Genomic DNA, 41475 nt, shown 5'->3' on the forward strand with positions numbered 1-41475 from the left:
TTACTATTTTGGAGCTGGCACACAAGATTCGTCAGCTCTCCGGCTCCTCGTCTCCTATTATCTTAGTGCCATATGAGCAGGCTTACGGTTCCGGGTATGAAGATATGGCTGTACGTATTCCAGATATAACAAGATCCAGAAATCTGCTGCACTATAATCCTGCAGTATCATTAGATGACGGCCTCCAAAGATCCATTGATTGGTTCAGGCTGCAATTGCAAGAAGGTAGATTATAATATGAAGGTTATCGTAACTGGAGGAGCTGGATTTATCGGATCTCATTTAGTTGAGGCCCTTGTACAGCAAGGAGCTGAGGTTCAGGTTATTGATAATTTGTCGACTGGCAACGAAAGTTATTTGCCGGAGGGAGTCCCCCTGTATCTACTAGACATTCGAAGTGAGGAAGCTGGAGAAAGAATCGTATTTGAACAGCCGGACATCGTATTTCATCAAGCTGCCCAAGTAGATGTCCAATGTTCTGTCAAAGAGCCAGGCTATGACGCAGGTGTAAACATAGCAGGATCAGCAAACATCATGCAGGCTTGCGTACGCGCTTCTGTGCGAAAAATAATCTATGCCTCTTCCTGCGCTGTCTATGGAGATCTAGACTCACCGCTCATTGATGAGCAGGACCCCATCAAACCACTCTCCTTCTACGGATTATCCAAACTAACTCCAGAATCTTATCTTCGTATCTTTCATGAATTGTATGGTCTTGAATACACGGTATTAAGATATGCTAACGTATACGGTCCAAGACAGACACCAAAAGGTGAAGGCGGTGTTGTCTCCATCTTCATGGATCGTATTCGTAAGGGATTGCCGCTTGTCATCTTTGGTGACGGTGAGCAGACACGAGATTTTATCTATGTAAAAGATGTAGTAGAGGGAAATCTTGCGGCGATCACGAGGGGTAACGGGCAAATCATTCAGCTTGGAACAGCCATATCAACGTCAATCAATGATCTGATGCTTAAGCTGCGAAATATCCATGGGCAGAACCTCGTCTCTACTTATCAGCAGGAGAGAAGCGGGGATATCAAGCATAGCTGCTTGAATAACGTAAGAGCTCTGCAGGATTTAAAGTGGCAGCCAAAATATGATTTGAACCGCGGTTTACAAGACACTTATGATTACGAAATAAATAAAGACTGATCATACTAAAAGAACCTTCAACACCACCTATGAAGTGGATTGAAGGTTCTTTTCAGCTTTATTACTTTATAGTATTTTCTTTTTGATCATTAACAGGTGGTTGATTTTTTGTTGTGTTAATTGTTTTTACTGGAGGTTTAGTTTTTGGACCAGAAAGATAAGTTCCTGTTCCAGGACCAGTTCCAGGAGCTGTTCCAGCACCAGTGTAGAGCCCCGATCCTGCTGGTCTGTCAAGCCACATAAAGTACGGCTCCAATCTGTAAAGCCCTCTCTTTTGCTGATCATTAATATATTGGATCTTTTGCTCGACAGTTAATTTCTCCGGAATTAGATGGTGATATATTGGGGGGATTTTTTGCATTAGAGCTGCCAGAACTTCTTCCGGCTTTTTCACTCTATCATTCTCCGCCATTCCATTCACTCCTCGCGAATATTGATATTGTTACATGATCTAGTATATTCGCAATCCATAGAATGGTATGGACTTATGAGCTCCACACTGCCTTTTTCCACTTTTAATCCTGCTCTATTTCAGTTACCAATTGTTTTAAATACTTATATAGAGGACCCCGCATATCTTCATTTTTGAGGCACCATTCAATTGATGCGATCAAATAACCGAGGTTGTTTCCGACATCATATAGTTTGCCATGATGCTGGTATGCATAGATTGGTTGTTCGCTTGCGAATGACTGAAGAGCATCGGTCAACTGAATTTCTGTACCTACACCAGGCTCGGTATGACTAAGAATATCGAAAATGGCTGGTTCCAAAATATATCGTCCCATTATTGCCATATTAGATGGTATTGCTGTTTTCGGTTTCTCCACCAACGTATGAACCCGGAAAAGTCGGTCCTCCATTTGTTGTCCTAACACAATTCCATAATTTCCGATTTCCGAAGGATCTACTTGCTCGACAGCGATAACAGGTGCCCTCTGCTTTTCGTATATATTGATTAACTGCTCTGTACAGGATGGCGAATTATCTGTAATCATATCGCCAAGCAGCACGGCAAATGGTTCATTTCCTATAAAACTACGAGCTGCCAAAATAGCATCACCAAGTCCAATAGCTTTCTTTTGCCGCACAAAATGAATGTTTGCAAGAGAGCTTGACTGATGGATCAACTTTAACATGTCTAATTTCCCCGTGGACTGTAGATGGAGTTCCAACTCCGTGTTTTTATCGAAATGATCTTCGATAGAGCGCTTGTTTTTCCCCGTAATGACAATGATCTCTTCAATTCCTGCGGCAACCGCTTCTTCGACTATATATTGAATGGCTGGTTTATTCATAACGGGTAGCATTTCTTTCGGCACTGTCTTGGTAAAGGGAAGAAATCGGGTACCTAACCCTGCAGCAGGGATAATAGCTTTTCTCACCTTCATTTCCAAAATTAAATCATCCCCCTTGATGTCGATGCCGATTCAAAACATCGTCATAGATGGACGCATAACTGCTAGCCATCTTCTGAATTGTGTATCTTTCTGACACGTACTTTCGCAGCTCCTTCAGAGAGTAGGATGTTTCTCCCATAACCTTATTGGCCATTTCATGAACATCACCGCACAGGAAATCAGGGAATCCCGCTAACACTTCAGGAACAGCCCCTCTAGGGTAAGCTGCGACAGGAGTTCCACAAGCCATTGCCTCAACCATAACTAGACCGAACTGTTCCTCACACGCGGTAGGGAAAAGAAGCCATCTAGCATACTTCAGCAATCTTTGTTTGGTTTTCCCGTGGACCTCCCCTACATATTCAATATTTGGGTTGTTTTGGATTCTGGGCAGCAGCTCATCGAACAACTCGCCATCCCATGGAGGTCCGGCAATGATCGTTCTCATTCCTGTCAGCTCTGCCACCCTAATGGCGTCTTCTACCCCTTTTTCCCTATCGATTCTACCAAGGAACAACAAGTAGTCCCTCTTATTCTTAGTAAATTCATACTGCTCAATATCAATGCCATTATGCACATAGTAACCATGATCACGATGGATCGACTGGTTAAGCTTGGTTTGACTCACATATACGGGGTTTCGGGCTGGTTGATTTATGGACCAATCCGTATGGATCGTAGAAATCACAGGAATATCTAACTCATCTTCTCCGAATATCAAATCATGGGTATGATCATGAATGATATCTGTATCATCAGGCATCGTCTGAAGGACAAATTCTTTAATGTCCCAATGATCCCATCTATGTCCATATGGAATAACAATTCCGCCAGCCTTGCTTCCAGCAACGGCGTATACATATACCTCATGGCCCATTTCTTGAAGCCCCATCGATAAATTATAAACGACACGTTCTAATCCCCCACTGCCGGGAAGAGGGATAATATATGGTGAGATTTGAACAATAACCATATGAATTCACCCCCAGTGGAGTCTAATCGGTAATAATTCTTTCGTATGAAATATAAGATTCCAATCCATCAATCACATACATTTGACTCTCGTAATGATGAAGAAGCTCCATCTTTTTCTTCAGGATGTTGTCGGGCAGCTTATCATCGGTCGTATCGAACACACATAAATTGTTCAGACGCATGTTATGAAGAATACGGGATAAAGCCTTGTGCTGGCTGTGCCCGTATTCCCCATGTAGATTATGTGTCATAATACGCTCATAATGTCCCGACTTCAGCACTTTTTCCACATCGTTCTTCACTTGTTCTTCATCAAAGCTGCCTTCATACTCATCAGGATAATCCCATATTTCATAGCCTGCTTGAGCAAATTCCATTGCCTGTTTAAATTCTTTGGAACGTACAGCATCACTGCCATTGGTTAAACAAATTACTCTCCACCCTGGCTGTGAGATCAACGCTCCTCCCCCAAATATACTCTCGTCGTCAGGGTGAGCGACAATCATCAGCTTGTTATAAAGTTGTCTGAAAGACATTATTTCACCTCATATACCAGCCGTTGGTTGCGGATAACATCATTGTAGGCATCCAATAAAACATCCGTCGCATCAACGATATCAAATTGCTCCTTCACGAAATTCCGGCCAACCCATCCTCTTTCTTCCTGCTCTTGGTCAGACAGATTTAGTACTTGACGCAAGCTGTTTTTAATTTTATTCACCGACCAGGCTTCATCGGCATGATGGTCCCCGAACCAAGAATCCCAAGCCGTTTCATAGTTGCCTGGATGAATAGGTCCAATAAAGCCTTTACTGCCAATCGCTACAAAAGGGCATCTGCACGACAGAGCTTCAACCGCGATTCTTCCAGTACCTACAACGACATCACATGCGGTGTAATAACGTAACATATTCAATGAATTTCCGAGCAAATGGATAAAATCTTGTCCTACTTGCTTATGAACTTCTTTTGCCAGGTCTGAAATCAATTCGCTTTGTCTTCCTTCCCCTACAATGAGCAATTGAAGGTTTGGATATTGTTCTTTGCGCAGCTGTCTGCAGGCTTCGATCAAATCCTTGCAAATATCTGCCTTTTCCCAGGATAGTCTGCCTGCGTACATAATGATAGGTGCTGTATCTTCAATACCTAATTCTCTGCTCAAGTCAATTTGTGCATAGGGACGATCATCATATTGAATGGTATCAATTCCATTCGGAATCAAATGTGTAGCAACTCCGTTGACTGGTATTTGCTTTAAAACCGAGGGGCTGACACAAACGAGAGATTTGCTCCTTTTCATCACTTCGGCTTCATTATTAGAATAATGACCATGAACAGTAAAAATCAAAGGAATACGCAGCTGTTCAGAAGCGACAATTGCGAAATGGCTGGATGGGATTTGGTGGGCATGAATAATATTGATCTCTTCCAAATTTAAAATTTGCTTCATTTGCGCAACGATTCTTTTCTCATCAGCAAAATTTTGAATGAAATTATCAGTAACGAAATCCAATTCATAAATCGGACATCCCAATGCAGCAAATGCATCCATCATTTCGCCCTTTTTCCCAACGACAACTACATGGATTCTTCTTCGCAGCAATTCACGCACGCTGGAAAGAACATGTGTCTCTGTGCCGCCAACATTAAACTGATCCAGAACCATCAAAATACGGGGTTCCCAATCGTGGTTTTTTGTCCTGTACTCTCCTGCCGGATTGTTCTTTTCTTCATTATTTAACAGAACGATTTGTTTTGGAGCCTGAGCATTAACGACATATTTAACAATCGGCCGATTTGCTGGTGTCTTGGCTGAAGCTTTGGCGGTAGTCTTTACAGGAGACTTTTCAGGAACTTTTGCCGAAACCCTCTTCTTCATATCGATATTTTTCCTTCTCTTCAAGGACCTTCATCTCCTTTAAGTCAATAAAATTCTCTGGATCTCTGATTGGAATGAAGACGGTAGTAGTACAATACATCATGTAAATTATCTACTCCATAACCGTTCTGAATAAATTTAGCTACGTATTCATAATCTTCCGCCCCGTTCATATTTCGGGTTAACCCGCCTAACTTGTCAAATCTACTGGCTCGAAACATAGCTGTCGGGTGTGAGACACAATGATCACCTTGAGCGTATCTGGAAACGATGTCTTCTCCGTAACTAAGCCAGTTTGACAACGTCTGCTCGCTTGCATTCTCATCCTCAAAAGCCATATAGTTCGTACCTACTAAATCGATATCCGGGTGTGCATTCAGATACTCAACTTGTTTCTGCAATCGATCCCGATGAGAGAAGTCATCTGCATCATGAATAGCGATATATTCTCCCTGGGCCAAAAAAAAACCACTCGTTACGGCACCAGAAAATCCTGCGTTACGCGGCATTTGCAGCAGTGTCAGTCGAGTAAATCCGGTTCGCATTCTCCACCTGAGGACGACGTCAGCTGATCTGTCAGTGGAATTGTCATCAACAACGATAATTTCCATGTCTTTATAGCTTTGTTCGCTCAAATAGTCCAAACATTCTTCAATATAGTGCACAGCATTATAACAGGGTATAACAACGCTAACTAATTGATGAATCCTTGAGTAGGCCAAGGCAACCTCATCCTTTCATGAACTTACTCTGCTCCAAATTATGATGAAACTCCCTATATTGACAGGTACAATCGCGCAATTATGAAACTATCGATATTGGACTACGAAAACCCAATCCATTTAATAAATCCATCATAAAATATGACAAATAAAAAAGATGGAGGTTGAAACGAATTGACGGAATACACGGAATCTGAATATTCGGAATATACAGATTACTCGGAATATACGAACTACACTCATAGCAATAATTCAACCGATGATAGCGAAAATAATAAAGTAAAGCGCATTTGTTTTGCTATTCTTGTTCATAACCGTAAGGAAGTCGTAATTGATCTGCTGGATAACATTCGTTGCTATTGCCCAAATAGCTCAATTGTTTTATTTAATGGCGGCGATGATCCTGAGTTATGCCATGGACTGGGATATCCCGTCTGTCCAACCAGCAGAAAGCTTTCATATGGAGTCACCGCTGTCTACATGCTTGAAGTCATGAGATGGCTCGAAGATAGTAATAAAAAATACGACTATCTGGTCAATCTTGATTCTGATGCGCTGTTCGCAAAAGAAGGTTACGAATCCTACATTATTAGAGAAATGGAAAACAAGGATTATATGGGGGTAGGAACTAAAGTTCCGGACGACGATTTTTATTGTCTCATTCAGCTGCGGCAAGAAAAAAAGCAATGGGAGCCCCTGCTAGGACAAGAACCCTACTTTGAGTCATTTAACGTTGGACAGGTCTACAGCAGAAATCTAGTTCAGCGATTTCTCAACAGCGACCAATATAGTCTATTTCATAAAAACCTGATGGAAACTGAGGCCTTCGGGGTAGATGAGCTTGTCTTCGTCACGATGACAGACCGGCTTGGAATACAAGTACATCCTTATCAAGAAGATGTTGCATCTACGATAAGATACCGTCCCCATTTTCCACTGGACGAAATGGTGCATTATTTAAACCAGAAGCCTGGCTGCTATCTGTTCCATCCGGTTTATCGAAAAATGAAGGATGAAACTAGAGCGGCTGTACGTGAATTGATGAAACGCGAGATTCAGTATGATCCCGATATTCAAGAGTCTTTCATCAATAAAGATCTGGGACGGTTCCCGTACATGATCAGACGAAAAAAAAATAAAGGCACCGTCATGGAATGGATTGCCGCTTCTGAGGAAGAAGGACTGCTGTATTGGAAGGTGAAATCCGGTATTTTGTATGGTCCTTATTCGTTCGGTAGTGGTAAGGTAAGCGGATTAAGCGTCCTGGAAACCAGTTATGGAAATATCGAAGTGATCTGCCGAATCGGCACTAGCCTCGTTCATTTTTGGAGAGATGACGATACAGGGGAATGGTTCCAATCGGATACTTTTGCCGAAGAAGTCGTTGGAATGCCTTCATTTATACAAAGCAGTTATGGGAGCTTCGAAGTGTTAGCTCCGCTAAAAGGCGGAGGTCTAGGACATTGGTGGAGGAACAATGACAATCCAGAGCATCCTTGGATTGGTCCTCACGTATTCGGAAAGGATCATTTTACTGATGCAATCCTTATCGAGAACAATTCCAGTCAACTCACCGCTGTAGTGTTGCAAAATGACGTATATAAATATTTTGTCAGGGATGACCGCAACAGTTGGCAGTGGTTAGGCCCTTACGAATGACAGGTGATTAGGCATGTATCGACGAGCTGTGCAATATATAAAACCGATGGAGCAGGGCTGGACTCGTCCCCACATATTTAAATGTGATGATCATAAAACGTATGTAGTCAAGTTAAGCAACAATCCTGACGGCACTAGCGTTCTGGCAAACGAATGGATAGCCAGCCGTCTAGCAGAATTGTTGAATCTACCTATAGCTAAATGCAGCATCGTAATGATTACCCGCGATCTACTAGATATGTATCCTGAATTAAAGAAGCTAGATATCCCCCCTGGTCTCCACATTGGCACCCGATATGCTAAAGATGGAGTTAATGTAGGGGACAACGTTGATTTATCAGATTGCAATAATGTACATTACGCTGCCGGGATGATTGCATTCGATCATTGGATCAATAACTGGGATAGACATGTCACACAGGCGAATCTGCTCTACTTGGATGAGAAGAGAGAGATCATGTTGATAGACCATTCCGATGCATTTTTCGGACCGGACTGGAACATGGAAGAGTGGTGGGAGGATCCAGAGAAAATGGATGTATTCTGGGGACCCCTGTACGAAAAATTTGTTCCATTTATCGATAACTATGATCCGTTTGATCCTTACCTAACCGCTATAGAATCGCTAGACGAAGATGACATCAGAAACGCTATACATGGATTACCGGATCAATGGTCTATTCCAGAGGATGATTTAAATGAATTGGTCGACTTCCTGCTCTATCGCAAGGATCGCGTTCGCTTTGCCATCGAGGAATTGATACATCATTTCCCAGTCTGGCAAACTGCTAGGTATGAGTACTAGATTCTATTTTTTACGCTAGAGTCTATCAATAAACCCAAGCAATTTCGATATTTTTGCATTTAATAATAATGGATAGATAATCTTAATTGAATCTCTTAAGGAGAGTGTTAAAATGTCGAGTAGTGCTCATCACAAGAAGAAAGAAACGGTAACCTCCGGTCCTTTTTTTGTTCCTCTTCTTACTCCAGGTTATGCCCCTAACAATAGAATTGTCGTCACACTTAAAAATCCAACTCACAAAAAATTGTCAGTTTTCGTATCTCTCGGAATCTGTAAAGAATGTCCGCCAGCAGGATGGCAGCCACCACAATCACCTGCACCTACTCCTGTACCAGGGCCTCCTCCTCCTAACCAATGTATAGACACAATTAAAACTTTAGAAAAGGAAATAAGTCTTGGATTTCATCATGTCGATCCCATGAGCTGTCTCCGTATTGAAAAAACCTTTGATTATTACTATTTAGGAAATACTGTATTAAGAGTCGAAGCCAAAGGCGACTTTAACGTTGATCATGAATGTAATACTTTGCTCGGTGGTTTACTTGAAATCAGTAGTGTTGTCGGTTTCATCAATCTTCCTATGGCCAACACGATAACTCTCCCGGATTATGTTACCGCTAACCTTCAACAGTCAGCAGGTCTATACTACAATATTAACGGTCTGGATGTTGCAGATCCTTCAACTTTCATAGCGTTTGGTGACTACGTCGTTGTTAAGAAACACGCTAATTCAGATTCCAGCTCTAGTTCCTCCAGCTCCAGCGACCACTAGTAAGAGATTCATTCATCATTGCTGCTTCTGCAATACAGCCTCTTTCCTTCTGAAAGAGGCTGTACCTATCTATACCTCATTCTACCAACTTGATTCCGGAAGGTGGTTTGCGTGCTTGATCCCCTGCTGCTAGCAGCTTCCTCTCATTATGGCTTTAGCATAGAGAATTACGATCTTCTCCATGAGACTTCGCGAACCTTGGTCGTCTCACTTGAGACAACAAAAGGTAGCTACGTCTTAAAGAGCATTTACGTCACGGAGAAGAGGCTTCAATTTATTTTGGAGGTAGAACACTTTTTACGTGAAAAGGGAATATCCATTCCAATGGTCTATCCAACATTAAGTGGAGAGTCCTATCTGAATTGGGAAGGAGATCTTTTCGTTTTACAAGAAAAAATTCAAGGTACCTCGAACTCCCCATCTTCTTTGGATGCAATCACAAGTAAAGCTGCCCTACTCGGAACCATGCATAACGTATCACTCGGATTCCATTCTCACTTTGGTCCAGACTATGCCGAAGAGCATGATTGGGAGAAACACTATATTCGAAAGATTCGAGACATGCTAGAGTGGAAGGATCGGTTCTCCAAGTCAAAATCTGCTAAAAAGAAAATGATTCTGGAGGGGATCAATGATTACCTGAAGGCCGGAATTAGAGCATTAAAGCTAATTCAGCTTCACGCTCAGTTTCAGCAATGGAAGGACCTTCCGCCTCATGAACACTTTATAGCTCACGGCGACTTCCACAGCGAGAACATACTTTACACCGAAGAACAACTATATATCATTGACTGGGAATTTGTTCGGTACAACTATCCCTCTAAGGATATTGGCCGTTTATTAAACAGTATATTAAAGCATTCTGAATCTTGGGATAACGCCTCTTTTCAGAACCTCATCCAACATTATACTAGGTACAACCCACTTAACGATTGGCAGCTGCAAATGCTGTACCTTGATTTATCGTTCCCACACAACTTCTACCGATTTCTTCAGAACCGCATGTATAAGGAAATGTCCATTGAAGAAATTGAAGTATTTTTACGTAGAGAGCATGATAAAACCTCCTATTTAATAAAAGAATACCCTAATTAATAGCCTTGCCGTCCCATACAGGACGGTCCATTTTTTTTAGAAAACGCATTCACTTCCCCATATACCCTTCTAACAGTAAAAAAGACGAAACAGATATGTTATCCTGTCCCGCCCTATCATTCATACTTGTCACTACACTTCAAGCTTTAGGTTTCAACTCTTTCAAAACAACGCGACCTGTAGCCGCCACCTTCCATACCGGCTCATAAAGATTTCCCCACTGACGCAGTATTTCCTCATAAAAAGACTTCCTGAGAGGATTATAATATTGTATTTTATCGTATGATTTTTGACGATTCACTCTAACGTTGTGCAGCAGCTCGGGAATTTGTACCCATGAATAGAGTGCGGCTAATCGAATAATCATTCGGGCATCCTCGTAGTATCTTCCATCCCACGGATCACTAGTAATCCATCCATTTACCCCTCTCACACATTCTGTGCGATAGCATCGAGGATTCACCATATAACCGAGCTTCAACAGAAAATCGTACTTATGCTTAAAAGGAGGTTGATGCACCTCATCGACAAGAGATAATTCGCCTTGTGAATTCAATTCCCACAGACGATGATTACCAAAAGCAAAGGCTGCTGTTGGTTCTTTCTGCATAGCTTTGACCAGAGTCTCAGCCGTGTTCTCTTCCATCCAGTCATCCGCATCCAGTTGAATAAAATACGATGTTTTGATATGAGGTAGAGCAGCATTCAGGACATGAGATATACCAGAATTTTTCTCCATAGAAATGATTTGAACCTTAGGGTTATTATCGAAAAAGTGGAGCTTTTCTAACGAACGGTCGGTCGAGGCATCGTCTACAACTAGAATAACTTCAGGACTTAAGCTTTGCTTAATCGCGCTATTGATCGCTTCCACGATAGTTTGTTCATGGTTATAGTTGGGAATCACAATAGTATACGCAAGACTATCATCGTGATGAATATTGGTATGAGGAACTAGCTTCTCCAAGAAGTATCCTTTACTCAGTTTTTTCCATTGAACTCTGTATTCGTCGCCCCATTCTCTCAATATTTGATTATATAAATGATAACGATATTCCCTGCGAAGAGGTCTTGATATTTCGAAGCTTCTAATATTGTCAGGGTCTCTTCTTCGATGATATAAAATTTTGTCCACCCACACCCACCGATGCTTGCCCGCCAACCTTAATGTGATCTGAACATCCTCAGCCAGCATATCGCCCTTTTCCTGGGCCATCCAACCTCCAATCTCACGAATGACATCCGTCCGATAAAAGCGTGGAACAATCGCATTACTCATTTTAGTGATCAAGTCATACTTATCCAAATATTGTTCCAAAATAATTTTTTCTTTCTTTTCGACTTGCCCCTGATCATCCAAATAATAAGCAAAATGATTGCCATAGATCAAAGCGACATCAGGATATTGACTCGATGTTTCAATCATTGTACTGAGTGCGTCTTCATTCAACCAGTCATCTGCATCCAACTGAATAAAATACGGAGTCTTGATCAGCGTTAGAGCATAGTTTAAGACATGGGTTTGCCCGATGTTTTTATTCAGGGGGATCACGCGAATACGCGGGTCCTTGAAATTCTGCGCTCGCTTTAAAGAATCATCGCTTGAGAAGTCGTCAAGGATCAAAAGCTCCCAATCAGGATACGTTTGGTCCAGGACACTTTGGATGGCCTCTTCAATATAACGCTCTTTATTGTATAAGGTAATGACAACAGTAACGTCCGGCACTGGCTTTACTCCTTCCTCCGATCCACAGGCTCAAGCCGAAGCGATTGCCAACGATGTGGAGGGCCTGTCATGTGGGCAACATAATCCCCTCCCCATCTTTCAAGCGCAAGATCGGTATAATATTTTCTAAGCTTGTTATAGATGGAGGCATTTCGGTCGTGACTCAAATTGTTCGTATGATAACGGAAGTGATATAAATCCCGATCCACATAAGCAAATGAGTAATGATCCAAAAGACGAAGCAGAATGCGTCTATCCTCCATCAGTTTGCCTCCAGTTAAATCATCAATTTCCCAGCCTCCGACCGCTTTAACGCAGTTGGTTCTGTAAAAGCGTGGCTGCACCATTCGGTCATAAGCAGCAAAATCATAACGATTCAGGAAAAGCCGTTGCTTTGCTATTCTATTGAACTGCAGACTGCCATTTATAACATGCCAATGACAAGTATTTGCATAGACCAATGCCGTATCCCCGGATTCTGCACTCATTTGATCATAGAGGACTTGAAGGGTATCCGGCTCAATCCAATCATCGCCATCGACTTGAACAAAATACTCTGTATCGATATGTTCAAGCGCCAAATTTAAAACATGGCAAATCCCCTTGTTCATGGGTTGTGACAGGATTCGGGTTCGAAGCGGATCGATGACTTTGTGAACTACTGACAATGTATGATCGCTTGATGCGTCATCAATAACAAGTAAGCACCAATCGTCAAAAGTCTGCTTCTGGATCGATTGAATCGTTTCCTGAACAAAATCCGCTTTATTGTAGGTAGGCACAACTACCGTGATTTTCGGCATCCCTGTTATCCTCCCAGCGTACCTGGTCCTGTACCTGGTCCTGTACCTGGTCCTGTACCTGGTCCTGTACCTGGACCTGTACCTGGTCCCGTATTGGGTCCTGTTCCCGGACCTCTTCCCGGAGCTGTACCAAGACCGAACTGACCGAGTTGCTCATACGTGAGACCACTGTACATACTGGGATGATCAACTTCATCAAAAGAATCAAGATTTTTTGAGTTCGGAGGTGCCGCATTAAGTTGAGGTACCTCAACAGCTAACGAGGACTCGGCATCAGCGGTGCCTTCAATCTTTTCATGATAAAAACTATCTCGAGGGAGGAGTCCTGTAACCTTTTTCCATCCTACCCCATAAGCCATAAACTCGGGCTCGTATTTCCCACCCCAGCGTTCCAATGCATTACGAACCGTCCACTCCGTCATCTCTGCATAGATATCGATTTGATTCGTTTGATTGTTATTATGGCGCCGATGATTGTACAGCATATAGTCTACCCAGTGGAAATCATACTTTTCTATAAGTCTTAACAAGACCCGCTTATCTTCCAAGTAACGTCCTTCATAAGGGTCGTCTGTCGGCCATCCTCCTATAGATCTCAGAGCAGAGGTACGATAAAATCGAGGCCACACAGATGTATTAGACAACAGAAAGTCAAATTTATTACGAAAAAACCGTCCCTTATATACTTCCGTCATAAATCTTTGACCTTCAGAATCCTCATGAACGATATGGATATTACCTGAAATAATCCCCACATTCTCCGGCTGGAGGACAGCTTCACGGACTAAGATATCTAAGGTATGTGGATAAAACCAATCATCGCTATCCAATTGAACAACATAAGGAGTACTCACTCGCTCAAGCCCTTTGTTCAAAGCCTTCGATTGACCTTCATTATGTGGCAAACGTATACATTCAACCCTCTTATCATGTAAAATCGTACTGTTTGACGATAGAACCTCTTCATCAGAACCATCATCGATCAGAATCAGTCGCCAATCCTCGTACAATTGAATAAAGACGCTCTTTAAAGCCTCCTCCAGATATCTCCCCGGATTGTACACAGGCATGAGCACAGTGACTTGTTCCTTCATCTTCACCACCTCCTTCTAACTAAGCTGATAACAATCCCGGCATTTACGCATAAATCGGAACCACTGCTCCGCAATTTTTGGCGGAAAGGTTGCCTTGCTTTCCTCAATTGCTGCTAAAGACAACTTTTTTAGTTTATCAGAGTCAGAAATCAGTTCATCTAACGCTTGGGCATATCTTTCTAAAGAGGAGTCAGTCCATTGATAGGGATGTGTTGTATGCGGCGGATGCCCCCACATCATGTCTTTCAATAGCATTTGACTAGAAGCTATCTCTGGAATTACAGCAACGTCTGCAGCAATGACTGGAATTCCACAAGCCATCGCCTCCTTAATATGAGTTGCACCTGTCTCCCATTTGCTTCCACTTATAAGAACATGCCATCTGCGAATCAAGTCAGGCATGTCATAATGAGCAACTTTCTGATAAATCGTAACGTTTGGAAGGGGCTCCTTCATCCATTCATCTTGGAATCTGGGCTCTGAAGCATGTACCATCTCAAAATTCAAATGTGGAAATCGTTTTGCTAAATAAGGAATTACTTCAGGACCTTTAGTATATTTACTTGGATTATCATAGCCAATCCAGCCAATGATCCCCCTCTGACAGTCTGCCCCTGGATTAAATAACGTATCATCTACCATATTGGGAATGACCGTGATCAAATTCGGATCATAATGATTCCATTTTTTTAACACAATACTTTTGTGGTAGTTTGAATATACGATGAGTGGAACCATAGCTTTGAGCGGTTGGGATAAATCAATATTGGGACCGACACTCCATCCGGTTTTTCCCGTCTCCTGATTTAAATCCCATGAATTAAAGAAATAGTGATTCCACCACCCGGCTTCTCTCTTGTCTACCAGTTCAACGTACTCTGCACCATACATAGGAACCTGACCTTTATTCATAGCAAAAGCTATTCGTAAATCATCCGGGCATAGTAATGACAACCATTTAGCCCTCATATTGGCTTCCAGTATCGATCCCTTTGCACCTTCAATTTGAAAATAATGAGATACAAATTTAAACTGAAATACATCCTTACGATCAACGTTTGTGCTTTGCCCCATGTCCAGTCACCTCCATGATTTCAAAGGAGCCCTCATTGTCCAGCTTTCTCTGGATAGACCCGGATACTCTCGTAAAGAGAACTGAGCAATACCTGGTAATTTGTGATAGTTGGAAGAGGTATATACACCGTTTTGCCTAGCATGGCTCCAGCGACCATTATATGTGCCCGATCAGTCAGTCCGATACTCATGAAGCTCTCCTTCTCCTTTGCCTTGTATCCTATATGGTGAGAAGTCAATTTCCGAACTAGTGCAGCAAATGTCTCGTTCCAGCCCAAATGAGATATTCCCCGATGTTCCCCCCCACAGGTAAAGAAAGTAATGTCCTCCGCCTGTGTCAGTTCAGATAATATGCGACACCGACTAGTTTCAAGCCCTCTTCTAAAGTCAGAAAAGCCATTCGGTAATTTACCCATCTGTTTGTTCTCCTTTCTTCCTTGTACTTCCCCTGCCAGACATTTGGGTCTCATGAAGGCGGTAATAATAAAGAACTTCAGGAATATTATCAATTCGAAAGCCTTGCTTGACGCAACGTTTGATGAACAATTTATCATGTCCAACAATGGCTTTTTTCCATGGAAGATTCCGAATTAGACCACCCGTCTCATCAAAAACAATTCCGCGAAACAGAAGACTTCCGTAACAAGCACCACCGGAACCAATATCATACTTTCCTTTTATCTGTTCATGACCGTATTGAATCCACTTGGGTACATACTTTACCTTCGGATTGTTAGACCAAAACTCAGCAAAATTGGTACCTACCAGTCCAATATCCTCATGAGTACGCATAAAGTCGACTTGCTTTTGTATCCGTTCGGGATGTGATAAATCATCAGAATCGTGAATTGCAATAAATTCACCCTTTGCCAAAAATAAACCAATTGTATTGGCACCGGCGTAACCAACGTTATAAGGCAAAGAATGCAATTGAAATCTCTGAGTGGATACAAATCGCGTTTGAATTTCAGGACTTTGCAACCATAAATGTATTTTTTCTACAGTATTATCCGTAGATCCATCGTTTACGATAATGATCTCAAGATTAGGGTAAGTTTGAGCCGCTATATTGTTAAGTGTCTCTAAAATGTAAGAAGATGAGTTATAGCACGGAATCATAACACTTACTAAACCCAAAACTCTCTCAAAAGCCATCTGACCACTCCTTTCAGCAAAAAAATTACGAATCTAAGATAGTGTATTCTAGATTAAGAGATTGGTATGGTCAGAACTCCCTTGCCATTGACACATGATGACTTACGAGGAAAGCAGACACTAAATACCTGGTCTGCTTCCTCCCTTAGAGATGATCGAACACTAAAGATCACCCAAATATATGTTCGAACATTTGGTGGATTCGATTGCTGTACGTATGATCCCTGTAAGTTTTCTCCAAAGCCCGAAGTGCAATTTCCTGTCTTTCTTTCTCATGCGTCAAATAGAAGTTCACTTTCTCCATTAATTCATCTGAAGTAGAATATGTTTCAATTTCAACTCCTGGAGTATAGAAGGAGGCAAGGTCTTCGCGAACATCGACCAATTGAAGTGTACCGCATGCCGCTATTTCAAATGTGCGAGGATTCGGTGAAGAAGCCGTTATTCCAATCGTATTGTTGTTGACAGACTCATCGATAGGTGAACGATGCAAATTAATGACTATTTTTGAGCCACTATATGCTTCTGAAGTCTCGAGAGGCCCCATCCATTTGCCAAGCTCAATTTGATTAGTATAATTTACGTGCTCAGGCAGTCGATCCCACCAAATTCCGTTAATAACAAGACCATTCTCCATAAGTCCCCCAATAATCGGCTGGAAAAAGTTGACCCGATTCCAATAAGCTGACCCGATAAAGCTAATGTTTCGTCTTACAGGTGAAAGCGTCAAAGTAGGATGATAATGCTCGGTATATGCTGCAAACGGCAAATAGTAAACATTGCTGCATCCTAGCGAACGGTAATAATCAACGCAATTCCGTTCCATCGTAAATACATAATCATAGTGAGGTGCAATGTTCGATGTAAAATCAGTGTAATAAGGATCATCTGTAAACCAGATTGCTGTTCTGATCCCTATTCCGCGAATCGTATCGATCTGATCAGTAGGCAGCTCTACACCGTCGAGCACAAGGACCAAATCGGGCCTATGTGTTGCTGCTAATTCTCCAATAGGCTGCCCGATAACGGATACAATGACTTCCGCTGCCAAGGTTTGCAGTGTCGCGATGATGGCTTCATCAATAGGAGAATACGGAAAGCTTTTACCAGTTCCTACATAAAGAATTTTAACTTGTCGAAAAGCAAAGCCTTGCTTCGGTGCTCCTACAATGACTTTGGCGCGCCCGCGCAGATATCCCTCGGCATAGCCGTCTTTGATTCCTTCTTCCCATCCTCTTCGGCCGGAAAAGTCCGCCAAATTACCCCGAAACGGCGGTGTGTGTGGTGGTGTATGTTGAACGAACATACGGTCACTCCTTCTTCTCATTGTTGTTGCCGTGCCTTATGGATCATTAAATAGCGCTAAAAGGCAGCGGCCAGTAATCGTTCAATCCGATTGGTGAACGTGTGATATTGTCTTGTTGTTCTAAGGCAACGCCATGCGATCGCTTGACGCTCCTTTTCATGCTTCAGATAGTAATCAATTTTATCCTGCAACTCTTGGACATTCTGGAAAGTCTCAATGTCATATCCTGGGCGATAGTATTGCAGTAGATCCCCTCGTACATCGGTAATTTGCAGCGTACCGCAGCCCCCAATCTCATATGTCCTAGGATTAATGGAGCCTCCAGTAATATCTCTCATATTCCGATTATCCTGACCTGCAGTCGTGGGCCGATGAAGATTAACTACGATTTTTGAGCCATTATAATAAGATACCGTCTCTTCGACAGCGACCCATCCGTTACGAATAAACCTCGACAATTGATCATACTGCGACAGTCGATCCCAATGTCCTCCTGCAATCAGAACCTTCTTATCCTGCAGAAAACCAGCCATCTGATCGAACATCTCCACACGATTCCAGAACGCGTTGCCTATAAAACATACATCAAACTGATAATCCTTAGACGTTTGTAATGGACGAAAAACGCTCGGTTCCGCCGCTAGCGGCAAGTAATGAACGACAGGGCATCCTACTTCCCGATAGAACTCAACACACGACTGCTCATGGGTAAAAACCACATCAAATGCTCTGGACAAATTTGCAGTATCATCGGTAAAATAGGGGTCATCTACAAACCATATTGCCGTTCTTATTCCCATCTCCCGAATACTCTGAATATGCTCTGCATGATTGTCTGGAAACACATGAAGTCCGTTCATGACCAGCACCAAATCCGGTCGATTCGCTATCGTTGCTTCCAGCATCGTCTCGGGCGAAGCAACGATGCATTCCGCAGTCATTTCCGACAATGCTGCGGTAACTCCGCGGTCAATTGCCTCAAAATTTTGTGGAACATAAAGAACACGAATATTTCGTTTGGAGGGAGATTGAGGCGGTATGCGTGCAAGAACGGCCTGACATCCGCCAAAACGGTATCCCTCGAAATATCCGGCTTGATAACCATCGCGAGAACTGCTTGACATTGGCATTCATCCTATCTCTGAATGTATTTCCTAGGTCTATATAAATATATGCTGGGGGTACACTTGCATCATGGACGGCTACCCTATATATCATTAAATTGGCTAATGCCTGTATGGACGATGCCACAGCAGAAAAACAGTAAACAAGCAACACCAATAACCTTCCGAAATGGAAGGTTATTTGGGTGTATTAGTATAAGTTATAAAGTGTAGGTTGCCTTTCTTGAGAGCATAGCATAGATGTCGCAACTGTTATCACAAAAAATAGCGTAATTAACTTCCTCTATTTTTTGAGAACGGAGTGATCATGGGGAAATAAGAGGCTGTCCCAAAAGTTATCTAAGATAACTTTGAGGGACTTCTTGTTTAGCAGTGGAAAGGCAAGATATCAGGAAAAGCAAAAATGCAGTTTTTTTAAAAGTAGCCTTGAAAGGATGAACAAAAGCTTGCAAAAATGCAGGAATATGGTTCAGAATAGACTAGTTTGAAGAGAATCCTTAGAGAAAGCCTGTACATTTGCAGCAATTTAGGTCATTTAGAGGTTTTACATAAACAAAACCTGCACATTTGCAGGAATTTCGCATCATGACACTATTACACTTGAGATACGGTCATAGAATGTGTGGCAGGATCAAGCGGTGCAGGGATCATCTTCCTTGCACCGCTATTTCTAGTTTTAACAATAATCCTACTTTTGGGACAGCCCATGCAAGAACAAAACTTATGATGTTCTCTCTTTGTATCCTAACTTATGCCCATCCTCAAACCCTTGAGCAAAGCCGGAATTGAATCCTTCCTGATATGCCTGATTATAAGCTTGATCATAAGCTGCCGCATCATCAGGGAGTGGCGGAGGCTCAGGTATAGGAACAGGTAAATTAGGCGCCACTGGTATTCTCCGCCGCGACTTTATTCTGCGGCGAAGACGACGTCTTCGTAATCCCGTTTTTCGACGGGCACGTTTGCCCGTAAACTTGCGTCCACGCTTCAAACGTCCGCGTTTTAGTGAAAATCTGCGTCTACCCAGGCGAGACTTACGTGCCTTAGTAGCTCCTTTGGATTTAAGCCGGCGACTGCGCCGCACCTTTGTTTTTGCCATGTTTATAATCCTCCTGTTCTCCTCGGGTAGCGATGTTTGCTGGATAGCAAGGCTGCATAATCCACGGTGATGTAGGAGTTCCGTTATTAACGCGATGAAATGTTATCCCGCATACGGTTCGGGCCATCGCGTCCTGATATTTAACTAAAATTTTAACATTCTCTGCCAAATGACGGGCCGTAGTTTCTGAATGCTCCGTAATATCAGCTAAACTGCTCATGATTCGCGCCATAGCTACCTGACTTTGAGCTATTGAATCGATCAACCTCAGTTTAGCTGCCTCCGCCGCCCCAAGATCGTGAATCATGAATCATTGTCCTCCATATCAAAGCTGCCGCTGAACATGCCGCCGAAGTCGCCATCACCACCAGAAGAATCATCATCAGAGACAATAAGTGATTTTAGATTGCTGCATAACCCGTTCTGCAGCTTAGTTAATCCTTCAACAACTTCCACCAACTGCTCATGAACACTTAGTGGCTCAGATAACTGTTTTTCGTGAGTTTCAAAACTACCCTGATGCACATGATTTAAAATCCAGTTTCTAACTTTCTCTGCTTCCACCGCTTTGGCTTCCAAAATCATTGCCACGTTCCACTGGATTTTGGAGTTTGCATCTAGGATGTGTAAGTAGGCCTGTTCTCTGCTCATACGATCATCCCCACTATCGCGCTCTTATTCTTCACTTTGGTCTCTCATCTCTTTAATAACAAGACCCAAGTTTTCAGCCATCGCTTCCTCGAGATCAGCAATAGCATTGAGATAGGATACTACGCTCTTGTTTACTAGCCCTGTGTTTTCCAGCATTCCCGGTATTCCATCAAAAGCCGGATCATTATCAGGGATTGCATGCACGATTTGTGCCATTCGGACGGAAACATGTCGCTCAGCATCGATGACTCTCGCCATTTGCTGATGAGAGTGGGACAAGTGAACAATAATCTCCGTAATTTTGTCCTCCATCCTGACTCCTCCACATCATTTCAGATTACAGTACTAAACCGGCGACGATCCTGCCCGGTGTTCATCCATTTTCAGCATATGCCAGAACAAAGCATGCCGTTCCTCAAGATAACACGATTTACAAATCATCAGAGAGCAGGCGAGGAGGGGGCAATATTGGAAAGCCCGTCGGCAATTGCATAATCTCTGAACGTTCACTTTCCAACACTTCTGTAATGTGTAATCCCCATGCTTCACAAGTATAGTGCGAGAGCATTTCACGACGTTGTCCCCGATCAATTTGAAACAAAATACCGCAGGAATTGCGAATCACCGCACCTTCACTTAGCCCCTTAGGAGATCTTTTCACTTCAGAAGCAAGTAACTGGGGTCCCGAAGGAATCTGAAGCATATCCATAACAGACAGGCGAGTTGTACGATGAATGGACTGGTTTATAGCCATACCATTAACAGGAGCATGTTTCACACCGTGCTCAAGCCAAAATAATCTTCCTGCACTGTCGTTAATCCATGTGTAAGAAGGGTAAAAATCTATATTACGCAATGAGCCTGCATTAAGTAATGGCTGCATCCGATTAAGCATTTCATGAGGTGATCCCCACTTTTCTTCAAAAAACTGCTGGTTTCGAGTATTCACTTCTATATAGCCATTAGAGCCTAGTTCTCTCATCGTCATGCTTCCATAATGATGTACAAAAGTATCACCGGCGATTGTCATCCCTTTTCCTTGAAAACGAAGACGTACCATCCAGTCATCATCTTCAAAATTGCCAACTTTGTATCCCTCATCAAAATAACCAACCTGTTCAAAAGTGCTGCGAGAAAATAAAATACAATACCCAACAAGTCGTTCTGACTTTCTCCATAGACCAGGATTATAGCGATTATATCTGGCGGCAAATTCGCGCATACCAGGAATATCGGTATAAGGAACATCCATCTGCTGCTCCCCGCCAATGTAATTAGTAACAGGACCAACAGCAGCAGCTCCCGAACTCTCATTTAAACATCGCAGCAGTTGGCTGAGCCATCGTTCTGTAACAAGCACGTCATTATTCAGGAGTACAATCGTACTTCCCTTAGCCATCATTAAGCCTGTATTCACCGCTCTTGCAAATCCCAGATTTTGCGAATGCACCCCAATCCGAAGCGCTCCGCCTCGCCGACGAAGCATTTCCACTGTTCCATCATTCGAACCGTTGTCGACCACAATTATCTCATACGGCTGTTCTGTATAAGCTTCTATGCTGTCAAGGCACTCTACCAACAAGTCCTTACGATTATAAGTAGGGATAATAATGCTAGTACCTTCAAACGGTGAGCCAAAAGACTGCCTGCCTATCTCAGCACCACGAGCGTATCCCGCTTCATATCCCCTTTGAAAATCTCTCTGACTATTCTTCAACTTAACACCCCCTTGAAGGTTAAGATTGGATGAAGCCGAGGCTGAGGAGCGGAGCGTAAGTTGAGTACGTGAGCACCTGAAATGTTTCCGAAGGAAACATGCTTCGGAAGCATAGGCTTAGTCCCTGCTGAATTCAAGATTCGACGCCGAATATTTATCCTCGAGCTACTTCGTGATCAAAAGCCGACTTTTTGAACTTCCACATTTCAATCAGGTTCAAAAAGTTGGCTTTTCAGCACCGAGAAGATTGGATGAAGCCGGGACTGAGGAGCGGAGCGTACGTTGAGTACGTGAGCACCGGAAGGCCCGGCTGAGTTCAAGATTCGATGCCGAATATACTTCTACGAACTACTTCGTGATCAAAAGCCTACTTTTTGAACTTCATCTCATAGAAGGGGGGCTTCTCCTTTTACGAACATATCAGCTAAATGCCCCATATCAAGCGCCACCTTACCCTTTTCCCTAGCAATTCTAGTACAAATGACTACGGCTGCTATACCAGCTGCTACTAGAGCTATATCAAAATCCAGCTGAGCAACCTGCTCCATGATACGTTCAACATCACCTGCACCTTGAACCGGAGCGATAACATCAACAATCTCATATCCTTGAATTTGAAACCATCTTGCTAATTCCGGAGCCTGATTTCCAATAAGTATAATCCTGCGCTGTGTCAACAGCTTGCTAAGCCATGCTTCTTCATTAAGTGCATAATTCACTGTTGAAGTGGTCAGCTTCATATTTCGATAGTCCATGCCATAGTAGTTAAACACTGGAAATAACAGGCCTTGATAGGATGGGTGTCTTGATTCCGGAATCCCTATAATGTCAGCATATCGAATGGATTCTGCCAAACTTTCGCGAGCGGAGTGGTCAGGTAGATGAACTCCGGCATAAGGAAGGAATTTCCCCCAGTTTTTAGCCTGTTCCAACGATATAATAGTCTCATGGGCCAGTGTCAGTACTTCTCCATCCCCCAATCGGATGACTGATAATGGAGTTCTATTATTTAATGCATCATTAATTTCTTCAAATACATAAGCTGGGCTCATCAAAGGATAAAAATATGAGGAAAGCGCCCTCACTCCTGTTGAAATAACGTCATCCACACTCATCTCCGGCAACATGACGTACCTAGGAATGTATCGACTAACCTTTCCTTCTCCGCCTTCAAAATATCCTTGACGAAATCCTTCCTCAAATATGGCTGAAATTTCCGATTCCTCGAAATGCATTACTGGAGCCATTTCATTATCATTCCTAGTTTCTTGCTCGTCCGTCTCATTGTTTCTTCCTTCGGATACCATGTTTTCAGCTGCAATCTGTTCAGTTCCGAATCCGCCCTCATTTTGAGACAACATCCTTCTCTGCAATGTCTCTGTGCCGGTTGATTTATCTAATCGGGCTGATTTTTGCTCTTCCGCAATCACATGTCTTCCTAATTTCCCCTTACTGCGAGATAAACGATTTTTCCGATGTCCTGATCGTTGTGTAATCCGCTTACGCTTTGTGCCGGCCAGGTGTATTTTTTTGACTGCTTTACGGGATTTCCTCAACTTTCGAACTTTATATCTGCTGACCGGCATCACGCGTCTCCCCTCTCAATAACACGAAATATCCGAACTTATTATGCGGGGCTTAAGGCAGAACCCCCCTCATTTGAGTCTCCGCTTCTTTTAGAGATTCAAACGTACCAGCATCTCCCCACCACAATTGCAGAACGTCATATTCCAACTTGCCATCCTGGGCATAACGATTATTAACATCAGTAATCTCTAATTCGCCCCGTTTGGATGGATGGATTCCCTGAATAATTTCAAAAACGGCATCGTCATACATGTAGATTCCAGTGACCGAATACTTGGACTTTGGATCTTTAGGTTTTTCCTCAATATAAGCAATTTTCTCCTCATCATCGGGATCAAAAACTGCCACTCCATATCTTCTCGGATCAGCCACCCACTTCAATAGCACTCTTGCGCTGGAATCTGCCTGACTATTGAATTTATTTACAAAAGGTGTGAGATCATCCAAAAATAAATTATCACCTAGCAGCACTACAAATTTTTCACCTGGAGTTATGAACCCTTCTGCTAGCTGCAATGCCTCTGCAATACCACCTGCTGACTCTTGAACGCGAAAGTTAAGATTAACACCAAAGTTCTCACCGCTTCCAAAAAAATCTGCATATAATCCAGCGGATTGTTTGCTAATAACCATAAGAATGTCAGTGATTCCGGCTTGACGTAGCCGTTCTATGCCGTAACAGACCATCGGGTAATTTCCGACCGGGAGAAGATGCTTGTTGATCAATCGGGTCAGCGGGTATAGACGCGTTCCTGTACCTCCCGCCAAAATCACACCTTTCATGTACTACCCTCCTAAGAAGTGATTACTTTTAATTGCACGAAAAGGTATAGCCATATTATTCAAATGCCGTTCCTCACCTTTGCCAATTCACTGCGGGATAAAGTCTTAAAACCGAGTCTAATCCCTTTTATTCTCATTGCCTCTCCAATCGCCTCAATATGGTCGCCAGTAATGAGTCTAGCAACTGTATTTCCTGCACCGGTGTTACCGCTACGCACACGATTATTTCGAATCACATCAACCGTGTACGGGGCAGTTACTTTCAGTCCATGAACGAGTGCTAATGCCTGAGCCTTGGGTGGAACAATCAAAGAGGCCGTCCCAATAGTGTTGATCGCTCTTCTGGACAAAGCATGAGGTACAGCTGTCATGGAGTTTGCCTTTAAATCGCTTCGTCCAAGACACTGGTTCAGAAACGTCTTACTGCGGCTTACCTCATCCTGTTCTGAAAACGGAGGCAGATACGGGGACAAGTTATTCAGTGCTACATCATCACCACGATCTACCGAAATTATATAAGGCGCAAGCTCCTCAGCACGCAGTGGCAAGTCTCCATCCGTAAACAGTAAAATATCTCCCGTAGCCGCTGAAGCTCCAATCGCTCGGCCAACATCATGACCCAGTCGGTCGGGATAATTCAGCTTGATTACTGAAGGATGGTCCTCAACCGCCTCATAGCTGCCATCCGTACAACCATTAAGTACGACAATAATCTCGTGAAAAGGCAATCTTCGCAGCTGAGCAATGACACTGGGCAGCGTCTTTTCTTCATTGCTGGCAGTGATAATGACAGATGCAGTTCCATGAAGTGGCAACGGAAGAAAGTCACCAAGCTGTCTTGCCGTGACTGTATATCCTCTGCTAAAGGCCAGTGACAATTGAACAACTTCAGAAAAAGACATTTCGCCAGTCATCTTATGGCGGTACCATGATTTAAGGGACTGCTGCATATGTTCACAGGATCGTTCTCCCTCATGAATGCCTGAGGAGGCTAAAAATCCGGCCTCTATCGCCATTTTCTCTATAACCGCTTGATCAGATCGGGTCTCAGTCAACTTTTGTCCCTCTGAATGCTCAGAGTGGGGCACTTTCCTTATTTGTCTCAGTCTCTTAAACTTTCGTATTCTAGTTTTTTGATTCTTCCGAGGTTTCGCTCGATGCAATTTGCTTCTCATACCATCACCTCACCTTGTCACGAAGCCGCCCTAAATCATCAAAACCGCCCCGGACCCCACGATGCTGGATCAGCCAATGGAGAGCTTCCAAATGATCACCGGCAACCAGTGATGTGAGGATATCCTCATCACCATTTTTTCGCCGAATCGGATTTAGTCGTCCAACAGGCACAGTATGGACGGCTTGCACGTTAAGCCCCCATGCTACGGCCTTGGCTTGAGCTAGCGGTGGAATCTCCAGCGATTCAAGACCGATCACATCCAATGCCCTGCGGCTGAGCGCATGCGGAATGGCCGTCATTGACGTTCCCTGCAAATCGGGTCTCAGCATCCATGCATTAAGCACATACTTGGCTACAACGACAGGATGAGATTTCTTTTTCGCCGTAGGGCCTGAGTAGCCGTTTAATGCTACATCTACTCCAGAGACCACTGCATCCACGTAAGGGCGCAATTGTTTAGCGGGAATAACCATATCCGCATCGATAAACAACAATATAGAACCTTTGGCAACAGATGCTCCTATGCGACGACCTACATCATGTCCAAGCGGAGTCTCGGATACGATCAGTTTTGCTCCCAGCCGCCGCGCCACTTCCGGTGTCCCATCAGTTGAGCCATTCGCTATGACAATTATCTCGCTACGGGGATGCACCCGGCCAGCTTCTCGCAGAACGTCAGGTAAAGTCGCCTTTTCATTCATCGCTGGAATAATGATAGAGACCAAAGGTTCGGGATGATTGTGGAGCCGCTGGACTGTCTTACGGACTGCCCGCTTGCGATGTATATGAACTTTGCTGACTTTGCGTGTGTTCCGTTTGCGTTTCCTGATCAAATCTCCACCACCCTAGCTTCAAAATGTACCGGAGCATATACCATAGTGTATGTTGCTTCTATGAGGTTGCAACGGCAAACGTACAGTCTTGCTCCCTTCGCTCAATAGACAAAAAAACAGCGCAGGATGATATCCCTTCGCTGTCTATAAATCCCTGCTCATTAAGTTCAGCCACCGACTCGATGTATGCTGCCAGCGAAATGAACTCCTTGCAAGCTCTCTTCCTGCTCTGCCCATTCTTCTTCGCTCTGCCTCATTACTCAGCAGACGAAGGATCGAACTAGTAAACCCTTGCCCCATAGCTGAGGTTGGTATAAGGTAGCCGGATACACCATGATTGACAATCTCCGGAATTCCTCCATTATCAGCGGCTACAATCGGAACAGCGGAGGCCATTGCTTCCACGTTTACAAGTCCGAAGGCTTCTTCTCCAGTGGAAGGTACGGCAACCACATCAGCAAGATTGTACCAAACCGCTATTTGCGGATAAGGGACAAATGGCAAAAACACGATCCTGTCACCTAATGGTTCAGCCATTGACTTCAGCTTGCGTACATAACTGGTTTCTCGATCCCCACTGTAAAAAGCACTTCCGACTATAAGCAGCATGGCCTTCGGCTCCCTGCTCATAATCGACGGCCATGCCTCCAATAAATAATGGACTCCTTTAGATGGGAGCAGCCGGCCTACATAAAGCACGATTTTCCGATCACTCCAGCCGAGATCAAATAATCTGGCACTGCGCAATGATTCCCCCGTCGTCGTCCACCTTGGAATGAAATCTTCCAGACTTACGCCCAGATGATTTACATAGGTTTTCGTTTTCAAGGAAGGAAAGCGCTCGATGATAATATTTTTTAAATATTCACTATTTACAATTAGCCCATCTAAACTATGAAGCATTTGATGAATACCTATCTCTGTGTGCTGGGCCGGTGAAATAAACGTTGTAGAATGAAGTGTAAGAAAAACCTTAGCTTTTGAAAGGCCACGCTTAAGCTTGTATGCCAGCATAGGGCGATTGTGCACATCAATCACATCAGGAAGACATTTTCGAAGATGCATCAGTACGGAATCTGCATAGTGTTGCCCGGCAGGCAGGCGGAAGCATGGAACCGATCCAATATTTCCTGCAGAAGGCAAGCCTTCACCGATAGGTCCGTAAATTGAAATTTCCAGCTGCTCAGCCCCCAAAGGAGCGACCTTTTCTATAACACGTTCTACCGAACTGCTTCGACCTGAAGGAATGACGAAAGACCCTGGCGTAATAATTGCTACTTTTTGTCTACCCAAGGACGTCCCCCCCTGTGTGATAATCATTCACTTCTATTTCTATTTTAAATATACGGCGATTCCGTGTTTAGTGTTCCTTAATGATCTCGCCTATCAGGCGAATAAAAAAGGCTGCTGCCGAGAGAACAGTCGTCCACTCTTATTCTACGAGGACAACATAGGTTAATATTGAAGCCGTAACGAGGAGGTATGCCTATGGGGCAGGACTATGTCGGGATTCTGCTCAACTCTAGCATGTATAGGGGAATTCCCCAGCGGAAGACCGGGCAAGAGTCGTTAACCAACCACGAAGAAGCGGCGCGTAAATATGGATTCACCCCCTGCTTCTTTCGTCTAGCAGATATCAATCCAGAGCAAGGCACCAGCATCGCCTATATATCGAATGGCAGGGAGTATGTTAAGGCGGTCATTCCAACCCCAGCTGTCATTCATAATCGGGCACTATATCCAGATTCATCATCCCATCGCAAAATACGAAAACTCACCTTAAATGGGACAAAAGTGTTCAATATCAACAACCGATATTCCAAAGATTTTATCCATGACATTCTATGGGGTGAACCTTCTCTCCGTCCTTACTTGCCATATTCAGTGTATGCATCAACCGCGGCAATGCGTATAATGATGCAGCGATATGATGATCTCATCGTGAAGCCAGTACGCGGTTCAGTGGGTCAGGGTATTATGCGATTACAACGAATAAACGACGCGTGGAAACTAACCTATGCACCAGCCTCATCAAAAAAGAGCTGGTCATCGATCAAATTAAGACGCGGAGAACTTCCACCTTGGGTTCGTCGTCTGTGGCTTCGCGTGCCTTACCTCATTCAGGAAAGAATCCCTTTAGCAGAGTATCACGATCGTTCTGTGGATCTTCGTGTTACTGTGCAGCGCGGAATTAACGGAACATGGAGTATTACTGGATTGTTTGCAAAAGCAGCTACACAAGGCAGCTTCATCTCTAACATCGCCAGAGGCGGAGAAGCTCTGCCTGCACCGATGGTATTAACTAAAGCATTACCAGAACTATATATACCTGCAGTCATTTCCAGAGTAGAGCTGTTAGCCCTCACTTGCGCACAGCTGCTCTCTAGCCGTCTGCCGTTAATGGCTGATTTAGGACTAGACATCGGCCTTACAGACAACGGGCATCCATACTTTATAGAATGCAACGGACGCGACCAACGCTACGGTTTTCGCAAAGCAAATATGATCGATGTATGGCTGGAGACATACCGGCAGCCGATGGCATTTGCCCGTTATTTGCTTAACACCCCCTCCTCCCCTTTGCTCTTTGATCACTCTGTAAGCCCAGCGGCAAGTTACCGTCGATAGGCTAATAAGGGGAACAAAAACGGCTACATCATCTCCCATGAGATCGTAGCCGTTTTCCGCATCTCTATATACCGCTCTTGTATCTGACATCTTCAATTCCGAAAATCGGCAGCTGTGCAGCCAGAACAAATGCTGCAACAACTGAAACACATAGTACGATCACTACTATTGGATCATATTTTGTAAACACAGAAGGATAATAATAGGTTCTCTTGTTGTCACTGACAAAGGCCTTGGACTCCATCGCCACTGCTACACGATGAGCTCTGCGAATACTCTGAGCCAGCATTGGAACAGCATATAATTTAATCTGTAATATCCATCCCCGTATTCCCTTTGAGGATTTGGTTCCTCGAATGGCAAGTGCGTTTCTGCGAATTTGAAACTCCTCCCACACCATGGGCAGAAGTCGAATCGAAGCCATAAAACTGTACGCATATTTTGGAGGAAGCTTCGCTTTTTGCATAAGGGCATAAAATAGAGAGACTGAAGGAGTTGTCAGAACGAATAACAAGCCCTCGGCCGCAAATGTCACCGACTTAATACCGATATGCACCCCGCGAAAAAAACTTTCTTCAGAAATTCGAATAAGCCCCCATGTCCACCACATGGTATCCCCTTTACCAAATAGAATCATACTGGAAGAGGATGAGATAAATACAATACAAAAGGACAACACGATGATCATAATTTTCCAAAAAGCATACCCGCTCTGCCAAAACAGCAACACTGTAAAAATGACCATTTGGTAGAACATAAAATCCATCCGGTGTGTAAACAATGTCATTAAAAATAACAGGACCATACCTACCAATTTGACTACCGGGTTAGCCAAATGCATCCATGTCTTAGTACCGGGAACAAGCAAGTTTCTTACCCTCATACCATAACCTCCATGGTACGATGATGATCTTCATTCATAACGCCAGCGAGCTTCCTTCCTCGATCCGTTACTTTTTGAAGCAAGGTTCCCTCTCTCACTTCCCAACGATGTGTTGCTAACCGATTGGCTATCATTTCTTCATGTGTAACCATGATAATAGCAACCCCGCTTTGGCGAAGCTCCTCACATAATGAGAGAATAGCGAAGGTATTTAACGCATCCTGCCCAAAGGTTGGTTCATCAAGGAGCAGGACAGATTTTTCCAGCACAATTGTACCTGCCACACTAAGTCTTCTCTTTTGACCAAGCGATAGCTGAAAAGGGTGTCGCCCTTCAAGCCCCGAAAGACCAAATTGTTCAAGCGCTTGCTTCACCTTGCTCTGCAATTCTTTATCCGACATGTCTGTTTCTTTTAATGAATATGCGATTTCACTACCAACAGTATCCTCGACAAATTGATATTCTGGATTTTGAAATACAAATCCAATATGCTGTGATGATAGTTGTATTTGTAATTTCCGCTTTTTCTTGCTCACCATCTGCTGTCCCTGAAGAAGATAACTGCCTGACGTATTAATAAGGCTCATGAGGCTAAGCAGCAGCGAGCTTTTCCCAGCTCCATTCGGCCCTGTCACAGCAACAAAATCACCAGGATAGAGGGCTAATCGCTCTACCTTGACCACAGACTTCCCATAACGAGTTCCACAAAAATCCTCTAGTTCAATAATAGGATTATTCAAAAATTGAGAATTCCCCGATTCCATAATCTTTGTTGACACCAGCAATTGTCCTGAAGGAGACCGGAAAAAATCCTCCCATACGCCCGGGTACCATATTCCGTACTGTATTAGCTCTCTCTTATATTTCTTGAAAATTTCAGCAGGCGGCGCCAAAGCTAGCATCTCACCCCCAGGTCCAAACAATGCTACTCTATCGACCAAACCGAGCCCAAGCAATTCTTCAATTCGATGCTCTACGATGATCAGGGTGCGGTTATTCGATATTTTATGGACGGCTTGCCATATTTGCTCTCTGCCTTCCGGATCAAGCAAAGCTGAAGGCTCATCAAGGAATATCACTTCCGGATTACATAGCAGCACCGAAGCAAGCGCCAATCGTTGCTTCATTCCCTGGGACAGGGAATCTATAGGAACATGCACGTCCTTAAGCACTAGACCTACTGCTTGCAGAGCGTTGTTCATTTGCAGAGACATATCTTCTCTTGGAACGCTCAAATTTTCCAGCACAAAAGCCAACTCTTCATCTACATAAGGCATGCAAAATTGTGTGTCCGGGTCCTGAAATACAATTCCGCGCGAGTCGGGTATCGTTCTGCTTGAGCAGCGCATCGGAGCTTCAATAAGCTCCGGGATAATACCGGACAACACCTGCAGGAGCGTAGATTTACCGCATCCGCTTGGACCCAGCAGCAATATTTTTTCTCCTCGCCTTACCTCCAGAGACAAATCATTAAACACACGGGAACGCGATTCCTCGCCAGAAAATTTCAGTCTTAGATCGGTAACTCCTGCGACAATGTCATGTTTTTTTTCGTCCAGCTCATGCATACGATTGATTTCTATCATTTCTTTTAGTCATCCAGTGCTGCATAATCACTGTCACTCACAGGCCGCAGCTGCTGTGTAACTCCTGTAGCTTCCACTGCTTTAGCTATCGCATATGCTAGATAACCGGCAATCAGTGCAGCGCTTATACCACGAAGTACATACTTCGTAACCAGCAGCCAGGTTTCATAATCAGCAACATATCCATAGTAGATATCAGGAATGATTGAACCGATCGCGGCACCAACCCCAGCCAATGCAGCCACAGACCCTGAAAATTTCCGATAACGAAATGCAGCAAATACTAGCTCAGCCCCTAATCCTTGAAGCACGCTATACAAAAGCAGCTGTATCCCCCATTCACTGCCAAACAGAATTTCCACATGAGCCGCGGCAACCTCAGCGATAAGCGCCACACCAGGCTTGCGAATCAGTAAAAACACTAGGGTAGCAGCAATGAACCACATCCCGTAAACAAGTTCATCTGCCTGCGGAAACAACGGTGAGAAGAGATTATAGACCGAGCTCCAAAAATGATATACTACGCCAAGCACAATCGATACGATCATCGTCACTAACAGATCGCTTAGTTTAAGTCCTCTTTTCACTGGTTTTACTTGTACTACTTCCTTTACTTCGTGCATGAATGCCACCCCTTCTACTTTTTTTGTTCTTGCAGCAAAACAAAAAAGCCGACTGAATAAGTTCAGCCGGCAATAGGTCCACGGGAAAGATAGACATCCGTTATTAACGGACGTGCGGATTCTCTACGCTGGCATTATCCAGATCAGATTAACGGTCCGCAGCGGAATATACTGCAATCTCAGCTTGGTTCACCCAAGCCCCCGTATCCCTATTTTGTTAAATACAATATAACGAATCGATTTCAAACAATCAAGAAAAATAAATTATTACTATAATGCTGTTGATTTAAATCCCATTCTATGTCAATATAAGCGGAAGTGAAAAACGGGTGTTCCCAAAGAAATAGGAGGATACGTCTTGTCCGCTAAATGGTTGATATGGATGACTGAACTTACATCACGCAAATGGATTTCTCAGCTCATGGGTAGATTCTCACATTCGAATATAAGCCGCTATTTAATCCCTTACTTCGCAAAATCATACGGTATTCCATTGCATGAGGCAGAAAAGGAATTACAGGATTACCCTACACTCAATTCATTTTTTACACGTAAATTAAGGCCGGGTATGCGACCGATCCAACAGGAGCAATCGGGAATGACTAGTCCGGTAGATGCTCTCATTACATTCATGGGAACCATTCAGTCTGGTACTATCCTAAACGTCAAAGGCCAGGATTACTCTCTTGATGAGTTGCTCAATCACTCACCTAGGGCAGAGGCATACAGACATGGCTACGCATTTGTTCTCTATCTTAGTCCAACGGATTACCACCGAATACATGCTCCGGTGGCCGGAACCAAGATGGAAAGCGAACATATCAAGGGTAAGGTCTATCCTGTCCATGATTTTGCTATGCGCCACATGAGAACTGTACTTAGCCGCAATGAACGCTTGATTACATACATTTCACATGAATATGGAGAAATTGCGTTAGTGAAAGTCGGAGCGATGAACGTCAGTAGTATCGTGTACTCTAATGACAAAGCAACAAAATGGCAGCAAGGGGACGATCTCGCTTATTTCGAGTTTGGCTCTACTGTTGTGCTCATAACCAAAAACAATACTTTTGAACCGCTTTCACATCTTACAGTGGGGCATAAGGTGCGTATGGGTGAATTGCTTGGAAGATTTAAGTGAGGTTGTCTTACAAGATCAAAGCTGAGAGCTGTTAATAAAAAATAGCGGAAATAGCTTCCCTTATTTTTAGAGATTACAGTGATTATGAAAAATAAGGGAGGTCTTTTCCTCTATTCGTGCCAAAACTGCTCCAAAAATTGATTGGAACAGCCCCTCGAAAACGTTATTCTACGTTTATTGCACCTACTGAAGTAGTGAGTGATACACGTGGCCCGCCGTCTCCCCGCTTGCTTTCCCCCTTGGACGCCCCGTTAATGACACCTACATCGGCATCTAAATCAAGAATACAGGATACTGCATCAGCCAGCTTCAAATCAATGCTACCGACATCAGCTACAGCTTTAAGACTGCCGTCGCTATCGATTTGTCCTATTTCAAGGTCAATACTTCCTGTAGAGGAGGACAATGAGGAATCTCCTGAAAAATGAGCTCCTTTGATTTCTATTGATCCTACATCAGCTTGAATACGATATTCACCAGTGATATCTGCTAAGGCAATTTCGCCCACATCATTCGTAACATCCAACACTTTCACATTACTAGGCAAGCCGATCTCATAGTCAATACTGAAATCAGAATATCCGTATTTGCTCTCCGACCAATCCCACAAATCCTGCTCAGGATGATCCTTCGCGTGAGTGAAAACGCGAGCCTTATCTCCCTCGATCACCACTGACACTTCGGCTTGCTCTATAACCTTCTGCAATTCCTTCTTACTGCGGAACAGCGATGTAGAAGCTGTTATCGTCGATTTGGCAGTTATTTTAGTTCCTGAAACACTTCGAATATCTATGTCTCCTACCGCATTGTTCATATGTAAAGTCGTAGCTGTTCCGACCTCTTCTTCCGTAGTCACTTCCTTGGCATATCCATTCTCCTTAACGATTTCCTTGCTGCTCTTCGCTACTTCAGAAACAGCGTTCTCTATCGTTCTTGCCGATGAGTTTATAGCTTGCTCTGCATTTTCACCTAGTCCTCCGCAACCTGTCATCAGCCCAAGCAGCACTGTAGCTGCAATCAGACCAACAGGTTTCAATCCCTTTTTCCTATTCATCCTTCGTTCCCCTTCCCACATCAAACATCTACTGTTACCAGTATATCCATTGGAAAATAATTGAACACAGGCTGAAGACTTGCCGATTTCCTAGACCAAAGTCTGGGAAATTCCCTAACGTATAATTTATGAAAGTTTTCAGCTTAACGCAAGGGTTCAAAAAAAGGACAAAAAAACGACATCAGGACATTCGCCTTTGCCGTCACTCATGACATATACTGCTGTATCAAAAAAAATGCGAGGACTCCACCGTGTTGAATAACAAAATTGACCCGTTTGAAGCTCGTTATATTCCCGATAACTGTGAAATGCTGCTTGAACGATATTTTCATCCCTTCCGCCACAAAAGCATCGGTGTGGAACAGCCATATATGACGCATTATGGAAAACAAATGATGCTTTATGCAGACTGGGCCGCAAGCGGAAGATTGTATGCGCCTATAGAATCCGTCATTGCCGAATCCTTTGGACCTTATATGGCAAATACGCATACCGACTCAAGCCACAGTGGCCAGATCATTTCTCAAGCGTATCAAACGGCACGTCAAATCATTAAAAAGCATGTCCATGCGAATAATGAAGATGTTCTTTTGCTTCCGGGGGCGGGTATGACCTCAGCTATCAACAAGCTGCAACGTCTGCTAGGTCTGAAGGTTCCAACGTGGCTGTATCCGTTCGGTTCGTCGGCGACATGGAAGCATAATGATCGTCCAGTCATTTTTGTCAGTCATATGGAGCATCATTCCAATCATATTTCCTGGGAAGAGACAGTAGGAGAAGTAATCGTCGTTGACCCTGGTTCAAACGGTGAAGTATGTCCAAACCAGCTTAGAAGAGCCCTAAAATATTTTCAAAGCCGCAGCTATAAAATTGGAGCATTTACCGCCTGCTCTAACGTCACCGGACTTACTACTCCTTACCACAGCTTGGCCAAGGCCATGCATGAGTATGGCGGGCTTTGTTTTATCGATTTCTCCGCTTCAGCTCCGTATGTTCCTATCAATATGCACCCAGATGATCCCTTAGAGCGACTGGATGGCATCACCTTTTCACCCCATAAATTTCTCGGTGGCCCGGGGAGCTGCGGGGTATTGGTACTCCACGCATCCCTCTGCAGCAATCCCGTTCCTGATCATGCCGGAGGCGGCACTGTTGAATGGGTGAATCCATGGGGAACTCGGCGTTATATTCGTAATATTGAAAAGCGGGAGGACGGGGGGACCCCGCCCATACTACAAAGTATTCGAGCAGCGTTGTGTATCAGCTTAAAGGAGAAAATGGGACTTCACCTGATTAAAATGAGAGAAGCTCAGCTAACTGCCCTGCTCCTAAAAGGGCTGCAGCAGATTCCAAACCTTATCGTCTTAGAATCTGACAAGGTGGATCGACTGGGGATCGTTTCCTTCAACATTGCAAACTGTCACTATAATCTCGTTGTCAAAATGTTAAGCGACCGCTACGGAATTCAAACACGCGGCGGCTGCTCCTGCGCGGGTCCGTATGGTCATTATTTGCTCGGAATAGCGCCTGCACACTCTCATATGATAGAACATCATATCGCTCATGGAGACAATTCTATGAAGCCTGGTTGGGTTCGTCTATCGCTTCATCCCATTATGACCAATGAGGAAATCACCCGCATTATTTCAGCTATTGCAGAAATCGCTTATCATTACGATTTATGGCGTTATGATTATCACTACAACTACTGTACTAATGAATGGACGCATATTCACGATCGGTCTGTGCGTTTACAATCCTCGGCAGCTATTCAGGCAATGTTCGATTTGTAAAAGAGTCCCTATAAAAGCAACAAAACAGCGATCCAATGGAACGCTGTCTCTATATGACATGCTATATAATTAAATGAACATATATTAGAACCAATTATCATCGTTTCGGTCAAACCGTTTTTGTCGGCGAGCACGATTACGAAATATGCTTTGACCTGGTGCAGCAATGTGATGGCTGCGTATCCGCCGTCTTTTCACCATGTGATGCAATTCCTCCTTCCAACCAGACTATAGTTACTATTAACCATCTGGAAGAAGAGTGAACCATGCCGCTAAATTTTCCATTTTAATATAAATTACCTACATTCCATTAGCGAATCTCGGACGGACTTTTTCCAGTGTATTGTTTAAACTGCCGACTAAAGAAGAAAATATCTCGATACCCGAGCGCATCCGCGACCTCTGTAACGTTCATGCCTGCATGAAGAAGCAGATGCTGCGCCCGGTCGATTCGCGCTTTAATTATATAGGATTGGACGGATAGTCCAATGATCTCTTTGAACTTTATAGAAAAATATCGTGGGGAAAGCCCGGCACGTCCAGCCAAATCCTCTACTTTATGTGGTAGACCCGGATGCTGAATTACAAAATTCGCCACCTCGTGAATAATCTCAGTTAACTGGTTGCTTACTTTTTTCTCACGCGGTACTTCCTTCTCTTCTCGCAGCAAATAGATGAGCAGCTGCTTCAAAATAAGACGGGCTTCCTCCTCCGCTCCATAGGCCTGCACCAAAAACAACCGAACATAACGAGATAGCATATATTCAAAATCAAGCGTATCCTGCAGCTTGCGGTAAGGACCCGGAACCTCATATACTGGCTCATCCACATCAAAATGAATGTAGGTGAGTACAAGCGGACGCTGCGGATTGTGAGTGGCCATCGTATGATCGCCCTTACGGAACAGAAAACAGCTCCCTTTGCTGACAGGAATCTGCTGATCGTTAAGAGTAACCATGCCTTCACCGCTCCACACATAGAACAAATCGTAGTTCTGAAGCGGCTTTTCCCGCTTATGCCATTTCCATCCTGGCTCGCATACGATTTTTGCAAAAGACGGCTTCAAAATAAATGATGACGGTGATATGTGTAGCATGATCATCCCCCCAAAAATTACAATACATCTTTATAGCTTGTCTTCTTTATGTTTTCTTTCCTAATTATACTCCTTTTACACTATTTCTGAATATCCCTCCATGCCATTGTCAAACGAAAAACTCCTTCTTTCAGCTCATATTCCTCCAGATGGGACAAACTGAAACAGGCAGCTGGAGATCCAGTACCAAGCTGGTACATAGCCGCGTCCCGAAACTGAACTTCTCTATTGTAGGCAGCATGGAGAAAATCCTGATATTGCTCCGGAGAGTGTTTCCATGGAGCATACACCAGAAGTCCTGCATCAGCAGACTTCAGATCGAACAAGCTTGTCATCCCCTCTTTCTCCATAAGCCGACGAAACAGCTCATGCTTTGCTCCATATATACGCCTCATCCGGCGCAAATGGCGATCATACTCTCCACGAAACATAAACTTGGCGAGTGCGCGCTGCTCGATTCTTGCGGATGATACGGGCTCATACAGCTCTTTGGATCGAATAAGCGGAACCACTAACCCGCGAGGGAGTACCGCGTAACCGATTCGAAGCGAGGCGAACATCGTCTTGGAAAAAGAGCCGATGTAGACGACTCGATCCTCACTGTCGAGCGCCTTAAGCGGCTCCAGCGGGCGGCCGCGCCAGCGGAATTCACTATCGTAATCATCCTCGATGATTACGGCGTTCACTCGCGCGGCCCAAGACAAAATCTCCGCTCGGCGCGCCGGAGATAACACCGCCCCGGTCGGGAACTGCCGACCCGGGGTCACAAACAGAAGCCGCGCGTCCCAATCGCGCGGCACGATCCCGCCTGCGTCTACCTCGGCCGGAACGGCCACGCCTCCGCAGGCGTACACAGCCCTGGAGAATCCGTGATAACACGGATTCTCCAGCACCGCTGGCTCGCCTTCGCTCAGCAGCAGCTGAGTCAGCAGCATGATCGCCTGCATCGAGCCATTGAAGAGGCAGATTTGATCTGCCTCTGCGGCGATCCCGCGGCTTCTTCGCAAATGAGCGGCAATCGCCTGACGAAGCTCTATATCTCCAGCAGGATCAAGAGGCATGCTTAAGCTGTCCGAAGATTCCCGAGTAGCCCAAGCCAGGGCGCTTTTCCATTCCTTATATGGAAAGGCGCTCATCGAGGGTCCGCTATCCTGAAAGGAAATCATCCTTTTTTTATTAATCTGTGCATTTTTCCCTCTATGTAATTCATTGCTACTGGAAACATCAAACTCCATTACTCTCCGTCCCCATGAAGACAACGTAATAGACGCAGATTGACTACGGCTTACTTCAGGATTCGGTATGATGTCAGCAACATAAGTACCGCTTCCTATGAGGGAATAGACATATCCTTCCGCCTGTAGCATGTCATAGGCTTGAGCAACGCTTCCCCTAGACAAGCTATATTGTTCAGCCAGCTCCCTTGAGGAAGGAAGCCGGGTTCCTCCCCGTAAAGTTCCCTCATGAATCGCGGCTCGAATGGCGTGGTACAGTGCTAAATACTTATATCGATAGCTTTTCTGATGAGCATCCAGCGAGATCGTAAAGTCCATTCCTTTCATCTCCTTCGAATCTGAACTGAAACCTCACAACAATTGGACCAATAAAAATAATGTAAATTGGTTCTTTTTTCATGTCAATCTATATCATAAGCTGAATTCAACATTTTTCATTCATTCAAGTACGGAGGGAACCCTTAATGAGAAGAAAAGAATTCGCAGTAGAAGACAAGCAAGAAATCGAGAAATTTTTAAAGGAAATGACCTTTGGTTTTCTCGGGACTGTAGGTGAAGACGGCTGGAGCAGAGTGACTCCGCTTAATTTTGTGTATGACGGCAATTATTTTTATTTCCACGGAAGTCTTGCAGGCGAAAAGATGAAGCATTTAGCGCATGATCCCAGAGTCAGCTTTACGGTTGCCAAGGAGTACGCGATCATTCCGTCATATTTTACCGATCCGGTATTGGCTTGTCCTGCTTCTGCTTTTTTTAAAAGTGTTATGGTAAGAGGAAAAGTAGAAAAAGTGGAGGATCTTGATGAAAAAGCTTCCGTGTTCACTTTATTTATGGAAAAGCTCCAGCCTGAGGGTGGCTATCAGCCGATCACAATAGACATTCCACAATATAGAGGACAATTAAAGGCAGTATCTCTGTGCAGAATCGTTCCAGAATCAATCACTGCTAAATTTAAATTTGGACAAAATACAAACGGTGAGAAGTTCGAAGGAATCGTGCAAGGCCTTCAGGAACGAAATTGCCCTATGGATCACGAAACGATTTCCTTAATGAAAAAATATTGTCCCCACCATAATTAAAATTGATATGGGAACGCGCGATTTATCCGTGACGGTAAAGGAACGAAATGATATAATGTTAGGCAGTCAAAACGGCACTGTCCTATATCAAAACCGATTGGAAGGATGAAACGTAGATGAACCCACTCGCGGAGCAGTTAAACGAGAATCTGAAATCCGGCAATGTCCATGTGTATGAAATGCTGTCTACACTGGGTAAAGAAATTTATTTCCCAAAAGAAGGTATTCTGAGCCAATCTGCCGAAGCTTCGGCTAACGCTAAGAAGTATAATGCCACTATCGGAATCGCTACAGAAAATGGCGGACCTATGCACTTGGCATCGATTCAAGAAACGTTGTCAGCATATAAACCGCAAGATCTGTACCCATATGCACCTCCCGCAGGTAAACCTGAGCTGCGCAAAGTATGGCGTGAGAAAATGCTGCGTGAGAACCCTGCCCTTACGGATAAAAGCTTCGGCAACCCAGTCGTTACCAATGCGCTTACTCATGGCCTAAGCATTGTAGCTGATCTTTTTGCTGATGAAGGCGATGCTGTTATCTACCCTGATAAAAACTGGGAGAACTATGAATTAACATTTGGTATTCGCCGTCACGCAGAAATCATCAACTATCCGCTGTTTACTGAAGATATGAAATTTAACAGCCAAGGCTTGCGTGATGCACTGCTGGCACAAAAGGATAAAGGTAAAGCGATCGTCATTCTGAATTTCCCGAACAACCCAACTGGATATACTCCAGGTGCAAAGGAAGGCGAGGAGATCGTATCCGCGATCAAAGAAGCTGCTGAAGCTGGTATTAACGTTGTTGTCGTTACAGACGATGCCTACTTCGGACTGTTCTTCGAGGATTCCTTGTCCGAATCATTGTTCGGTAAACTATCCGGTCTGCATCCTCGTATTTTACCTGTTAAGGTTGATGGTGCAACCAAAGAAGAATATGTATGGGGCTTCCGTGTCGGATTCATCACATATGCGGCTGAGAGCGGGGATGTTCTGGCTGCTCTGGAACAAAAAACGCTCGGGATCATCCGTGCGACCATTTCTAGCGCTTCCCATCCGTCCCAAACGTTCGTTTTACAAGCATTAAAATCACCAGATTTTGAAGCTCAAAAAGAAGAGAAATTCGCTATTATGAAAGGTCGTGCCAATAAGGTCAAAGCCCTTCTGGACAGCGGAAAATATGGAGATGTATGGGAATACTATCCTTTCAACTCAGGCTATTTCATGTGTCTCAAGCTGAAAACAGTAAATGCTGAGGCGCTTCGTCAACATTTGATCCATGAATATGGAGTTGGTACCATCGCTTTGGGAGACACTGACCTTCGCGTTGCATTCTCTTGTATCGCTGAAGAAAATCTGGAAGATCTGTTCGATCTGGTCTACAAAGGTGTACTTGATCTCCAGGCATAAAAACTCAATTTCCAATTTCATTCGTACACTAGCCCAAGCACGCCTCCTTTTACGTTCATAGTATATGGTGTATAAACCATCCAAAACGTGAAAGGGGAATGTACATGAGTGGAATTGCTGAAGATAGAGGCGGATGTTGTCCGGGACCAGGACCTGGATATGGTAGTATGTTTACAAGTACTGGAGCAATCCTTGTACTCTTCATCCTGCTGGTAATTATCAGCCGTACATTTGTATATTAATTAAGATACAAACAAAGGGGCTGTCCCAAAAGTAGGTTTAGTGTCAAAACTAGAAATAGCGGTGCAAGGAAGACGCCCCCTGCACCGCTTGATCCTGCCGCATTCTATGACC

General features: G+C 43.9%; 42 protein-coding genes and 1 riboswitch (1 of these 43 only partly in view). Of the genes, 12 read left to right on the forward strand and 30 right to left on the reverse strand.

Going from position 1 to position 41475, the window contains the following annotated elements:
• On the forward strand, positions 1-236 hold the end of the coding sequence (locus tag BLS49_RS09225) for an NAD-dependent epimerase/dehydratase family protein (protein WP_091228756.1). It extends 742 nt beyond the left edge of the window; the window shows 236 of its 978 coding nt (coding positions 743-978); its start codon lies beyond the left edge, outside the window; its stop codon occupies positions 234-236.
• A gap of 1 nt (position 237) precedes the next feature.
• Positions 238-1155, forward strand: coding sequence for an NAD-dependent epimerase/dehydratase family protein (locus BLS49_RS09230; protein WP_091228759.1), 918 nt, complete (start codon positions 238-240; stop codon positions 1153-1155).
• Positions 1156-1216: 61 nt separating this feature from the next.
• Here the strand turns inward: BLS49_RS09230 and BLS49_RS09235 are convergent, their stop codons facing one another.
• The 6 genes from BLS49_RS09235 to BLS49_RS09260 all read right to left on the reverse strand — a co-directional run bounded on the left by BLS49_RS09235 (position 1217) and on the right by BLS49_RS09260 (position 6131).
• A complete protein-coding gene (locus BLS49_RS09235; RefSeq protein ID WP_091228762.1) occupies positions 1217-1567 on the reverse strand; it encodes a hypothetical protein in 351 nt (116 codons plus the stop codon).
• 103 nt (positions 1568-1670) lie between these two features.
• Positions 1671-2546: a UTP--glucose-1-phosphate uridylyltransferase GalU gene (galU, locus tag BLS49_RS09240; protein WP_091228884.1), complete on the reverse strand. Its 876-nt coding sequence runs from the start codon at positions 2544-2546 to the stop codon at positions 1671-1673.
• 13 nt (positions 2547-2559) lie between these two features.
• The gene (locus BLS49_RS09245) at positions 2560-3528 is read right to left on the reverse strand and encodes a glycosyltransferase (RefSeq protein WP_091228766.1); all 969 of its coding nucleotides are present in this window, start codon (positions 3526-3528) and stop codon (positions 2560-2562) included.
• Between the two features lie 22 nt (positions 3529-3550).
• Positions 3551-4066, reverse strand: coding sequence for a PIG-L family deacetylase (locus BLS49_RS09250; RefSeq protein WP_091228769.1), 516 nt, complete (start codon positions 4064-4066; stop codon positions 3551-3553).
• The gene (locus BLS49_RS09255; protein ID WP_091228773.1) at positions 4066-5433 is read right to left on the reverse strand and encodes a glycosyltransferase; all 1368 of its coding nucleotides are present in this window, start codon (positions 5431-5433) and stop codon (positions 4066-4068) included. Before BLS49_RS09255 ends, BLS49_RS09250 begins: the two co-directional genes overlap by 1 nt.
• A gap of 20 nt (positions 5434-5453) precedes the next feature.
• The gene (locus BLS49_RS09260) at positions 5454-6131 is read right to left on the reverse strand and encodes a glycosyltransferase family 2 protein (RefSeq protein WP_091228776.1); all 678 of its coding nucleotides are present in this window, start codon (positions 6129-6131) and stop codon (positions 5454-5456) included.
• A 174-nt stretch (positions 6132-6305) separates the two neighbouring features.
• On the opposite strand from BLS49_RS09260, the gene BLS49_RS09265 reads away from it, so the two are divergent.
• From BLS49_RS09265 to BLS49_RS09280, 4 genes are all read left to right on the forward strand, one after another.
• Positions 6306-7790 carry a hypothetical protein gene (locus tag BLS49_RS09265; protein ID WP_091228781.1) on the forward strand — a complete coding sequence of 495 codons (1485 nt, stop codon included), beginning with the start codon at positions 6306-6308 and terminating at the stop codon, positions 7788-7790.
• A gap of 13 nt (positions 7791-7803) precedes the next feature.
• Positions 7804-8595, forward strand: coding sequence for a HipA family kinase (locus tag BLS49_RS09270; RefSeq protein WP_091228784.1), 792 nt, complete (start codon positions 7804-7806; stop codon positions 8593-8595).
• 112 nt (positions 8596-8707) lie between these two features.
• On the forward strand, positions 8708-9367 hold the full coding sequence (locus BLS49_RS09275) for a hypothetical protein (protein WP_091228787.1): 660 nt from the start codon (positions 8708-8710) through the stop codon (positions 9365-9367).
• A 111-nt stretch (positions 9368-9478) separates the two neighbouring features.
• The gene (locus tag BLS49_RS09280) at positions 9479-10462 is read left to right on the forward strand and encodes a CotS family spore coat protein (RefSeq protein ID WP_175471355.1); all 984 of its coding nucleotides are present in this window, start codon (positions 9479-9481) and stop codon (positions 10460-10462) included.
• A 139-nt stretch (positions 10463-10601) separates the two neighbouring features.
• On the opposite strand, the gene BLS49_RS09285 is transcribed toward BLS49_RS09280, so the two are convergent.
• The 18 genes from BLS49_RS09285 to BLS49_RS09370 form a co-directional block, all read right to left on the reverse strand.
• The gene (locus tag BLS49_RS09285; RefSeq protein WP_091228792.1) at positions 10602-12188 is read right to left on the reverse strand and encodes a glycosyltransferase family 2 protein; all 1587 of its coding nucleotides are present in this window, start codon (positions 12186-12188) and stop codon (positions 10602-10604) included.
• 5 nt (positions 12189-12193) lie between these two features.
• Positions 12194-12991, reverse strand: a complete 798-nt coding sequence (locus BLS49_RS09290; protein WP_091228795.1) for a glycosyltransferase family 2 protein — start codon at positions 12989-12991, stop codon at positions 12194-12196.
• Positions 12992-12996: 5 nt separating this feature from the next.
• Positions 12997-14085: a glycosyltransferase family 2 protein gene (locus BLS49_RS09295; protein WP_091228797.1), complete on the reverse strand. Its 1089-nt coding sequence runs from the start codon at positions 14083-14085 to the stop codon at positions 12997-12999.
• A 15-nt stretch (positions 14086-14100) separates the two neighbouring features.
• Positions 14101-15159 (reverse strand): glycosyltransferase family 4 protein, encoded by a 1059-nt coding sequence (locus BLS49_RS09300; protein ID WP_091228800.1) that lies wholly within the window; start codon positions 15157-15159, stop codon positions 14101-14103.
• 32 nt (positions 15160-15191) lie between these two features.
• A complete protein-coding gene (locus BLS49_RS09305) occupies positions 15192-15575 on the reverse strand; it encodes a hypothetical protein (RefSeq protein ID WP_091228802.1) in 384 nt (127 codons plus the stop codon).
• Complete coding sequence (locus BLS49_RS09310) at positions 15568-16314, reverse strand: glycosyltransferase family 2 protein (RefSeq protein WP_091228805.1); 747 nt, start codon at positions 16312-16314, stop codon at positions 15568-15570. The genes BLS49_RS09305 and BLS49_RS09310 overlap by 8 nt, the downstream gene beginning before the upstream one ends.
• A 169-nt stretch (positions 16315-16483) precedes the next feature.
• Positions 16484-17620 (reverse strand): CgeB family protein, encoded by a 1137-nt coding sequence (locus tag BLS49_RS09315; RefSeq protein WP_091228807.1) that lies wholly within the window; start codon positions 17618-17620, stop codon positions 16484-16486.
• Between the two features lie 56 nt (positions 17621-17676).
• A complete protein-coding gene (locus tag BLS49_RS09320; RefSeq protein ID WP_091228810.1) occupies positions 17677-18744 on the reverse strand; it encodes a CgeB family protein in 1068 nt (355 codons plus the stop codon).
• Between the two features lie 721 nt (positions 18745-19465).
• Complete coding sequence (locus BLS49_RS09325; protein WP_091228813.1) at positions 19466-19843, reverse strand: hypothetical protein; 378 nt, start codon at positions 19841-19843, stop codon at positions 19466-19468.
• On the reverse strand, positions 19806-20150 hold the full coding sequence (locus BLS49_RS09330; RefSeq protein WP_091228815.1) for a hypothetical protein: 345 nt from the start codon (positions 20148-20150) through the stop codon (positions 19806-19808). The genes BLS49_RS09325 and BLS49_RS09330 overlap by 38 nt, the downstream gene beginning before the upstream one ends.
• Entirely contained in the window at positions 20147-20494 is a 348-nt protein-coding gene (locus BLS49_RS09335) for an alpha-helical endospore appendage domain-containing protein (RefSeq protein ID WP_091228818.1), read from the reverse strand. The genes BLS49_RS09330 and BLS49_RS09335 overlap by 4 nt, the downstream gene beginning before the upstream one ends.
• A gap of 24 nt (positions 20495-20518) precedes the next feature.
• Positions 20519-20806 carry a nucleoside-diphosphate sugar epimerase gene (locus BLS49_RS09340; protein ID WP_091228821.1) on the reverse strand — a complete coding sequence of 96 codons (288 nt, stop codon included), beginning with the start codon at positions 20804-20806 and terminating at the stop codon, positions 20519-20521.
• Between the two features lie 118 nt (positions 20807-20924).
• Positions 20925-22211, reverse strand: coding sequence for a glycosyltransferase family 2 protein (locus BLS49_RS09345; RefSeq protein ID WP_091228823.1), 1287 nt, complete (start codon positions 22209-22211; stop codon positions 20925-20927).
• Positions 22212-22597: 386 nt separating this feature from the next.
• Positions 22598-23797 (reverse strand): GT-D fold domain-containing protein, encoded by a 1200-nt coding sequence (locus tag BLS49_RS09350; RefSeq protein ID WP_245742316.1) that lies wholly within the window; start codon positions 23795-23797, stop codon positions 22598-22600.
• Between the two features lie 52 nt (positions 23798-23849).
• Entirely contained in the window at positions 23850-24581 is a 732-nt protein-coding gene (locus BLS49_RS09355) for a sugar phosphate nucleotidyltransferase (RefSeq protein WP_091228827.1), read from the reverse strand.
• Between the two features lie 59 nt (positions 24582-24640).
• A complete protein-coding gene (locus tag BLS49_RS09360; protein WP_245742317.1) occupies positions 24641-25636 on the reverse strand; it encodes a glycosyltransferase family A protein in 996 nt (331 codons plus the stop codon).
• Between the two features lie 124 nt (positions 25637-25760).
• A complete protein-coding gene (locus tag BLS49_RS09365; RefSeq protein WP_245742318.1) occupies positions 25761-26591 on the reverse strand; it encodes a glycosyltransferase family 2 protein in 831 nt (276 codons plus the stop codon).
• Between the two features lie 144 nt (positions 26592-26735).
• Complete coding sequence (locus BLS49_RS09370) at positions 26736-27884, reverse strand: glycosyltransferase family 4 protein (protein WP_091228829.1); 1149 nt, start codon at positions 27882-27884, stop codon at positions 26736-26738.
• A gap of 195 nt (positions 27885-28079) precedes the next feature.
• Here BLS49_RS09370 and BLS49_RS09375 point away from each other — a divergent pair, with 195 nt between their 5' ends.
• Entirely contained in the window at positions 28080-29219 is a 1140-nt protein-coding gene (locus BLS49_RS09375; RefSeq protein WP_091228832.1) for a YheC/YheD family endospore coat-associated protein, read from the forward strand.
• 64 nt (positions 29220-29283) lie between these two features.
• Here the strand turns inward: BLS49_RS09375 and BLS49_RS09380 are convergent, their stop codons facing one another.
• The 3 genes from BLS49_RS09380 to BLS49_RS09390 are packed head-to-tail and all read right to left on the reverse strand — an operon-like array spanning position 29284 to position 32311.
• Positions 29284-30102, reverse strand: coding sequence for an energy-coupling factor transporter transmembrane component T family protein (locus BLS49_RS09380; protein WP_091228835.1), 819 nt, complete (start codon positions 30100-30102; stop codon positions 29284-29286).
• Positions 30099-31688 carry an ABC transporter ATP-binding protein gene (locus BLS49_RS09385; RefSeq protein WP_091228840.1) on the reverse strand — a complete coding sequence of 530 codons (1590 nt, stop codon included), beginning with the start codon at positions 31686-31688 and terminating at the stop codon, positions 30099-30101. The genes BLS49_RS09380 and BLS49_RS09385 overlap by 4 nt, the downstream gene beginning before the upstream one ends.
• Before the next feature lie 5 nt (positions 31689-31693).
• A complete protein-coding gene (locus BLS49_RS09390; protein ID WP_091228843.1) occupies positions 31694-32311 on the reverse strand; it encodes an ECF transporter S component in 618 nt (205 codons plus the stop codon).
• Between the two features lie 103 nt (positions 32312-32414).
• Positions 32415-32526, reverse strand: a riboswitch (TPP riboswitch).
• 143 nt (positions 32527-32669) lie between these two features.
• Between BLS49_RS09390 and asd the strand changes: the two genes are divergently transcribed.
• On the forward strand, positions 32670-33452 hold the full coding sequence (gene asd, locus BLS49_RS09395) for an archaetidylserine decarboxylase (RefSeq protein ID WP_091228845.1): 783 nt from the start codon (positions 32670-32672) through the stop codon (positions 33450-33452).
• Between the two features lie 163 nt (positions 33453-33615).
• Here asd and BLS49_RS09400 read toward each other — a convergent pair whose 3' ends face one another.
• On the reverse strand, positions 33616-34506 hold the full coding sequence (locus BLS49_RS09400) for a hypothetical protein (RefSeq protein WP_091228848.1): 891 nt from the start codon (positions 34504-34506) through the stop codon (positions 33616-33618).
• Between the two features lie 308 nt (positions 34507-34814).
• Between BLS49_RS09400 and BLS49_RS09405 the strand changes: the two genes are divergently transcribed.
• Positions 34815-36299 carry an aminotransferase class V-fold PLP-dependent enzyme gene (locus BLS49_RS09405; RefSeq protein WP_091228897.1) on the forward strand — a complete coding sequence of 495 codons (1485 nt, stop codon included), beginning with the start codon at positions 34815-34817 and terminating at the stop codon, positions 36297-36299.
• Between the two features lie 310 nt (positions 36300-36609).
• Here the strand turns inward: BLS49_RS09405 and BLS49_RS09410 are convergent, their stop codons facing one another.
• Positions 36610-37395, reverse strand: coding sequence for a helix-turn-helix domain-containing protein (locus BLS49_RS09410; RefSeq protein WP_091228849.1), 786 nt, complete (start codon positions 37393-37395; stop codon positions 36610-36612).
• Between the two features lie 80 nt (positions 37396-37475).
• A complete protein-coding gene (gene pdxR / locus BLS49_RS09415) occupies positions 37476-38948 on the reverse strand; it encodes a MocR-like pyridoxine biosynthesis transcription factor PdxR (RefSeq protein ID WP_091228852.1) in 1473 nt (490 codons plus the stop codon).
• Positions 38949-39094: 146 nt separating this feature from the next.
• On the opposite strand from pdxR, the gene BLS49_RS09420 reads away from it, so the two are divergent.
• The 3 genes from BLS49_RS09420 (at position 39095) to BLS49_RS25760 (ending at position 41363) form a co-directional block, all read left to right on the forward strand.
• Complete coding sequence (locus tag BLS49_RS09420) at positions 39095-39709, forward strand: pyridoxamine 5'-phosphate oxidase family protein (protein WP_091228855.1); 615 nt, start codon at positions 39095-39097, stop codon at positions 39707-39709.
• A 116-nt stretch (positions 39710-39825) separates the two neighbouring features.
• Entirely contained in the window at positions 39826-41121 is a 1296-nt protein-coding gene (locus BLS49_RS09425; protein ID WP_091228859.1) for an aminotransferase class I/II-fold pyridoxal phosphate-dependent enzyme, read from the forward strand.
• A 113-nt stretch (positions 41122-41234) separates the two neighbouring features.
• A complete protein-coding gene (locus tag BLS49_RS25760; RefSeq protein WP_425432134.1) occupies positions 41235-41363 on the forward strand; it encodes a YjcZ family sporulation protein in 129 nt (42 codons plus the stop codon).
• Positions 41364-41475: the final 112 nt, after the last annotated feature.

Origin of the sequence: Fontibacillus panacisegetis, from assembly GCF_900102215.1 — a bacterium.
GTDB lineage: Bacteria > Bacillota > Bacilli > Paenibacillales > Paenibacillaceae > Fontibacillus > Fontibacillus panacisegetis.

Excerpts from the sequence above, each read along its gene's own strand:
- BLS49_RS09230 (WP_091228759.1), top strand. The coding sequence starts at position 238 with ATGAAGGTTATCGTAACTGGAGGAGCTGGATTTATCGGATCTCATTTA.
- BLS49_RS09235 (WP_091228762.1), bottom strand. The coding sequence starts at position 1,567 with ATGGCGGAGAATGATAGAGTGAAAAAGCCGGAAGAAGTTCTGGCAGCT.
- galU (WP_091228884.1), bottom strand. The coding sequence starts at position 2,546 with ATGAAGGTGAGAAAAGCTATTATCCCTGCTGCAGGGTTAGGTACCCGA.
- BLS49_RS09245 (WP_091228766.1), bottom strand. The coding sequence starts at position 3,528 with ATGGTTATTGTTCAAATCTCACCATATATTATCCCTCTTCCCGGCAGT.
- BLS49_RS09250 (WP_091228769.1), bottom strand. The coding sequence starts at position 4,066 with ATGTCTTTCAGACAACTTTATAACAAGCTGATGATTGTCGCTCACCCT.
- BLS49_RS09270 (WP_091228784.1), top strand. The coding sequence starts at position 7,804 with ATGTATCGACGAGCTGTGCAATATATAAAACCGATGGAGCAGGGCTGG.
- BLS49_RS09275 (WP_091228787.1), top strand. The coding sequence starts at position 8,708 with ATGTCGAGTAGTGCTCATCACAAGAAGAAAGAAACGGTAACCTCCGGT.
- BLS49_RS09290 (WP_091228795.1), bottom strand. The coding sequence starts at position 12,991 with ATGCCGAAAATCACGGTAGTTGTGCCTACCTACAATAAAGCGGATTTT.
- BLS49_RS09295 (WP_091228797.1), bottom strand. The coding sequence starts at position 14,085 with ATGAAGGAACAAGTCACTGTGCTCATGCCTGTGTACAATCCGGGGAGA.
- BLS49_RS09300 (WP_091228800.1), bottom strand. The coding sequence starts at position 15,159 with ATGGGGCAAAGCACAAACGTTGATCGTAAGGATGTATTTCAGTTTAAA.
- BLS49_RS09305 (WP_091228802.1), bottom strand. The coding sequence starts at position 15,575 with ATGGGTAAATTACCGAATGGCTTTTCTGACTTTAGAAGAGGGCTTGAA.
- BLS49_RS09310 (WP_091228805.1), bottom strand. The coding sequence starts at position 16,314 with ATGGCTTTTGAGAGAGTTTTGGGTTTAGTAAGTGTTATGATTCCGTGC.
- BLS49_RS09315 (WP_091228807.1), bottom strand. The coding sequence starts at position 17,620 with ATGTTCGTTCAACATACACCACCACACACACCGCCGTTTCGGGGTAAT.
- BLS49_RS09320 (WP_091228810.1), bottom strand. The coding sequence starts at position 18,744 with ATGTCAAGCAGTTCTCGCGATGGTTATCAAGCCGGATATTTCGAGGGA.
- BLS49_RS09325 (WP_091228813.1), bottom strand. The coding sequence starts at position 19,843 with ATGGCAAAAACAAAGGTGCGGCGCAGTCGCCGGCTTAAATCCAAAGGA.
- BLS49_RS09330 (WP_091228815.1), bottom strand. The coding sequence starts at position 20,150 with ATGATTCACGATCTTGGGGCGGCGGAGGCAGCTAAACTGAGGTTGATC.
- BLS49_RS09335 (WP_091228818.1), bottom strand. The coding sequence starts at position 20,494 with ATGAGCAGAGAACAGGCCTACTTACACATCCTAGATGCAAACTCCAAA.
- BLS49_RS09340 (WP_091228821.1), bottom strand. The coding sequence starts at position 20,806 with ATGGAGGACAAAATTACGGAGATTATTGTTCACTTGTCCCACTCTCAT.
- BLS49_RS09350 (WP_245742316.1), bottom strand. The coding sequence starts at position 23,797 with ATGCCGGTCAGCAGATATAAAGTTCGAAAGTTGAGGAAATCCCGTAAA.
- BLS49_RS09355 (WP_091228827.1), bottom strand. The coding sequence starts at position 24,581 with ATGAAAGGTGTGATTTTGGCGGGAGGTACAGGAACGCGTCTATACCCG.
- BLS49_RS09375 (WP_091228832.1), top strand. The coding sequence starts at position 28,080 with ATGGGGCAGGACTATGTCGGGATTCTGCTCAACTCTAGCATGTATAGG.
- BLS49_RS09380 (WP_091228835.1), bottom strand. The coding sequence starts at position 30,102 with ATGAGGGTAAGAAACTTGCTTGTTCCCGGTACTAAGACATGGATGCAT.
- BLS49_RS09385 (WP_091228840.1), bottom strand. The coding sequence starts at position 31,688 with ATGATAGAAATCAATCGTATGCATGAGCTGGACGAAAAAAAACATGAC.
- BLS49_RS09390 (WP_091228843.1), bottom strand. The coding sequence starts at position 32,311 with ATGCACGAAGTAAAGGAAGTAGTACAAGTAAAACCAGTGAAAAGAGGA.
- BLS49_RS09400 (WP_091228848.1), bottom strand. The coding sequence starts at position 34,506 with ATGAATAGGAAAAAGGGATTGAAACCTGTTGGTCTGATTGCAGCTACA.
- BLS49_RS09405 (WP_091228897.1), top strand. The coding sequence starts at position 34,815 with ATGCTGCTTGAACGATATTTTCATCCCTTCCGCCACAAAAGCATCGGT.
- BLS49_RS09410 (WP_091228849.1), bottom strand. The coding sequence starts at position 37,395 with ATGCTACACATATCACCGTCATCATTTATTTTGAAGCCGTCTTTTGCA.
- pdxR (WP_091228852.1), bottom strand. The coding sequence starts at position 38,948 with ATGGACTTTACGATCTCGCTGGATGCTCATCAGAAAAGCTATCGATAT.
- BLS49_RS09420 (WP_091228855.1), top strand. The coding sequence starts at position 39,095 with ATGAGAAGAAAAGAATTCGCAGTAGAAGACAAGCAAGAAATCGAGAAA.
- BLS49_RS09425 (WP_091228859.1), top strand. The coding sequence starts at position 39,826 with ATGAACCCACTCGCGGAGCAGTTAAACGAGAATCTGAAATCCGGCAAT.